The sequence below is a fragment of the Mesorhizobium sp. WSM4846 genome (genome assembly GCF_055811415.1).
The window spans coordinates 1-46,320 of record NZ_JBVVPZ010000052.1; the positions used below are offsets into that span (position 1 = coordinate 1).

The 46,320-nt window shown below is 63.2% G+C and carries 40 protein-coding genes; 20 read left to right on the plus strand and 20 right to left on the minus strand.

Annotated elements, in window-relative coordinates:
• Positions 1-490 precede the first annotated feature (490 nt).
• Positions 491-916: a hypothetical protein gene (locus AC0L15_RS28970; protein WP_287247886.1), complete on the plus strand. Its 426-nt coding sequence runs from the start codon at positions 491-493 to the stop codon at positions 914-916.
• A 35-nt stretch (positions 917-951) separates the two neighbouring features.
• Here AC0L15_RS28970 and AC0L15_RS28975 read toward each other — a convergent pair whose 3' ends face one another.
• Positions 952-1,743: an anti-sigma factor family protein gene (locus tag AC0L15_RS28975; protein WP_287247884.1), complete on the minus strand. Its 792-nt coding sequence runs from the start codon at positions 1,741-1,743 to the stop codon at positions 952-954.
• The gene (locus AC0L15_RS28980; RefSeq protein ID WP_287247882.1) at positions 1,740-2,282 is read right to left on the minus strand and encodes an RNA polymerase sigma factor; all 543 of its coding nucleotides are present in this window, start codon (positions 2,280-2,282) and stop codon (positions 1,740-1,742) included. Before AC0L15_RS28980 ends, AC0L15_RS28975 begins: the two co-directional genes overlap by 4 nt.
• 125 nt (positions 2,283-2,407) lie before the next feature.
• Between AC0L15_RS28980 and AC0L15_RS28985 the strand changes: the two genes are divergently transcribed.
• The gene (locus AC0L15_RS28985; protein ID WP_287247881.1) at positions 2,408-3,847 is read left to right on the plus strand and encodes a S8 family serine peptidase; all 1,440 of its coding nucleotides are present in this window, start codon (positions 2,408-2,410) and stop codon (positions 3,845-3,847) included.
• Between the two features lie 150 nt (positions 3,848-3,997).
• Positions 3,998-5,491 (plus strand): hypothetical protein, encoded by a 1,494-nt coding sequence (locus tag AC0L15_RS28990; protein WP_287247880.1) that lies wholly within the window; start codon positions 3,998-4,000, stop codon positions 5,489-5,491.
• A 24-nt stretch (positions 5,492-5,515) separates the two neighbouring features.
• Here the strand turns inward: AC0L15_RS28990 and AC0L15_RS28995 are convergent, their stop codons facing one another.
• The gene (locus AC0L15_RS28995) at positions 5,516-5,815 is read right to left on the minus strand and encodes a DUF3572 domain-containing protein (protein WP_287247879.1); all 300 of its coding nucleotides are present in this window, start codon (positions 5,813-5,815) and stop codon (positions 5,516-5,518) included.
• A 249-nt stretch (positions 5,816-6,064) separates the two neighbouring features.
• Here AC0L15_RS28995 and AC0L15_RS29000 point away from each other — a divergent pair, with 249 nt between their 5' ends.
• On the plus strand, positions 6,065-6,421 hold the full coding sequence (locus AC0L15_RS29000; RefSeq protein ID WP_287247952.1) for a response regulator: 357 nt from the start codon (positions 6,065-6,067) through the stop codon (positions 6,419-6,421).
• A 33-nt stretch (positions 6,422-6,454) separates the two neighbouring features.
• A complete protein-coding gene (locus AC0L15_RS29005) occupies positions 6,455-7,828 on the plus strand; it encodes a PleD family two-component system response regulator (RefSeq protein WP_287247877.1) in 1,374 nt (457 codons plus the stop codon).
• Between the two features lie 388 nt (positions 7,829-8,216).
• Here the strand turns inward: AC0L15_RS29005 and rpmG are convergent, their stop codons facing one another.
• The 7 genes from rpmG to topA all read right to left on the minus strand — a co-directional run bounded on the left by rpmG (position 8,217) and on the right by topA (position 16,616).
• A complete protein-coding gene (gene rpmG / locus AC0L15_RS29010; protein ID WP_006201775.1) occupies positions 8,217-8,384 on the minus strand; it encodes a 50S ribosomal protein L33 in 168 nt (55 codons plus the stop codon).
• A gap of 243 nt (positions 8,385-8,627) precedes the next feature.
• On the minus strand, positions 8,628-9,083 hold the full coding sequence (locus tag AC0L15_RS29015; protein WP_287247874.1) for a YqfO family protein: 456 nt from the start codon (positions 9,081-9,083) through the stop codon (positions 8,628-8,630).
• A 105-nt stretch (positions 9,084-9,188) separates the two neighbouring features.
• Positions 9,189-10,364, minus strand: a complete 1,176-nt coding sequence (locus tag AC0L15_RS29020) for an MFS transporter (RefSeq protein ID WP_077383957.1) — start codon at positions 10,362-10,364, stop codon at positions 9,189-9,191.
• Between the two features lie 21 nt (positions 10,365-10,385).
• Positions 10,386-11,120 (minus strand): NUDIX hydrolase, encoded by a 735-nt coding sequence (locus AC0L15_RS29025; RefSeq protein WP_287247871.1) that lies wholly within the window; start codon positions 11,118-11,120, stop codon positions 10,386-10,388.
• Positions 11,121-11,193: 73 nt separating this feature from the next.
• Positions 11,194-11,646, minus strand: coding sequence for a DUF983 domain-containing protein (locus tag AC0L15_RS29030; RefSeq protein ID WP_287247870.1), 453 nt, complete (start codon positions 11,644-11,646; stop codon positions 11,194-11,196).
• Complete coding sequence (gene rnr, locus AC0L15_RS29035) at positions 11,646-13,955, minus strand: ribonuclease R (protein ID WP_473497911.1); 2,310 nt, start codon at positions 13,953-13,955, stop codon at positions 11,646-11,648. Before rnr ends, AC0L15_RS29030 begins: the two co-directional genes overlap by 1 nt.
• A 6-nt stretch (positions 13,956-13,961) precedes the next feature.
• Complete coding sequence (topA, locus tag AC0L15_RS29040; RefSeq protein WP_287247868.1) at positions 13,962-16,616, minus strand: type I DNA topoisomerase; 2,655 nt, start codon at positions 16,614-16,616, stop codon at positions 13,962-13,964.
• A 417-nt stretch (positions 16,617-17,033) separates the two neighbouring features.
• Between topA and AC0L15_RS29045 the strand changes: the two genes are divergently transcribed.
• The gene (locus AC0L15_RS29045) at positions 17,034-17,780 is read left to right on the plus strand and encodes a cytochrome c biogenesis CcdA family protein (protein WP_287247867.1); all 747 of its coding nucleotides are present in this window, start codon (positions 17,034-17,036) and stop codon (positions 17,778-17,780) included.
• Positions 17,781-18,013: 233 nt separating this feature from the next.
• Positions 18,014-19,378 (plus strand): bifunctional UDP-N-acetylglucosamine diphosphorylase/glucosamine-1-phosphate N-acetyltransferase GlmU, encoded by a 1,365-nt coding sequence (glmU, locus tag AC0L15_RS29050; protein ID WP_287247866.1) that lies wholly within the window; start codon positions 18,014-18,016, stop codon positions 19,376-19,378.
• Here glmU and AC0L15_RS29055 read toward each other — a convergent pair whose 3' ends face one another.
• Positions 19,379-19,684, minus strand: coding sequence for a hypothetical protein (locus AC0L15_RS29055; RefSeq protein ID WP_287247950.1), 306 nt, complete (start codon positions 19,682-19,684; stop codon positions 19,379-19,381).
• A 298-nt stretch (positions 19,685-19,982) separates the two neighbouring features.
• Here AC0L15_RS29055 and glmS point away from each other — a divergent pair, with 298 nt between their 5' ends.
• Positions 19,983-21,806, plus strand: a complete 1,824-nt coding sequence (glmS, locus tag AC0L15_RS29060) for a glutamine--fructose-6-phosphate transaminase (isomerizing) (RefSeq protein WP_473497913.1) — start codon at positions 19,983-19,985, stop codon at positions 21,804-21,806.
• 79 nt (positions 21,807-21,885) lie between these two features.
• Entirely contained in the window at positions 21,886-22,644 is a 759-nt protein-coding gene (locus AC0L15_RS29065; protein WP_128186074.1) for a DUF502 domain-containing protein, read from the plus strand.
• Here the strand turns inward: AC0L15_RS29065 and recG are convergent.
• The gene (recG, locus tag AC0L15_RS29070) at positions 22,596-24,707 is read right to left on the minus strand and encodes an ATP-dependent DNA helicase RecG (protein WP_287247864.1); all 2,112 of its coding nucleotides are present in this window, start codon (positions 24,705-24,707) and stop codon (positions 22,596-22,598) included. The two genes, AC0L15_RS29065 and recG, sit on opposite strands and share 49 nt — an antisense overlap.
• Positions 24,708-25,017: 310 nt before the next feature.
• On the opposite strand from recG, the gene AC0L15_RS29075 reads away from it, so the two are divergent.
• The 3 genes from AC0L15_RS29075 to AC0L15_RS29085 all read left to right on the plus strand — a co-directional run bounded on the left by AC0L15_RS29075 (position 25,018) and on the right by AC0L15_RS29085 (position 30,496).
• On the plus strand, positions 25,018-25,305 hold the full coding sequence (locus AC0L15_RS29075) for an FAD assembly factor SdhE (RefSeq protein WP_287247863.1): 288 nt from the start codon (positions 25,018-25,020) through the stop codon (positions 25,303-25,305).
• Positions 25,306-25,318: 13 nt separating this feature from the next.
• A complete protein-coding gene (gene mfd, locus AC0L15_RS29080; RefSeq protein WP_473497916.1) occupies positions 25,319-28,816 on the plus strand; it encodes a transcription-repair coupling factor in 3,498 nt (1,165 codons plus the stop codon).
• A gap of 306 nt (positions 28,817-29,122) precedes the next feature.
• Positions 29,123-30,496, plus strand: coding sequence for a class II 3-deoxy-7-phosphoheptulonate synthase (locus AC0L15_RS29085; protein WP_023801100.1), 1,374 nt, complete (start codon positions 29,123-29,125; stop codon positions 30,494-30,496).
• A 100-nt stretch (positions 30,497-30,596) separates the two neighbouring features.
• Here the strand turns inward: AC0L15_RS29085 and AC0L15_RS29090 are convergent, their stop codons facing one another.
• Together AC0L15_RS29090 and AC0L15_RS29095 are read right to left on the minus strand one after the other, a co-directional pair.
• Positions 30,597-30,965 carry a type II toxin-antitoxin system RelE/ParE family toxin gene (locus AC0L15_RS29090; protein WP_287247859.1) on the minus strand — a complete coding sequence of 123 codons (369 nt, stop codon included), beginning with the start codon at positions 30,963-30,965 and terminating at the stop codon, positions 30,597-30,599.
• On the minus strand, positions 30,962-31,228 hold the full coding sequence (locus AC0L15_RS29095) for a type II toxin-antitoxin system ParD family antitoxin (protein ID WP_287247858.1): 267 nt from the start codon (positions 31,226-31,228) through the stop codon (positions 30,962-30,964). The genes AC0L15_RS29090 and AC0L15_RS29095 overlap by 4 nt, the downstream gene beginning before the upstream one ends.
• A 98-nt stretch (positions 31,229-31,326) precedes the next feature.
• Here AC0L15_RS29095 and AC0L15_RS29100 point away from each other — a divergent pair, with 98 nt between their 5' ends.
• A complete protein-coding gene (locus AC0L15_RS29100; RefSeq protein ID WP_287247857.1) occupies positions 31,327-31,563 on the plus strand; it encodes a dihydrofolate reductase family protein in 237 nt (78 codons plus the stop codon).
• Positions 31,564-31,598: 35 nt separating this feature from the next.
• Here AC0L15_RS29100 and AC0L15_RS29105 read toward each other — a convergent pair whose 3' ends face one another.
• Complete coding sequence (locus AC0L15_RS29105; RefSeq protein ID WP_287247856.1) at positions 31,599-32,387, minus strand: RES family NAD+ phosphorylase; 789 nt, start codon at positions 32,385-32,387, stop codon at positions 31,599-31,601.
• A complete protein-coding gene (locus AC0L15_RS29110; protein ID WP_077383976.1) occupies positions 32,347-32,721 on the minus strand; it encodes an MbcA/ParS/Xre antitoxin family protein in 375 nt (124 codons plus the stop codon). Before AC0L15_RS29110 ends, AC0L15_RS29105 begins: the two co-directional genes overlap by 41 nt.
• Before the next feature lie 237 nt (positions 32,722-32,958).
• Between AC0L15_RS29110 and AC0L15_RS29115 the strand changes: the two genes are divergently transcribed.
• The 3 genes from AC0L15_RS29115 (at position 32,959) to AC0L15_RS29125 (ending at position 34,510) form a co-directional block, all read left to right on the plus strand.
• Positions 32,959-33,378, plus strand: a complete 420-nt coding sequence (locus AC0L15_RS29115; RefSeq protein WP_287247854.1) for a GFA family protein — start codon at positions 32,959-32,961, stop codon at positions 33,376-33,378.
• Positions 33,379-33,473: 95 nt separating this feature from the next.
• Positions 33,474-33,833, plus strand: coding sequence for a diacylglycerol kinase (locus tag AC0L15_RS29120; protein WP_287247852.1), 360 nt, complete (start codon positions 33,474-33,476; stop codon positions 33,831-33,833).
• 98 nt (positions 33,834-33,931) lie between these two features.
• Positions 33,932-34,510 carry a hemerythrin domain-containing protein gene (locus AC0L15_RS29125; RefSeq protein ID WP_287247850.1) on the plus strand — a complete coding sequence of 193 codons (579 nt, stop codon included), beginning with the start codon at positions 33,932-33,934 and terminating at the stop codon, positions 34,508-34,510.
• 3 nt (positions 34,511-34,513) lie between these two features.
• Here AC0L15_RS29125 and AC0L15_RS29130 read toward each other — a convergent pair whose 3' ends face one another.
• Both AC0L15_RS29130 and AC0L15_RS29135 read right to left on the minus strand, forming a co-directional pair.
• Positions 34,514-35,101, minus strand: coding sequence for a DedA family protein (locus AC0L15_RS29130; RefSeq protein WP_287247848.1), 588 nt, complete (start codon positions 35,099-35,101; stop codon positions 34,514-34,516).
• Complete coding sequence (locus AC0L15_RS29135; protein WP_287247846.1) at positions 35,098-35,661, minus strand: DUF1003 domain-containing protein; 564 nt, start codon at positions 35,659-35,661, stop codon at positions 35,098-35,100. The genes AC0L15_RS29130 and AC0L15_RS29135 overlap by 4 nt, the downstream gene beginning before the upstream one ends.
• An 89-nt stretch (positions 35,662-35,750) precedes the next feature.
• Here AC0L15_RS29135 and AC0L15_RS29140 point away from each other — a divergent pair, with 89 nt between their 5' ends.
• From AC0L15_RS29140 to gltX, 4 genes are all read left to right on the plus strand, one after another.
• On the plus strand, positions 35,751-36,464 hold the full coding sequence (locus tag AC0L15_RS29140) for a DNA-3-methyladenine glycosylase I (protein ID WP_287247845.1): 714 nt from the start codon (positions 35,751-35,753) through the stop codon (positions 36,462-36,464).
• Positions 36,465-36,640: 176 nt separating this feature from the next.
• Positions 36,641-38,386, plus strand: coding sequence for an NAD+ synthase (locus AC0L15_RS29145; RefSeq protein WP_287247844.1), 1,746 nt, complete (start codon positions 36,641-36,643; stop codon positions 38,384-38,386).
• A 521-nt stretch (positions 38,387-38,907) separates the two neighbouring features.
• Positions 38,908-40,713, plus strand: coding sequence for an ABC transporter ATP-binding protein (locus tag AC0L15_RS29150; protein ID WP_473497920.1), 1,806 nt, complete (start codon positions 38,908-38,910; stop codon positions 40,711-40,713).
• A 298-nt stretch (positions 40,714-41,011) separates the two neighbouring features.
• Positions 41,012-42,385, plus strand: coding sequence for a glutamate--tRNA ligase (gltX, locus tag AC0L15_RS29155; protein WP_287247840.1), 1,374 nt, complete (start codon positions 41,012-41,014; stop codon positions 42,383-42,385).
• Here the strand turns inward: gltX and AC0L15_RS29160 are convergent.
• Positions 42,303-43,634, minus strand: a complete 1,332-nt coding sequence (locus AC0L15_RS29160) for a DUF2865 domain-containing protein (RefSeq protein ID WP_473497922.1) — start codon at positions 43,632-43,634, stop codon at positions 42,303-42,305. The two genes, gltX and AC0L15_RS29160, sit on opposite strands and share 83 nt — an antisense overlap.
• Before the next feature lie 65 nt (positions 43,635-43,699).
• A complete protein-coding gene (locus AC0L15_RS29165; protein ID WP_287247838.1) occupies positions 43,700-46,042 on the minus strand; it encodes an NADP-dependent malic enzyme in 2,343 nt (780 codons plus the stop codon).
• Between the last annotated feature and the right edge of the window lie 278 nt (positions 46,043-46,320).

A 46,320-nucleotide genomic window follows, 5' to 3' on the forward strand; every position in this document is an offset into this window, starting at 1 on the left:
AAGCGAACCGCCACTCAGAATAAAAGCGCTCTGTAGCGATCCTTCGCGCCCCCCTCTGTCCTGCCGGACATCTCCCCCACTTGGGGGGAGACTGGCAGCTTCGCGGACAGCGTCCTTTTTGCAAGGTTTGTGATTGGCGAAATCAGTGATGAAGGCCAATCTCCCTCCTTGTCGGGGAGATGTCCGGCAGGACAGAGGGGGCGCTGTCCCTCGGCGATCAAAGGTTCTGCACCGCAGCAGCGCTCCAAGGTAACGGAATGGATCCCAGGGTCTGCGCCGCGTCGCTTCGCTCCTTGCTGCGCCCTGACGAAGTCGTGGTGGCCTATGCCAATCGCCAGCGAATGCGAACGGGGGCCGGCTGGCCCCCGTTTGTCTTTCGATAGTTTAGAGCGGCGGACACAAGCCGAAGCGCGCCGCTGCTCTATCGTCCGGCCGATGTCAACGCCGCCAGTTGCGCGACCAGCCGCGATCCGAACCGTTCGAGTTCGAGTTGGAGGAACTGTTCGACGATGAGTTCGAATTCGAGTTGCTCGAGGAATTGGAGCTGGAGTTCGAAGACGAGTTCGAATTCGAATTGCTCGACGAATTAGAGCTGGAATTCGACGAACCGTTGGACGACGAATTGGAGCTCGAATTTGAAGAGCTGTTGCCAGCGACGATGAAAGAACCGTCGCTTTGGCTGGACATTGCGGCCGGCGGACGCTCGGTTTCCGGCGCCCCCGCGGGAGACTCCTTCGCCTGCGCCGTGGTGCTTGCGAGAGCTGCCATTCCTGCGACCAGTGTTGACTTGAGCTTCCAGTGTCGTGTCATGGTAGTTACTCCTTGTTTCAGACTGGACCGGCAGTTGCGGTCCGGCGGAGTAACGGGCGATCGCCGGCTTTATTCCATTCAAAGAAAGTTGGACGTCATTTCATAGCAAGCCGGGTCAGAGCAAGCCGGGTCGTCGCAGTTTTACTTCCGGTCCTTCTGACGGATCTCGTCCAGCGCTTTGACTTCCTCCTCGGCTGACATCGGAGCGCCGGCTTCAATCGCCGAAAGATAGGCGTCGAGGGCTTCGGTCGACGAGGCCGGGGCATAGCCTCCGGCGTCGCCGGGCGCGACGACGGCGAAGCTGACGCGCCATTCGTCACCGGAACGGCAGGCGACCGACATCGCCGTGGAGCGGTCCTGCGAGTCGACCTCGAATTCGCGGCACAGATCCTGCTTATCGTTACGGAACGTAGCGATGGCCCGGAACCGGTCGCTGATCCCGGCGAGCTTGATTTCCTTGCCGGACTCGACCGTTTCAAGGGCCTGGGCCAGGCCCGGCCTGATGACGCCGGCAACCCACAAGCCGCCCTGCGTGCGTTCGTTGCTGCCTGCTGCCCAATAGCCGGCGAGCCCGCCGACAATTGCCGCCGCGAGAGAGGCGGCAATTGGCAGCATCCATCGAGACCTCGAAGCAGGCCCTGCCAAGCGCCTGCTGCCGAAGGGCAATATCGATGCCGTCGCCGCTTTCTCGCCGGCACGCCTGGCCTCGATCATCTGCTCGACGGCCGCGACAAGTTTTTCGGGAACCGGCTCGTCGAGCAACTGCTTCAGCGCGGCCTGCGCCTGCGCTCTGGTTTCGATGAACACAGCAATCCTGGCAACCAGACGGTCGTCCGTTTCCATCGCCTGCTCGATCCTGGCGACCATGTCCGGATCAAGCTCACCGTCGGCGAACCGCATCAGGATTTCGTCCGAAAAAGTCTCTTCGGTCATTTTGCAGCCCCTTTTGTGACCGGAGAACGGGTGGGCGCCGAAGATATTCCAGTCGCCTCCGCCAGATTCCTCCTCGCTCGGGCAAGCCTGCTCATCACCGTCCCGATCGGCACGTCAAGGACCTCCGCGGCTTCCTTGTAGGAAAGCTCTTCGACACAGACCAGAAGCAGCACGTCGCGCTGGTCGGCGGCGAGCTCGCCTATGGCTTGCGCCACGCTGTTCAGCGCCAGCCGCGCCTCCATCTCGCGCTCACCGGATACGCCGGCGATGTCATGGCGCTCGTCGATATCGTCCTGCGGGCCGGCGACCTTGCGCTTGCGGATGTCGTCGATCCACAGATTTCGCAGGATCTTGAACATCCACGCGTCGAAGCGCGTCCCTGGCTCGAAACGCTGCTCGTTGGCGAGCGCCCGTTCGCAGGCGCGCTGGACAAGATCGTCCGCGATGTCGCGGGACCGGCACAGCGCAATCGCGAACCGGCGCAGATTTGGCAGAAAAGCGACAAGCTGATCTTGGACGCGGTCGGCTTTTTCCGACATGTTGCTCCAGGTTCTGGAATAAAGCGGCCCCGCGCCCGTTCCTCGCAAGGCTAGCTTATTGCCGGACAGCTCCGCTAGCCTCGCGATGTTGAAAATCGGCGACGGCCGGAAATGTGAGGGAGACCATGCGCGCCACCTCCTGGTTGAGACCAAAAGCCCTGCTGCTTTTCTGGGTCGCCGTCGCATTGCTCGTCGATCCTCAGGCGCCGGGCGGCCAGCTGGCACTCGGCGAGTTCGGACCAAGATCGGCGTTGGCCGATGACGACGGTGGCGGTGACGACGGTGGCGATGACGATGGCGGTGGTGATGACGGCGGTCGGTCCGGCGCTTCGCCCGGTGGGTCGCGAACGACGTCCAGCCGATCGACCGGCCCGAACCTGTTTCGCGCGCTGACGGATCGGTTTCTTCCGCGCCCGCCAAGGCGCAGCGGCAGGCGCGCGCAACGGCCAGCCGCCCCTTTGCCGTCTCGGGTACCGGACCAGATCGTGGCGACCGGGCTGAGTTCGGCTGAGATCGGTCGGCTTCAGGCATCCGGCTTCACCGTACTGGACCGTGCCGACATTCAGCTTCTTGGATCGGAGCTGATTCGGCTGGGTATTCCACCCAACATGCCGCTGGAGGCTGCGCGCGATCTAGTCATCGATGCCGCTCCGCAGTCGACGGCAGATTTCGTGCATTACTACCGGCCCGGGCAGGAAGCTGAATGTGCCGGGCCGCACTGCGCCGCCGCGGGCCTGATCGGCTGGCCGGCCGGTAGCGGACTGCCAGCCGGCTGCGGTAGCAATGTCACGATCGGCCTTATCGACACCGCGATCAATCCTGCGCATGCCGCCTTCTCGAAAGGCCGGGTCGAAGTTCTTCGCCTGTCGGACGACGGCGTTCCCGAGTCCGGCCGCCAGCACGGCACCGCCGTCGCGGCCCTGCTTGTCGGCGGCGCCGACAGCCGTACGCCCGGCCTGCTGCCGCACGCCAGGCTCATCGCGGTCGATGCGTTTCATCGGGGCGATCGCCAGGATGACCGCTCGGACGCCTACGATCTGCTTCGCGCGCTCGATCTTCTTTCGGCGCGCGGCGTGCGGGTGACGAATATGAGCCTGTCGGGTCCTGCGAATGCGCTTCTCGAGCAGGTTGTCCGAAGGCTCTCCGAACGCGGCATGGTGATCGTCGCCGCCGCCGGCAATGGCGGCCCAAAAGCCGGGCCTGCCTATCCGGCGGCGTACGCTGAAGTGATCGCGGTGACGGCGGTCGACCGCATGAAACGCCCCTACAGGCGCGCCGGCCGCGGCGAGCATATCGACCTGGCCGCTCCCGGCGTCCAAGTGTGGACGGCCGCGTCGGTCAGCGGCGCACGGCCGAAGACCGGCACCTCCTTCGCGGCGCCCTTCGTCACAGCAGCCGCTGCCTTGATGAAATCTGCAAACGGCAACGCCACCGCAGCCGACATTCAAGACGCGCTCGGCAAGTCGGCGGAAGATCTCGGCGCGCCGGGCAAGGACGACGTCTTCGGCTGGGGCCTGCTCAATGCCAGCGCCGCTTGCCTCGTCACGTCGAAGAAGGCGACCTGAAGCTTCACTGTCGATGCCGAAGGATAGCGCGGAGGGCGAAGGCTGGTTATAGACCGGCTTCCAGCCCCAACGAGGGGATTGCACCCCGCCGGTTTCCGATTACGGTTGCGGCTGGAGTTTTTACCACAGAAACAGCAACGGAGATTCTGCGTGAATCGTGTTCTGCCGGCCGTCTTTGTCCTCGCGCTCAGCGCGCCCGCCTTCGGCCAGACCGTCGACGGCGAGGGTGCCAAGCAGCTCTCCGAAAATCTGTCCCGCTATTTCGGCAGCAAGGCGATCGACAGCGGCTTCCTGAAGGTTTCGGTGGAAGGCGACGCCTATAAACTCGCCGTCGACTTCAAACCTGTCGTCCACCTGTTGGCGGCGCAGAATTCCTTCAAGTTCGACTTCAGCCCCTACGCATTGCTCGTCAAGCCAGGTAGCAACGGGACATGGAGCGTCTCGGCGGACGTGTCGCAAAGCGGGTCCTTCGAGTTCAAGGGGCCAGATGGCCCGCAGAGCATGGAGTTCTCGATTACAGACGGCAAGTTTTCCGGCGTCTACGATCCCGAACTGGCTGCTTTCACCAGTGCCACACAGTCGATTGCCGGGATGACGATGAATTCCCGGGACGCCGTGCAGCGCGCCAAGGTGAGCACCGGCGCCGGTACGGCCACCATGAACGCAATCAAAGCTGCGAATGGCGGCGTCGATTTCACCGCGACGCAGACGCTCGCCGATTTCGCCGAGACGCTCGACTTTGACGATCCCAAGAGCGGGCTGAAATTCCCGCTCACGATCAAATCGCCAAACCTGTCGGTGAACGCGACCGGCAAAGGCGTGCGGACCAGGCCGCTTCTCGATCTGCTGGCATTTGCCGTCGCCAATGAAGACGAGGCCAGACTGAAGGCCAACCAGGCGCAGCTCAAATCGCTCCTGCTCGCCGCGCTGCCGCTGTGGGAGCGGATCGACGGAACCTACGGGTTCACGGATCTCACTGTCGAAAGCCCGGTCGGGCTTTTCGGGGCGACTGAGCTGGACACAGGCTTCGGGACCGACGGCATCGCCCAGAACGGAGCAATCAACTACTCGATCAGGGCCGCGGGACTGAAGATCCCTGACAATCTCGCGCCCGCCTGGAGCACGGCGCTGCTGCCGACCGATGTCAATCTGAGTTTCGGCGGCGCCAATATCGATCTCGACAGCATGGCGAAGAAGGCGATCGACGCCTTTGATCTGAACAAGAATCCACCGCTGCCGGCCGACTTCGGCGACACCTTGACCGCTGATTTCATGGCCAGGATGCCGAAATTTGTCATCGGCCACAGCACGGTGAAAAACGGCGATATGGAAATCGCGATGGAAGGCGAGATGACCTTCGCCGGCATGAAGCCGGAGGCCAATGTGACCATCGATGTCGCAGGCTATGACAAGATCGTGGAAAGCCTGCAGGCGGCAGCGAAGTCGGAGCCGGAAGCCGCGCAATATGTGCCGGTGGCGCTTGCGATCAAGGGATTCGGCAAGACGCTGCCGGACGGCCGCATCGAATGGGTCGTCAACGGCAAGCCGGACGGTTCGGTCACCGTCAATGGTGTCATGGTGAAACCGGCCGATCCGGTTGCGGATGCTGACGGCGACGACGGCGAAGAAGAAACGACGCCGTAGGCGTTTTCGCGATCCGGTCGTCGCTTATATCGAATGCTCATGATCGTCTTCGCCAAGCGGCAGCGCCCGCAGCGCCCTGCCGACGGAAGCCGGCGGCGTGCCGGTTTCCGCCGCGAACCGCATGAGCGTCGGCTCGTGGGCGAGGATGAACTGCAGCACGCCGGCCAGGAATCCCGGCTCGCCGGCGGCCTGGCGGATCGAATGCGCCTCGATGCCGGTGATCGCCAGGAAGCGGGGCAGAAGTTCCGGATCGGCGGCGACGAAGCCCAATGCCTTCACGGCAATGGTTTCCGCTTCCTCGCGCATTGACCCTGGGTTTGCCATCACTACCTTCTTGTGGGTTGAATGAGTCTGTTTTTGGCAGTAATCGCAAGCGTCGCCTGCGGCAAGCCATCTGTCTCTGCAATGCGGAGTTCGCGGTGAAATCCGAAGCTTTTCCGGCAGCCGGTTTCCGTTTCGTCAATTATCTCGCGGTAGAGTTGAGCAGGGTTTGGTGCGTACCGGCGAGGGCGCATGGCGGCATCCTTCGGGCGGAAGGCAGGCCGGGACGGGAATTTGATGCCTAAGAAGGTCATGATCGTCGAGGACAACGAGCTCAACATGAAGCTCTTTCGCGACCTCATTGAAGCGAGCGGTTACGAGACGGTACGCACGCGCAACGGTCTGGAAGCGCTGGATCTGGCGCGACTGCACAAGCCGGACCTCATTTTGATGGACATCCAGCTGCCCGAGGTGTCGGGGCTGGAAGTGACCAAATGGCTGAAGGAGGACGACGACCTCCATGTCATCCCGGTCATTGCCGTCACCGCATTCGCGATGAAAGGCGATGAGGAGCGTATCCGCCAGGGTGGCTGCGAAGCCTATATTTCCAAGCCGATCTCGGTGCCGCGTTTCATCGAAACCATCAAATCCTATCTGGGCGACGCCTGATGCGCCCTTCCAGCCGAGCCGGAGCTTTATGAGATGACTGCACGGATCCTCGTCGTCGACGACATCCCTGCCAATGTCAGGCTGCTCGAGGTCCGGCTGCTTGCCGAATATTTCGAGGTGCTGACCGCCACCAACGGGCCGGACGCGATCGAGACCTGTGAAAACGGCAAGGTCGATGTCGTATTGCTCGACGTGATGATGCCTGACATGGACGGGTTCGAAGTCTGCCGCCGGCTGAAGAGCGATCCGGCAACGTCGCACATCCCGGTTGTCATGATCACCGCGCTCGACCAGGTTTCGGACCGGGTGCGCGGCCTCGAGGCCGGTGCGGACGATTTTCTGACCAAGCCGGTCAACGATCTGCAATTGATGACCCGCGTCAAAAGCCTGGTCCGGCTGAAGACTTTGACCGATGAGCTGCGCCTGCGCGCCTCGACCACGCGCAATATCGGCATCGAGGAGCTGTTGAGCCGCAACTTCGCGTCCGCGGACACCACGCCGAAGGTTCTGCTGATCGACGAGCGCAAATCCTCCATTGAGCGCGTCCAGAAGATGCTGCGCAGCAGCGCCGACCTCGACATCGCCACCGATCCGCATGCCGGCTTCTTCCAGGCCGCCGAGACGCCCTATGAATGCGTGATGATCTCGACGGGTTTTGCCGATTTCGATCCGCTCAGGCTCTGCTCGCAACTGCGTTCGCTCGATCGTACCCGTTTCGTGCCGATCATCCTTCTGGCGGAGCAGGGTGAGGAGGGACGCATCGTCCGCGGCCTTGAGCTTGGCATCAACGATTATCTGATGCGTCCGATCGACCAGCATGAATTGACCGCGCGGCTGCGCACGCAGGTGCGCCGCAAGCGCTACAACGACCAGTTGCGCGCCAGCGTCACCCAGACCATCGAGATGGCGGTGACCGACCCGCTGACGGGATTGCACAATCGCCGTTACCTCGACAGCCATCTGCAGACATTGTTCGACCGCGCCGTGGCGCGGCGGCGGCCGCTGTCGGTGATGATCACCGATCTCGACCGCTTCAAGGCCGTCAACGACACACATGGCCATGACGGCGGCGACGAGGTGCTGCGCGAATTCGCGCGGCGGCTGCGCAAGAATGTGCGCGGCATCGATCTCGCCTGCCGCTTCGGTGGCGAGGAGTTCGTCGTGGTGATGCCGGACACGGACGGCGCCGTCGCCGAAAAGGTGGCGGAGCGGATTCGCGCCGAAATCGCCCAGATGCCGTTTGCCGTCGGTCAGGACGGCAAGACGATCGAGGTTACCGTCAGCGTCGGCGTGTCGTCGGTGCTGAAGGGTGTCGACTCGGTTGCCGGGCTGATGAAGCGGGCCGACCTCGCGCTCTACGAAGCCAAGAGCGCCGGCCGCAACCGGGTCGTCGCCAAGGCGGCGTAAAAGTCCGATTATTCTGTCAATGTGACAGGGTTAGGAATTTACCTTAACGCAAGCGATTCGCCGGGCTTGGTTAAGAAATTGTTGATTTTCACAAGCTGTTGCGCAAATGTGCAGGCCGATGGCGGGACCGGCGCCAGGCTAGATCGCCGGATCGATCCGAAGAATACCCCATGATTCAGGTCCGCCGCATCTCCTGGGTCCGTGGGGTCGGCCGGCCGGCGCTGGCACATAGTGGCCTCCTCGTACCGCTGCCAGACGCCGGCCGGCCCCCATTCTCAAAATGACATCAAGTCTCTGCGCCAAGCATTGGAAATTCTGGACTTTTCGAGGTTTGAAAACAAAAACGCCGCCCACGGGGCGGCGTTTTTGTCTCAAGCAGGAAAGCAGATTACTTGATCTTGGTTTCCTTGAACTCGACGTGCTTCTTGGCGACCGGATCGTATTTGCGGAACGACAGCTTGTCGGTCTTGGTGCGGCTGTTCTTGCTGGTCACGTAAAAGAAACCGGTGTCGGCGGTCGACAGAAGCTTGATCTTGATGTTTGCGGCTTTGGCCATTGTATCAGTCCATTATGTTCGTGGAGTCTTGGCCGCTGGAGCACGGGAAAACCACCCGGACGCGGGAAACTTGGCGCGACACATAAACAACGCGCCCGGAAAGTCAACCCTGTGAGGCGACCTCTTCCTTCTCCCCTTGGGGGAGAAGGTGGATCGGCGCGCAACGCCGAGACGGAAGAGGGGTGTTGGACAGAGTGCCGCCAGTGCCAAGCTGGAGCACCCGACATTCGGCCGCTTGCGATTCTACGCATCTTCTTTAACTGGGGCGGCCTTGTTCCAGTCTCCCGTGGTGTTCCACCAGCGGTTCGGGTTGGAGCGGTCGTCCAATCCCTTTGAGCGGCTGGCGAGGATCGGCTGGATGCGGATCACCGGCTCCTGATAGCTGTGGACCTGGAAGATCGCCTCGACGATGCGGGCGGCCAACGCCTGGTCGTCGGGCAGCTCGAACGACACTTCCACCGCGCCATGCCGTCGGCGCAATTCGGTCTCGGCGCCGGCAGCAGCACCTTCGAGCGCCCGGTAGCGCTCGATGCCGTGCGCCGACTGGTAGGCATTGCTGTCGTATTTGCCCGTGCTGAGCGGGGCGATCGCGACCACCGCTTCCATGATACGGTCGACATCGCAAGCCGGCGCCTGGAAGGTCACAAGCAGCAGCAATTCCATCCGCAGCGATTTCGTTTCAAACCCGGAGTCGATCATGGCGGCATCCTCAAATTCGTGGCGTGTTGCTGACAATCTACCCAGGTGCTGCTGACACGGTTATGTCAGCAGCCTTGCGCCACCTGAGGCATCGATCGGGTCTTTTTACAGGATTTTTCGGATGAGCCTGGCGCCGACCAGCGCGATATAGAAGGCGAAGAACATGCCGAGCGCCCAGCCGAAACCGGAGGGGCCGAAAAGGTCCATGCCGATGCCGATCGCCTGCGGGCCGAGCACCATGCCGACACCGTAGCAGAGCACGAAGGCAGCGTTGGCCGAGGCCAGGTCGTGGCCGGAAAGCTGCGAGCCGAGATGGGCCAGGCCGATCGTGTACATGGCCGCGACGACGCCGCCCCAGACGAACAGAAGCGCCGCCATCAGATGCCAGTTCTGCGCGAAGTGCGGCATGAAGATGGTGCCGGCAAGCCCGATGGTTGCACAGGCCAGAAGCAGATAGCGGCGGTCGCTGACACGGTCGCTGATCATGCCGAGCGGGATCTGCAACAGCACGTTGCCGAGGCCGATCATGGTGAGCAGCAGGGCGGCATCGGCCTCGGAGTAGCCGATACGGTTGCCATAGACGGGAAACAGCGCAAAGCCACCGGTCTCGACCGCGCCGAACACCAGCACCGCAGCGGTCGCCGTCGGTACCAGCCAGATGTAGCGCAGGAAGTTGCTGGTTTCGCCGTTGGAGACGATCGTCGGGCTCTCGTTGCGGGCCGCCAGGACTGGAATGGCGGCCAGCGTCACCAGCGCCATGATGACGCCGAAGGGCAGGAAGCCGGCGCTGCCGAGTTGGGCGAACAGCCACGGCCCGGCGGCAAAGCCGAGCGACAGCACGGTGGCGTAGATGCCGAGGACGAGACCGCGCCGGTGCGGCGGCGCCGACGTGCTGATCCAGAATTCCGACAGGATGAAAAGCACCGTCAGCGCGATGTGCAGCAGGACGCGCAGCGGAAACCACATCCAGAAGTCCGGTGCGAAATGGAAGCCGACAAAGGCCAGCACTCCGGTGGCGATCATGGCGAGCATCGTCCTGGCGACGCCGAACCGCATCGCCAGCGGGGTGGCGAGCGGTGCGCCGGCGATCGAGGCCAGGCCGGCGACAGCGGTGTTGAAGCCGATCATCGACGCCGAATGGCCACGCGTTTCGAGAATGACGCTGAGCAGCGGCATGCCGAGGCCGATGGCGATGCCGACGACGCTGATCGACGAGATCGCCGCGATCATCGGCAGCCAATGGACGCGTTCTTCGACCTCTTGCTGGGTATCGACTGTCATGGGATGTGAATGCTCTATGCTTTAAAGAATTTCGCGAACGAAGCGATTGCCGACAAGCCGGTAGAATGGCACGGAACCACCGGGTCGCAGCAGCGGATCGTCGACGAGCCGCTTTTCCAGCTCCCCCAGGATGGCCCTGGTGATGTCGGGCACATCAGCTTCTCTGGCCTTGGCGAGCGGCAGCCAGACCAGTTCCTCCAGCTCGTTGGTCGGACCGCCGTCCGGCAGCTCCACCGCAACGTCTTCGCGCCAGGCGCTGAAGAAGCGCGTGTCGAAGCGCCGCACCCGGTTCGGCGGGGTGATGGCGCGCGCGATGAAGCGCAGCGCTTCCAGCGACGGCCTTACGCCGTGCTCGGCAAAACCCTGCCAATCGCGCCTGGTCGTGGCGAAGGCGCCCTTCTGGCCGATCAGCAGGCCGGCTTCTTCATAGGTCTCGCGAATCGCCGACAGGGCGATGGCGCGGGCGCGGGCCGGGCTGGTGCGGCCGACGCCGGCAGTCAGCCTCGCCTGCTCCTCAGGGTGCAGCGCTGTGGCAACGGGAATTCGGCTGTCGGCCGGATCGGTACGGCCACCGGGAAAGACGAATTTCCCCGGCATGAAGGCGTGACGGGCGTGGCGCCTGCCCATCAGCACCAGGAACTCGGCGCCCCTGCGGTCGAGCAGGATCAGCGTCGCGGCGTCGCGCGGGCGTAAAGGCCTGGCGTCGAGCGCGATCGGCTCAACCTTGTCGACTTCCGCCTTGGTCATAACGTCCATGCGCACGACCTAGCGGAATCTTCTTCGATGCGAAAGTGGCGTCCAGCCATGCCGATTTGCGCCAGCCTCGGTTTCAAGCCTCGGGATGCGACTCGATCAGATCTTCTTCCCCGCCGAAGCCGTGCATATAGAACGCCCATTGCAGGCCGATGACGGCGCCCTTGACCGGCTGCAGCAAGACGATCGCCATGAGGATGGTCAGCGGCACCCAGATGGCGATGTGCTGCCATGTGGACAGAGTGGAGGCCGCTTCGACACCCATGAAGGCGCCGAGCACGATGTGGCCGACGATGGCCACCACCAGGTAGGCCGGCAGGTCGTCGGCGCGGTGGTGATGAAGCGCCTCGCCGCAATGAGCGCATGTATCGACGGTCTTGACGAAGGCGCGAAACAGCTTTCCCTCGCCGCAATGTGGGCAACGGCCAAGCGCGCCACGCTTCATCGCCGTCCATAGCGGGCGGGCGATCCGGCCCGAGTGCTGTTGGCCGCCGAAAACCTGTTCGTTCTTTTTCAGATCGCTTGGCATTACCGTCTCCTGCCGCGCGAGCCTGGACGCGATTGCGACGCACGGGCGCGGCCCTTGGCCTTGTGAAACGACCGTTTGGAGCCGGGCAGCGGCTTTGGGTCGGTCAGCATCTCGAAACGCATCGCGCCGGCCATAGGCGCCACCTCGATCAGGCGAACCTCGACGCGGTCGGCAAGCTGATAGCCCTTGCCGGTGCGTTCTCCGAAAAGCGATCGGGCAGTTTCGTCGTATATATAGTAATCGCCGCCCAGACTTGACACCGAAATGAAACCATCTGCGCCATACTGCGGCAATTGGACAAATAGTCCCGATTTGGTGACGCCCGAAATGCGTGCGTCGAAGCGATCGTCGACACGCTCTGCCAGATAGGCGGCGATCAGCCGGTCGACCGTGTCGCGCTCGGCGGCCATGGCGCGGCGCTCGGTGGCTGAGATCAGCGCAGAAACTTCTTCCAGCCGCTCCGCTTCATCCTGCGTCAGTCCGCCTGCACCGAAGACGAGCGCGGCAATCAGCCCGCGATGCACGATCAGGTCGGCATATCTGCGGATCGGCGAGGTGAAGTGCGCATAGCGTTTCAGGTTGAGGCCGAAATGACCTATATTGCTTGGCGAATATTCGGCTTGCATCTGCGTGCGCAGCACCACCTCGTTGACCAGGCCCTCATGGTCGGCGCCGCGGACGCGATCCAGAATACCGTTGAACTGGTTTGGCCGCATCTGCGCGCCGCGCGCCAGCGACAGGCCGAGCGTCTGCAGGAATTCACGCAGCGATTCCTGCTTGGCGAGCGAAGGTGCGTCATGGATGCGGTAGACCAGCGCCTGTCGTTTCGCCTCCAGCGTCTCGGCCGCCGCGACATTGGCCTGGATCATGAATTCTTCGATCAGCTTGTGCGCGTCGAGCCGCTCCGGCACGACGACGCGGTCGACGGTGCCGTCCTCCTTGAGCAGGATTTTCCGCTCCGGCAGTTCGAGTTCGAGCGGCTGGCGCGTCTCACGACCGCGCTTCACCACGGCATAGGCATCCCACAGCGGCTTCATCACCGTGTCGAGGATCGGGCCGGTCTTGTCGTCCGGCGCGCCGTCGATCGCGGCCTGCGCCTGGCGATAGGCGAGTTTTGCCGCCGATTTCATCATGATGCGGTGGAACGAATGCCTGAGCTTGCGGCCATCGGCCGAAAAGGTCATGCGGACCGCCAGCGCCGGGCGGTCCTGGCCTTCGCGCAGCGAACAAAGGTCGTTGGAGATGCGCTCCGGCAGCATCGGCACGACGCGATCCGGGAAATAGACCGAATTGCCGCGCTTCAGCGCCTCGCGGTCGAGCGCGGTGCCATAGCGCACGTAAGCGGCGACATCGGCAATCGCCACGGTAACGACCACGCCGCCGGGGTTCTTCTCGTCCGGATCTGCTGTCGCGAACACGGCGTCGTCATGGTCCTTGGCGTCGGCCGGATCGATGGTGACCAGCGGCAGGTCGCGCCAGTCTTCGCGGCCGGCCAGCGTCGCCGGTTTGACCGCCTCCGCCTCGGCGATGACGTCTGCCGGGAAAATATGCGGAATGTCGTGCGCGTGGATGGCGATCATCGAGACCGCCTTTTCGCTGGTCAGCGAACCCAGCACCGCCAGCACCTTGGCCCTGGGCAGCCCGTAGCGGGAGGCCCGCGCCGGCTCGACCTCGACCAGATCGCCGTTCTTGGCGCCGTTCTGGAATTCCTTGTCGACGACCAGCTCCGGCTGGCGCCTTTCAACAGGCTCGATGCGGAAGGTACCGTCCTGCAGCACGCGAAAAACGCCGAGAACAGCATCGGTGCGCTTCTCGAAGATCTTCATCACCCGCCCGGTATAGGCAGGGCCGGTCGCATCATCGGTTGGAAAGGTCTTGGCCAGCACGCGGTCGCCAATGCCCGGTGTCGGGCCGCCGCCGCCGCCGCGCGACACGCGTATCGCTATGACAGGAGGCTCGCCGTTGCCCACCGCTTCGGTTGGGTGAGCCAAAAGCACGCCGTCGGCATCGCGGCCAAAGATGTCGAGCACGGCGACATGGGCGAGGGAGCCGACGCGGGCGAGCCGCTTGCGCTCCTTGGTCAGCAGGCCTTCATCCTGCAAGTCGCGCAAAACGTCCTTCAGCCAGATACGGTCCTCGCCGCGCAGTGCGAACGCCTTGGCGATGTCGCGTTTGCCTGAGCGATCCGGATTTTCGGCGATATAGCGTAGGATTTCGTCGCGCGACGGCCGGTAATCATCCTTAACCTTGGCCCGGGTGTCGGCGGTGCGCAGATCGCCATGACTTCTTCCGGATACCCTGCGCGCCACGATACACTATCCCTTTTTGTTGGCCACTTTCTTGGCCGCCATTTTTTGGGCCGCCATTTTTTGGGCCGCTGGTTTTTTGGCCGCAGGCTTTTTGGCAGGTGCGGCCGCTTTGCGGAAGGGCTTTCTGCCGCCATTGCCGCCCTTGGCTTCCTTCTCGGCAATCAGCGCCACCGCGTCTTCGATCGTCACCGACTGCGGGTCCTTGCCCTTCGGCAGCGTCGCATTGACCTTGCCGAAATTAACATAAGGCCCGTATTTGCCGTCACGCACGACGATCTTGCCGCCGCCCGCCGGATGCTCGCCAAGTTCCTTCAAGGCGGCGGGCGTGCCGCCATTGCGACCGCCGGGGCCTTTCAACTGCTTCTCGGCGATCACCGACACGGCGCGATTGAGACCGATCGAGAACACGTCCTCGATGTTGTCGAGATTGGCGTAGGTGCCGTCATGCAGCACGAACGGACCGTAGCGCCCCAGCCCGGCCGAGATCATCTTGCCGGATTCCGGATGCTTGCCGACGTCGCGCGGCAGCGACAGCAGGGCGAGGGCTTTTTCGTGGTCGATCGAATCGACGGTCCAGCCCTTGGGCAGGCTGGAGCGCTTGGCTTCCTTGCCGTCGCCGCGCTGGACATAGGGCCCGAAACGACCACTGCGCAGCGTGATTTCCTCCGCCGTGTAGGGGTCCTTGCCCAGCACCTTGGTGCCATCCTCGCCATTGCCGTTTTCGGCATTGGGGTTGGCGGCGTCGCCGAGCTGGCGGGTGAAGGAGCATTCGGGATAGTTCGAGCAGCCTACAAAGGCGCCGAATTTGCCGAGCTTCAGCGACAGGTTGCCGGTCCCGCATTTCGGGCAGATCCGCGGGTTCGAACCGTCTTCTCGCGCCGGAAACACCAGCGGCGCCAGTTCCTCGTTGAGGGCGTCGAGCACGTCGGTGACGCGCAATTCCTTGATGTCGGCGACGGCGCCTGAAAAATCCTTCCAGAAATCGCGCAGCACATCCTTCCAGGCGAGCTTGCCGTCGGAAATCTCGTCGAGTTTTTCCTCGAGCGAGGCGGTGAAGTCATATTCGACATAGCGCTCGAAAAAGCTCTCGAGGAAGGCCGACAACAGTCGGCCCTTGGCCTGCGGCAACAGCTTGCGCTTGTCCATGCTGACGTAGTCGCGGTCCTCCAGCGTCTTCAGGATCGCCGTGTAGGTCGACGGCCGGCCGATGCCGAGCTCTTCCAGCTTCTTGATCAGCGAGGCTTCCGAATAGCGCGGCGGCGGTTCGGTGGTGTGCTGGGTGGCGTTGATGGCCTCGCGCTCGAGCTGTTCGCCGGCACGGATCTCGGGCAGACGGCGGTCTTCCTCGTCTTCCGCATCCTCGTCCTTCTGGTCGGTATAGGCGGCAATGAAGCCATCGAAGCGAACGACCGAACCGACGGCGCGAAGCTCCGCGCTGCGGGCGCCATTGACCGCCCCGATCTCGACCGTGGTGCGCTCGATCTCGGCTGGCTGCATCTGGCTGGCGATGGCGCGTTTCCAGACAATCTCGTAAAGCCGCGCCTGGTCGGCATCGAGATATTGCCTGACCGAAGCCGGCGTGCGCATGAAGTCGGTCGGGCGGATGGCTTCGTGCGCTTCCTGGGCGTTCTTGGCCTTGGTGGTGTAGTTGCGCGGCTTTTCGGGCAGGTATTTTGGGCCGAACTCTTTTGCGATCGCATCGCGCGCGGCTGATATCGCCTCGGGCGCCATCTGCACGCCGTCGGTTCGCATATAGGTGATCAGGCCGGTGGTCTCGCCGCCGATGTCCATGCCTTCATAGAGCCGCTGCGCCACCTGCATGGTGCGGCTTGCCGAAAAACCGAGGCGCGAGGAGGCGGCCTGCTGCAGCGTCGAGGTGGTGAAGGGCGGGCCTGGATTGCGCCTGGTCGGCTTGGCTTCGACCGACAGCGCCTTGAAGGTCGCGCCATCCAGCATCGCCTTGATGTCGTCGGCCTGCGCCTTGTTCGAAATGTCGAGCTTTTGCAGTTTCTTGCGATCGAAGGCAGTCAGCCGCGCCTCGAAATTATCCTTGCGCGGCGTGCCGAGAATGGCGGCGATTTGCCAGTATTCCTCGCGGATGAAGCGCTCGATTTCCAATTCGCGGTCGCAGACGAGGCGCAGTGCCACCGACTGGACGCGGCCGGCGGAGCGGGCGCCGGGCAGCTTGCGCCACAGCACGGGCGACAGCGTGAATCCGACGAGATAGTCGAGCGCGCGGCGGGCGAGATAGGCGTCGACCAGCGGCGCATCGATCTGGCGCGGATTGGCCATCGCTTCCAGCACCGACGATTTGGTGATGGCGTTGAAGACGACGCGGCTGACCGGCTTGTCCTTCAGCGCGCGCTTCTGCTTCAGCACTTCCAGGACATGCCAGGAAATGGCTTCGCCCTCCCGGTCCGGATCGGTGGCGAGGATCAGGCCGTCGGCGTCCTTGACCGCCTTGGCGATGTCGGCAAGACGTTTGCTCGAGGCGGTGTCGACAGCCCAGGACATGGCAAAATCCTCGTCCGGACGCACCGAGCCATCCTTGGCCGGCAGATCGCGGACGTGGCCGAACGAGGCCAGGACCTTGTAGTTCTTTCCGAGGTACTTGTTGATTGTCTTCGCTTTGGCCGGCGATTCGACGACGACGACGTCCATGAGGTCTCATATCAGCTGTGGTGCGGCAGAAGAATTCCGCTGCGCGCGACGAAATCTCGTATAATTGTCGTTCACATGGCCGTGCTTTTGCATCCGGTCAAGGGCAAGCGCCCAAAATGCAGTCCTGCATTGAGGGGCGTGTCATGTGATATCCGCAATCCTGGATAGGGAGAGCGGCTGCCCTGATCGTTGGACAAACCGGCAATGAATCCGGGAGAACGGGACAAATACTTCCGCCGATATAAGAGAAACATCGATCACGCGCCAGCCCTGGTTTGAAGAGACGGCCGGCATGATGCGACGTTGACGGGCGAGACAGGCGTGGCAAGCGGCCGCCTGCGACTTGCCACGCGATGGTGATTGGCGGATCGGCGCGGTCGCCGCTATATGGCAGCGCAAAGCGTCAGGAGTTCGGGAATGGCATTGGACATCGGCTATGTCAGCGCGGTCGGGGCGGGGGCGATCTCGTTCCTGTCGCCTTGCGTGCTGCCGCTGGTGCCGCCCTATCTCTGCTATATGGCCGGCGTGTCCGTCGACGATTTCCGCGGCAATGCCGGCGTCACCGCCAAGGCCGACGCACGCGGCGCGCTGCTCTATGCCTCCGTCGCCTTCGTTCTCGGCTTCTCGACCGTCTTCGTGGCGCTGGGCGCCGGCGCCTCGACCATTGGCGGGCTGCTGCGCGTCTGGCAGGAGCCGCTGGCGATGGCGGCCGGCGTGCTCATCATCCTGATGGGGCTGAATTTTCTCGGCATATTGCGCATCCCGCTGCTGTCGCGTGAGGCGCGCTTCCAGTCGCAGGGCAAGCCGGCCAGTATCGTTGCCGCATACGTCATGGGACTGGCCTTCGCCTTCGGCTGGACACCCTGCATCGGACCGGTGCTGGGGCCGATCCTGACGCTGGCCGGCGGCCGCGAGACGGTGGGCGAGGGCGCGGCTCTGCTTGCCGCCTATTCGCTCGGCCTCGGCATACCGTTCCTGATCGCGGCGCTGTTTTCCGGCGCCTTCATGCGCTTTCTGGCAAAATTCCGCGTCCATCTCGGCCGTGTCGAGAAGGCGATGGGCGCGCTGCTGGTCGTCGCCGGCGTGTTTTTCCTGACCGGCGGCGTGCAGGCCGCGTCCTACTGGCTGCTGGAGAATTTTCCGGTGCTGGGGCAGTTGGGTTGAAATTGGATCAAGTCGTGCGGCTCACAGGTATCGTAACTGGCATTGTCAGCGCGACAATCGCTCAGATCTGCGCTGCCCCTCATCGCCCTGCCGGGCAGCGCCGGCATTGGCTGACAGCAGCACAACCGTCTCACCGGAATTTAACCGCATTGGTGCAGCATGGCGCCAATGTTAGTGAGTTTCCGGGCTTAGACATGCCTTGATTCCCAACCCTTTTGATATGGTCGCATTCCATGAGCCAGAGAACCTGCCTGTCCGTCATCCTCGCCGCCGGCGAAGGCACGCGCATGAAAAGCGCCGTGCCAAAAGTGCTGCACCCGATCGCTGGCCTGCCGATGGTCGCCCATGTCGTCAAGGCTGCGGAAGCCGCAGGCAGCGGCGATCTGGCGCTGGTGATCGGCCATGGCGCGGACGAGATGCGCAAGGCCACGCAAAAATTCGCGCCGAAGGCGGAGACCTTCGTCCAGGACAAGCGGCTCGGCACGGCGCATGCCGCGCTGGCGGCTCGCGATGCGATCTCAAAGGGTTACGACGACATCCTCGTGATGTTCGGCGATACGCCGCTGATCGATCCGGAGGTGCTGACGGCTGCGCGCCTGAAGCTGGCTGATGGCGCTGCTGTCGTTGTGGTCGGCTTCCGCACGTCAAATCCGTCCGGCTATGGCCGGCTGATCGAAAAAGGCGGCAAGCTCATCGCCATCCGCGAGGAAAAGGACTGCACCGACGAGGAGAAGAAAATCACCTTCTGCAATGGCGGTCTGATGGCGGTTGCCGGCAAGCACGCGCTGACGCTGCTCGATCAAGTCGGCAACAACAACGCCAAGGGCGAGTATTACCTCACCAACATCGTCGAGATCGCCGGCGGGCAGGGTTTTGACGTTGTTGCTGCAGAAGCCGGCTTTGAGAATGTGCTCGGCATCAACAACCGTGCCGAACTCGCTGCGGCGGAAGGCATCTGGCAGACGCGCCGGCGGCGCGAAGCCATGCTCTCCGGCGTCACATTGATCGCGCCCGAAACCGTGTTTTTTTCGCACGACACCGAGATCGGCGCCGACACGATCGTCGAGCCCAATGTCTGGTTCGGGCCGGGCGTGACAATCGCCACCGGCGCCAGGATCCATGCCTTCAGCCATATTGAAGGCGCCACGATCGCTTCGAATTGCGATGTTGGTCCGTTTGCGCGGCTGCGGCCGGGTTCCGATCTCAGGCAAAAAGCCAAGGTCGGCAATTTCTGCGAGGTCAAGCAGGCGACGGTCGAGGAGGGCGCCAAGGTCAATCACCTGACCTATATCGGCGATGCCCGCGTCGGCGCCGGCGCCAATATCGGCGCTGGAACCATCACCTGCAATTATGACGGCTACTCGAAGTTCTTCACCGACATCGGCGAGGGCGCCTTCGTCGGCTCGAATTCGTCGCTGGTGGCGCCTGTTGCAATCGGCAAGGGCGGCTACATCGCTTCGGGCAGCGTGATCACCGAAAGCGTGCCCGACGATGCGCTCGCCTTCGGCCGCGCCCGCCAGAGGACGCTGCCCGGCAAGGGCAAGGAATTGCGCGAGCGTTTTGCTGCGGCCGCGGCGGCAAAGAAGGCCGGGGCATGATTATTCTTCGACAGTCGGCTGGTTCGCATCCTTGCCGAAAACAGCGGTCACTTTGATTCCGCCGACAATCGCCCTGTTGAATTCAGGGAGGTCTTCGGCAGGAATCCAGTATTCCCGAAGAGCCTTGCTGCCGGCTCGTTCGATCTGATAGCGGTCGAGAAAATCCTTCAGAACATCAAACCGGGTGACGAATCCCGAGCCGTTGGCTGACACGTTCCAGTCACGCGCGATCTGCACGGCATAGGCTTCGGACAGAACGGGGTAGAAAATGGGTTGCTCGGGAAGGCGCGGCGGGAACGCCCGCATGCCCGACTTCTCGATCAGCTCTTTAGGCCCAACCGGACGCCAAAGCGTCACCGTGTCGATCGTTTGTTCATGACCGCATCATATCTATGATGGATTTCAGGAACCACCGAGACGAGATACGATGCATGCTCGGAGAAACTGAGCGATTGCTGTAACCGGATTGCAGAGCGACTTGTCATGGTGCATCTGTGCAGAACCGTTCCGGCTGATACGGAACAAAACGCAATGTGATTTTCGCGGCAGCCCGGCCAACCCTAAATAGCGCCGGGTTTTCATACCGGAATCGGGGGCAACGTCTATGTGCGGTATCGTCGGAATTGTCAGTCACTCGCCGGTCGCGCCACTGATCGTCGATGCGCTGAAAAGGCTCGAATATCGCGGTTATGATTCGGCCGGCGTCGCCACCGTCGAGCACGGCCAGCTGGCGCGTCGCCGCGCCGAGGGCAAGCTGATCAATCTCGAACGCCGGCTGAAGGACGAACCGCTCGACGGCATGATCGGCATCGGCCATACGCGCTGGGCGACGCATGGCGTGCCCAACGAGACCAATGCGCATCCGCATTTTTCCGACGGCGTCGCCATCGTCCACAACGGCATCATCGAGAATTTCGCCGAATTGCGCGACGAACTGATGCGCGACGGCTACACATTTTCATCGCAGACCGATACCGAGGTTGTCGCACACCTGGTGGGGCGCGAACTGGCTAGGGGCCTGCAGCCGGTCGAGGCCGCGCACCAGGCGCTGAAGCGGCTGGAAGGCGCCTTTGCGCTGGCCATCATGTTCAGGGGAGACGAGGATCTCATCGTTGGCGCGCGCAACGGCCCGCCGCTGGCCGTAGGCCATGGCAATGGCGAGATGTTTTTGGGCTCCGACGCCATCGCGCTTGCCCCCTTCACCAATTCGATCACCTATCTGGAGGATGGCGACTGGGCGGTGGTGCGCCGCAACGACGTCGCCATCTTCGACATGGACGGCAACAAGGTCGACCGCAAGCGCCAGCAGTCGCTCAGCACCAGCTTCATGGTCGATAAGGGCAACCGGCGCCATTTCATGGAGAAGGAAATCCATGAACAGCCCGAGGTGATCTCGCACACGCTGGCGCATTATGTGGATTTCGTTGGCGGCGTCTCGAAGCCGCTCGACTTGCCGTTCGATTTCGCCAAAATCGACCGGCTGGCGATTTCGGCCTGCGGCACTGCCTATCTGGCCGGCCTGATCAGCAAATACTGGTTCGAGCGCTATGCGCGGCTGCCGGTCGACATCGATGTCGCTTCGGAATTCCGTTACCGTGAAATGCCGCTGTCGAAGACAGACGCTGCCTTCTTCATCTCGCAATCGGGCGAGACCGCCGATACGCTGGCCTCGCTGCGCTATTGCCGCAAGGCGGGCATGAAGATCGGCGCAGTCGTCAATGTCCGCGAATCGACGATGGCGCGCGAATCCGACGTTATCCTGCCGACGCTGGCCGGGCCGGAGATTGGTGTCGCCTCGACCAAGGCCTTCACCTGTCAATTGTCGGTGCTGGCCTCGCTTGCCGTGCGGGCCGGCGTGGCGCGCGGAAGGATTTCGCAGGAACAGGAAACGACGCTGGTCCGCCAACTGTCGGAAGCGCCGCGCTATGCCAACCAGGTCCTGAAGCTCGACGGCCAGATCGAAAAGGTCGCGCGCGACCTCTCGCACTACAAGAACGTGCTTTATCTTGGCCGCGATACCAATTTCCCGCTGGCCATGGAAGGCGCGCTGAAGCTCAAGGAAATCTCCTATATCCATGCCGAGGGCTATGCTGCCGGCGAGCTGAAGCACGGGCCGATCGCGCTGATCGACGAGAACATGCCGGTGATCGTCATTGCCCCGCATGACCGCATTTTTGAAAAAACCGTGTCGAACATGCAGGAAGTGGCGGCGCGCGGCGGCAAGATCATCCTGATCACCGACAGCAAGGGTGCCGCGCACGCCACGGTGAAGACGATGGAGACGATCGTGCTGCCGGACGTGCCGGAAATCATCTCGCCGATCATCTACGCGCTGCCGATCCAGATGCTGGCCTATTTCACCGCGGTGTTCATGGGCACCGACGTCGACCAGCCGCGCAACCTGGCGAAATCGGTGACGGTGGAATAGCCGTGGTTTAAAAAATTCGCAGTTCCAAAGCCGGATGCGGTTCATTAATGTCGCGCCGCAACCAGCGCTGCGGTGAACCATGTCCGACGCTTCCAAGACCTCTGGCATGACCCGGCTGCGGAATTACTTCCTGACAGGCTTTGTCGTCTGCGCGCCGCTGGCGATCACCGCCTACATCGCCTGGTCGTTCATCGGTTGGGTCGATTCCTGGGTGAAACCCTATATTCCGGCGCGTTACAACCCCGATAGCTATCTGCCGGCGCCGGTTCCGGGATTCGGGCTGATCGTCGCCTTGATCCTGATCACCCTGATCGGTTTCCTGACCGCCAATATCGTTGGCCGGGCTATCGTCTTGTTCGGCGAGCGGCTGCTCGGCCGCATGCCGCTGGTGCGCGGCATCTATGGGTCGCTGAAGCAGATCTTCGAGACCGTGCTATCGAACAAGGGCGACATGTTCCGCCAGGTCGGGCTGGTCGAATACCCGCGCAAGGGCGTCTGGTCGCTGGTGTTCGTCGCCAGCGAGAAGGAAACCGAGATCAACCAGAAGCTTGACCAGGAGGGTGATCCGCTGATCGCGGTGTTCATGCCGTGCACGCCCAACCCGACCACCGGCTTCCTGATGTACGTGCCGAAATCCGATATCGTGCTGCTCGACATGACGATCGAGGACGGCGCCAAGCTGATCGTTTCGGCCGGGCTAGTGGCGCCGGCGGTCAAGACGAAAATGGTAACGTTGAACGGCAAGCCGATCGGCGGCCAGATCGGCAATCCGCCTGTGGATGCCGAGCCTCAGCCGGCGCGCAAAAGCCGCACAGCCTCGTCGCGGCCGAACAAATAAAGCAGCATGCGAAGGGCGGCGCCGCGTTCGGATTGCAGTTCCGGATCGCGCGACAGGATCAGCCGCGCGTCGTCGCGAGCCGCTTCGAGCAGGTCGGCATGCGCCTCGATGCGCGCCACCTGGAAGCCAGGTGTGCCGGACTGGCGGGTGCCGAGCAACTCGCCTTCGCCACGCAGCTTCAGATCCTCCTCGGCGATGCGAAAGCCGTCCTCGGTCTCGCGCATCACTGACAGCCGGCGCGTTGCCGTCTCGCCGAGCGGGTCCTTGTAGAGCAGCACGCAGGACGACGGTTTTTCGCCGCGCCCGACCCGGCCGCGCAACTGGTGCAGCTGGGCGAGGCCGAAGCGCTCGGCATGCTCGATGACCATGATCGTCGCATCCGGCACATCGACGCCGACCTCGATGACCGTGGTGGCGATCAGGATGCGTGTCTCGCCGGCCTTGAAGGCGCGCATCGCCTCGTCTTTTTCGACGCCCTTCATGCGCCCGTGCACCAGGCCGATCCGGCCGCCGAACAGGGGCTTCAAGGAGGCAAAACGGTCCTCCGCCGACATCAGCTTGATCTCTTCGGATTCCTCGACCAGCGGACAGATCCAATAGATCTTCTGGCCGTCGGCGACGGCGTCGCGCATGCGGCCGACCAGTTCGTCGAGCCGCTCGAGCGGCAGGGTGATGGTGCGGATCGGCTGGCGGCCGGCCGGCTTTTCCGTCAGCTTCGACACATCCATGTCGCCGAAGGCGGTCAGCACCAGCGTGCGCGGGATCGGCGTCGCCGTCATCACCAGCATGTCGGGCGCGTCGCCCTTCGCGGTGATGGCCAGCCGCTGGTGGACGCCAAACCGGTGCTGTTCGTCGATGACGGCGAGGACCAGGTCGTGGAACGTCACCGTTTGCTGGAACAGCGCATGGGTGCCGACGACGATGTCGATCTCGCCATTGGCCAGACCGGCCAGCGTCTCCGTGCGCTCGCGGCCCTTTTCGCGCCCGGTGAGGATGGCGATGCACAGGCCGGCTTGTTCCGCCAACGGCGCAATCGTCGCAAGATGCTGGCGCGCCAGGATTTCGGTCGGCGCCATCAATGCCGCCTGGCCGCCGGCCTCGACAGCGCGCGCCATGGCGAGCAGCGCGACAACCGTCTTGCCTGAGCCGACATCACCCTGCAGCAGGCGCAGCATGCGTTCGGGGTCACCGAGATCGGCATTGATTTCGGCAAGCGCCATTTCCTGCGAATTGGTCAGCGAATAGGGAAGGGCGGCGCGCAGCTTTTCGACGAAGCGGCCGTCGCCGACCAGCGGCCGGCCGGACAGGCGGCGGACTTTTGCGCGCACCAGTGCCAGCGACACCTGGCCTGCCAGAAACTCGTCATAGGCGAGACGCCGCCAGGCCGCGCCGTCGACGGACACGTCGATCGGGTCGGCGGGATTGTGGATGCGGGCGAGCGCGTCGCCGAAGGCGGGAAAGCTGCGACGGCGCAGAAACTCATCCTCCTGCCATTCCGGCAGCAGCGGCAAGCGAGCGAGCGCCTGGCCGATTGCCCGGCGCAGCACTTTTCCCGAGAGCCCGGCGGTGAGCGGATAGACCGGCTCGACCAGCGGCAGGTTTTCCGCTTCGCTGGCCAGCGCGATGTGGTCGGGATGAACCATGGTCGGGCGGCCGTTGAACCATTCCATGCGGCCGGAGACAACGACATGCTCGCCCTCGGGCATTGCTTTTTCGAGATAGGCGGCGTGCGCATGGAAGAAGGTCAGCGCGATCTCGCCGGTGTCGTCATGGGCGTAAACCCGGTACGGCACCGATCTGTTGCCGCGCGGCGGCGGCTGGTGGCGATCGATGCGCACTTCCAGGGTGACGATCGCGCCTTCAGCCGAACCGGCGATGCCCGGCCGGTTGCGGCGGTCGATCACCGAATGCGGCAGCACGAACAGAAGATCACCGGCACGTGCGGGGCGGCGGTCGCCGAGATCGGCCGGCACGATTTTCTCGATCAGTGCGCCGACCTTCGACCCGACGCCGGCAAGCGAGGTGATCGGGACAAACAGCGGATCGAGGAGGGAAGGTCTCATGGGTGAGAGACCACGCGATGTCGGCGCTCACCCCCCTCTGGCCTGCCGGCCATCTCCCCCTCAAGGTGGGAGATCGGCAGCTTTGGCCTCATCGCCCATCCTGCAGCGGTGGAGATTGGCGAAATCAGTCGCGACGGCAAATCTCCCCCCTTGAGGGGGAGATGTCCGGCAGGACCGAGGGGGGTCTTAGCGCCGACGGTGTCAGGAGTGTATGTCACACCGGGATGTTAGACACCCACCGGACCGTTGCAAGGCTGACACCGCGCTCTATCCACGCTATAGGCGCCGCTTCAGGGAAGGATGCTGGACAATGACCGGAACGAGACGATCAAGCGAGGGGCTCGACGCCCGCCGCCGCAAGCTTCTGTTTCGATCCTGGCATCGCGGCATGCGCGAAATGGACCTTATTCTCGGCAGTTTCGCCGACGCCGAGATCGGCGCCTTGACCGGCGACGAACTCGACCAATATGAGAGGCTCCTCGAAATTGCCGACACCGAATTCCTGCCCATGATCACCGGCGAGCGGCCGATTCCGGCTGACATCGACTGTGCCGTCCTGCAAAAAATCCTGGCGTCGCGCCAGGCGATGACATTCTGAAACACGTGATTCCATGAGCCTGATCCCCACCATCGGCCTGCCGAAAGGCCGCGCCGGCCAGTTCATCGTCGATGGCGTCGCCGACGGTTACGAAGCCTTCGCGCTGGTGCAGGCCGCGCACGAGATCGCGCCTGACAAGCCGGTGCTGTTCGTGGCACGCGACGGCCAGCGCCTGCCTTCGATCGTCGAGGCGCTTTCCTTCGCCGCGCCTGGCCTGCCGGTGCTCGAACTGCCGGCCTGGGATTGTCTGCCCTATGACCGCGTTTCGCCCGGCTCGGATGCAGCCGCGCGGCGGCTGGACGCACTTACCGCGATGATCGCGTTGGCAAAAAACCCGCACCGCGCCGTCATCCTGACCACCGCCAACGCGCTGCTGCAGCGCATTCCGCCGGCAAGCCTTGTCGAGGCGCAGACATTTCACGCCAAACCCGGCAACCAGATCGACATGAACGCACTGGCGTCGCGGCTGGAGATATCAGGCTTCGAGCGGGTGCCGACCGTGCGCGGCGTCGGCGAGTTCGCCGTGCGCGGCGGCATTCTGGACCTGTTGGCGCCGGGCTGGACGGAAGCGCTCAGGCTCGATTTCTTCGGCGATACGCTGGAATCGATCCGCGTCTTCGACGCCGCCACGCAGCGCACCACCGGCCAGCGCAAGTCGATGGCGCTGCAGGCGATGAGCGAAGTGGCGCTGACGCCGGAGACCATCAGCCGCTTCCGCCGCTCCTACATCGACGCTTTTGGCGCGCCCTCGCGTGACGATGGGCTCTATGCGGCGGTCAGCGAGGGACGGCGTTTTGCCGGCATGGAGCACTGGCTGCCGTTCTTCTACGAGCGGCTGGAGACGGTGTTCGACTATCTGCCGGACACGCCTGTCGTGTTCGATCATCTGGCGCATGAGGCGCTGGCGGAGCGCCATGCGCTGATCCTCGACCATTACGAGGCGCGCAGGAAGCAGGCCGACGGCGCGCTGAAGGACGCCGTCCCCTACAAGCCGGTGCCGCCCGACCTGCTTTATCTGTCGCCGGAAAACCTCATCGCCTCGCTTGGCCCGCGCGAGGCGATCGACTTCACGCCGTTCGACGCGCCCGACGCCGGCGCCAGGAAAATCTTCCATGCCGGGTCGCGGCATGGCCGCAGCTTCGTCGAGGAACGCGCCGACCCCAACGTCAACGTCTTCGACGTCGTCGTAAAACACATCGCCGACGAGCGCGCCGCCCGCCGCCGCGTCGTCGTCGCCGGCTGGACCGAAGGTTCGCTCGACCGGCTCGGCCAGATCCTGGCCGAGCATCATCTCGGCAACCTCGAGCCGGTGGCTACGCTGGCCGAGGCGGAAAAGCTCGAACCGGGGCAGGCGGGACTTGCCGTGCTGCCGCTCGAATCCGGCTTCGAGACCGAGAAACTGGTCGTCGTCGCCGAGCAGGACATTCTGGGCGACCGGCTCATCCGTCGCTCGAAGCGCAAGAAGCGCCCTTCCGATTTCATCGCCGAGGCCGCGGCTTTGTCCTCCGGCGACATCGTCGTCCATAGCGACCACGGTATTGGCCGCTTCATCGGGCTGCGCACCATCGAGGCGGTCGGCGCACCGCATGATTGCCTCGAAATCCATTATGCCGGCGACGACCGGCTGTTCCTGCCGGTGGAGAACATCGAGCTTTTGTCGCGCTATGGCTCGGATTCGACTGAGGCGACATTGGACAAGCTTGGCGGCGGCGCCTGGCAGTCCAGAAAAGCGCGGCTGAAGAAACGCCTGCTCGACATGGCCGGACAGTTGATCCGCATCGCCGCCGAGCGGCAGATGCGCGCTGCCCCTTCGCTGGTGCCCGCCGACGGTCTCTATGACGAATTCGCCGCGCGGTTTCCCTATGAGGAGACCGACGACCAGCAGACGGCGATCGATTCGGTCATGGGCGACCTGGGCGCCGGAAAGCCGATGGACCGGCTGATCTGCGGCGATGTCGGCTTCGGCAAGACGGAGGTCGCCCTTCGCGCCGCCTTCATTGCGGCGATGGAAGGCTTTCAGGTCGCGGTGGTGGTGCCGACGACGCTGCTGTCGCGCCAGCATTTCAAGACCTTTTTGCAGCGCTTCTCCGGCCTGCCGATCCGCGTCGCCCAGGCCTCGCGGCTGGTCGGCGCCAAGGAACTGGCAGAGGCCAAGAAAGGCATCGCCGACGGCACCGTCGACATCGTCATCGGCACTCACGCGCTGCTCGGCTCGTCGATCTCGTTCAAGAATCTCGGCCTGTTGATCATCGACGAGGAACAGCATTTTGGCGTCAAGCACAAGGAACGGCTGAAGGACCTGAAGAGCGACGTGCATGTGCTGACGCTGTCGGCGACGCCGATCCCGCGCACGCTGCAACTGGCATTGACCGGGGTGCGTGAGCTGTCGCTGATCGCCACGCCGCCGGTCGACCGCCTGGCGGTGCGCACCTTCATCTCGCCCTTCGACCCGCTGGTCATCCGCGAGACCCTGCTCCGGGAACGCTACCGCGGCGGTCATTCCTTCTATGTCGTGCCGCGCATCAGCGATCTGGCGGAAATCCATGATTTCCTTCGTGAATCCGTGCCCGAGCTAAAGGTGGCTGTCGCTCACGGCCAGATGCCGCCCGGCGAGCTCGACGACATCATGAACGCCTTCTACGACGGCCAGTACGATGTGCTGTTGTCGACCACCATCGTCGAATCCGGCCTCGATATCCCGACCGCCAACACGCTGATCGTGCATCGCGCCGACATGTTCGGCCTGTCGCAGCTTTACCAGCTGCGCGGCCGCGTCGGCCGCTCGAAGGTGCGCGCCTATGCGCTGTTCACGCTGCCGGCCAACCGCAAGCTGACCGATACCGCCGAGCGCCGGCTGAAGGTGCTGCAGTCGCTCGACACGCTCGGCGCCGGTTTCCAGCTCGCCAGCCACGATCTCGACATCCGAGGTGCCGGCAATCTTCTCGGCGAAGAGCAGTCCGGCCACATCAAGGAGGTCGGCTTCGAGCTCTACCAGCAGATGCTGGAAGAGGCCGTCGCCGAGGTCAAGGATTCCGGCGAGGTGCAGGATGGCGGCTGGTCGCCGCAGATTGCCGTCGGCACGGCGGTGATGATCCCCGAAAGCTATGTTCCGGACCTGCAGCTGCGGCTGGCGCTCTACCGCCGCCTCGGCGATCTCGAAAACACCGAGGAGATCGACGCTTTCGGCGCCGAGCTGATCGACCGCTTCGGACCTTTGCCGGAGGAAGTGAAGCATCTCTTGAAGATCGTCTTCATCAAGGCGCTGTGCCGCAAGGCCAATGTCGAAAAGCTCGATGCCGGACCAAAGGGCGTCGTCATCCATTTCCGCAAGCGCGAGTTCTCCAACCCCGTCGGGCTGGTCACCTTCATCGGCGAGCAGGGTTCGCTGGCCAAGATCCGGCCGGACCACAGCGTCGTTTTCGTCCGCGACTGGCCGACACCTGAAAAGCGGCTGGCCGGTTCAGCGGTCGTCATGACGCAGCTGGCAAGGCTGGTGGAGAATGCGGCTTAGCGCGGCTCAGCCGGCTCCCCCTTCTCCCCTTGTGGGAGAAGGTGGCCGCGAAGCGGTCGGATGAGGGGTGTTCCAGCTTGGCAAAACCGTGCTCCGGCCAACACCCCTCAACCGTCTTGGCGCTGCGCGCCAATCCACCTTCTCCCACAAGGGGAGAAGGAAAGACAGGCGGCGAGCTTGCGCCATTCGCCACCACCGAAATTCCGGTCTAGAATAGGAAATCGGCTTCGTGTATGGAGCCGCGATCCCGTATTGGGGCGAAATGGCGGGCTATAACACCCGCTCGAAGGAATTTTGGGTGCAACGATGACGAAATGGTCGCCGAATTCGTGGAGAGCAAAGCCGATCCAGCAGGTTCCTGCCTATCCGGATCTTGCCGCGCTGAAGAACACGGAAGCCCAGCTCGCCACCTTTCCACCGCTGGTTTTTGCAGGTGAGGCACGCAAGCTGAAGAAGCAGCTTGCGACCGTTGCTGCCGGTGACGCATTCCTTCTGCAGGGCGGTGATTGCGCCGAGAGTTTCGCCGAGCATGGCGCGGACAACATCCGCGACTTCTTCCGCGTCTTCCTGCAGATGTCCGTGGTGCTGACCTTCGCCGGCGCGCAGCCGGTGGTGAAGGTCGGCCGTGTTGCCGGCCAGTTCGCCAAGCCGCGCTCGTCCGACAACGAGACCAAGGGCGGCGTGACGCTGCCCAGCTATCGCGGCGACATCATCAACGGCATCGAATTCGACGCCAAGTCGCGTATTCCCGATCCCGCACGCCAGGAGATGGCCTACCGCCAGTCGGCGGCGACGCTCAACCTGTTGCGCGCGTTTGCGCAGGGCGGCTACGCCAGCCTGGAGAACGTGCATCAATGGATGCTGGGCTTCGTGTCCGACAGCCCGCAGGGCGAGAAATACGAGTCGCTCGCCAACCGCATCACCGAGACGATGGACTTCATGAAGGCTGTCGGCATCACCTCGGAGACCAATTACGCGCTGCGCGAGACCGACTTCTACACCAGCCACGAGGCGCTGCTGCTCGGCTACGAGGAGGCGCTGACCCGCGTCGATTCGACCTCCGGCGACTGGTATGCAACCTCCGGCCACATGATCTGGATCGGCGATCGCACCCGCCAGCCCGACCATGCCCATGTCGAATACTGCCGTGGCATCAAGAACCCGCTGGGCCTGAAATGCGGCCCGTCGCTGACGCCGGACGGCTTGCTGCAGCTCATCGACCTGCTCAATCCGGAAAACGAGCCCGGCCGGCTGACGCTGATCGCGCGCTTCGGCTCCGACAAGGTCGCCGAGCATCTGCCGAAGCTGGTCCGCGCGGTGCAGAAGGAAGGCCGCAGCGTGGTGTGGTCGTCGGACCCGATGCATGGCAACACCATCGAGGCCGCCGGCTACAAGACGCGGCCGTTCGACCGCATCCTGAAGGAAGTGCAGAGCTTCTTCGAGGTGCATCGCGCCGAAGGGACGCATCCGGGCGGCATCCACATCGAGATGACCGGCAAGAACGTCACCGAATGCACCGGTGGCGCCCGCGCCATCACCGCCGAGGAATTGCAGGACCGCTATCACACCCATTGCGACCCGCGCCTAAACGCCGACCAGGCGATTGAGCTGGCGTTCCTGGTCTCGGACCTGCTCAAGAAGAGCCACCCGGTTCAGCACAAGCAGGCCGTCAACGGCTGATTTCAGTCCGCCATCGATCAAGTAGCGCCGGAGACATCCCCAGCCCCTGAGGAACCCGGACCACTGGACGGCCCATCACCGTCGGATATCTCCAGGCTATCTACCTTGGCCTTGCCATGTTCTTGAGTGCTCGGGTCACTCTATGCCGTGGTTCCATGCGTTCGTGGAGCACTCGAACAACGATGACGCCGGTCGTATCGTCCGAAAGGCGACCCTTCATGTAGTAGAGGCAATGCGCAGCACCTCCGCGCCTTCTCGCAGCGATCTCCAGGTGCAGCAGTCGAACACCCGCGGCGAGTTCTGCGCGTTCGATGGAACCTGGTCGATCCGGATTTTCCGAGATCAGCTTGATACCAAGTTCGATGATGCGGGCATAGGCCCGGACTTGCCGCGGGCCGAACGTCTGCATCGTATTTCGCAAGATGTCCCTGATATCGCGTTCGGCGGGTTCGGTAAGCTCGTATCTCATTTCCTGGGCGATTCGAGCATCACCTCATCGAGAATGTCACTGACGCTTTTCTTCGAGAAGCGTCCTGCGTTGGCGGCTTCCACCCCTATACTGATTTCGCGCCGAAGGATGGCGAGTTTCTCCGCCTGCTGGGCCTTTTCGTGTCGCAGCAAGCGCAGCGCTTCCCTGACGACTTCACTCGAGGAGCCGTATCCGCCTTGGGAGACTTCCTGCTCCACGAATTCGACCATATCGCTTGGAAGGCTTACGTTCATCGTTGCCATGTCGCTTCCTCGGCCTCTTGGCTTCGCCTGGATAAATGAGTTTTTGGCAATGTTTGTCAATGGCAAGAACTCTGAATTGGCGACGACGGGTCGGGAACTTGGCAAAATCCGTCAACTCGGAAGCGGATGGCCAGATCACGGTTGCCGGCGCCGATCTTGCCGCGCATTTCGCACGCTCTGGTTGCATCGACGAGTACCGGCTCTACATCCACCCGGTCGTGCTTGGCGGCGGCAAGCCGTATTTCCAGTCCGGCCTGTCGCTGACCTTGAAGCCGCTTGGTAAGGCAAGCCTTACCCAGGGCGTGACACTGCTGCGCTACGCACCCGCCGGTTGAATAGTGGGCCGCCGTCGTTTTTAGCCAGGATCCAGTCAGCGCCCGCGCTCCCAGCGCAGTCCGTTGAGCCGGGGATCGGCGGCAAACGCCGTCCTGGAAAACTCGATCCTCTTTTGCGGGAACTCGCAGATCGCCTGCACGCCGAAGGCGCCCAGCCTGATGCGCCAGGTATGCGGTTCCAGCGGTTTCGGCTTGGCAAAGCCGCTGCATGCCAGCAGCGCCACATTGGCGCCTTTCGGGTCGCGCACGGAGCGATAGCGGATCGCCTCCAGCCCGGCTTCGCGCGCGACATCGGCAGTATTTTGGCAGGCGGCGTAGTCGGTCGGGTGCGTCCACGCCGCCGCGTCGCGGTCGAGCGGCGGCCGCGTCAGGTCGATCACCTTTGTGCTGCGTATCGCGGCGGCGAAGGCGGTGTATTCGGCGGCGTCGCGCGGCCACGGCGTGGCCGGCGATTCGGCGAAGAACAGCAGGCGGTAAAAAGCCATTTCGGAAACTGCGGTCATCATGGTTTCCGCCGCGTAGTAGACGCCCTTGGTCCTGCCGGCGCGGCGGAAGCGCGAACCGTGCGGGTAGATCGAGCCGTAGCGGAAAGGCGTTGCCAGGAGATAATGCAGATGCCGGCATTCCAAGGGGATTTGCGGCTTGGTTTCCTCGATGAGGTCTTCGAGGACGGCCTGCTCGTCGAGCGTGTCAACGACTTTCAATGTCGAGACGCGGTGCTGCGCCTCGACCATGCGCCAATATTTGCCATCGAGCCCATACTTGCCACCTCGTTTGGCGGCTTCAGACGAGAGCGCGTCGGGAGTCCAGATAGGCGATGACATCGACAAGTCCTGATATCGTCACGATTTTTTCGAGCGGCGTGCCATCGAAGGCCGTGTTGGCGTTCTTCAGCCACGCCCGGGCGACAGTCTCGTCGCCGCCGACAATGGCGTCGAGCGAGCGGAACAGGCGGACGAACAGCACGGCAAGCTCGAACGGCTTGGTTCCACGCTCCAGCAGGAATTCCTGCCTGCGCATGCGCGAAACCGTGGCTTCCGAAACCCCGATGATGGAGGCCAGCATCCTGGCGGTAATGTCCAGCAGGTCGGCGGCGCGCAGCGTGGCCTTGGTCAGGACTGCATTTTCGGCCGTATTGGCGGCGAGATCGGGTTGCATTGTCGGCGGCCTTTCCTTTCTGGTGAAAATATAGCGCACAAAAATTCATATGGAAAGATATTGGCTTTAACTATTTGGCGGGCCGTCGAGAGGCTGTTGGCGCGGCCTGCCGCTTTGTCCAAACCGTGCTGTGCGGAACACGCCCGTCGAATGTCGCATTCGCTTGAGCACGGCCGCTGCAAAACTGGAATCCTGGCAAGGGACGCCAAGGATCACGGCTGCGTCGGGAGGCCCGAGATGGACAACACTCATAGCGGCTCATGCCTGTGTGGGGCGGTGCGGTTCAAGACGCGAGGGGCCTTGCGCGGCGTCATCTACTGCCACTGCTCGCAGTGCCGGAAACAGAGCGGGCATTTCTACGCTGCAACCAATGTTGCCAACGCAGACATCACAATAGTGGGCGCGGAAAGCATCACCTGGTACGAAGCATCTTCGTTTGCCAGGCGCGGTTTCTGCAAGACATGCGGCTCGTTGCTGTTCTGGAAGCCGCAGGACGATGAATATGTCTCGGTTTTGGCCGGACTGTTCGACAAGCCCACCGGACTTCAGGGCGAATGCCACATCTTCGTCGGCGACAAGGGCGACTACTACACGATCGACGATGGGCTGCCGCAGTTCGAAAAGTCGACGCCGTCGATCAAGGTCGCTGATGAGTGACAAGCTCGCCGGCAAATGATTTTTGCAGCGATCGCCTTATTCCCTTGATCCGGCCATTGCGCTATCCCCCTGCCGGTGGTTCGGAAAGGTTTGGCATGCAGCGGCTGATCGATGCTTTCTACAATTCAGTGCGGGCATTTCGCAAATTGGCTTCCAGCGAAAAAGCCTTCCAGCAGGAGCTGATGCTGCTCGTGCTGGCGCTGCCGCTCGGCTGGGTTGTTTCGGTGTCGTGGCGCGGCTATGCGCTGCTGATCGGCGCGGTGCTGCTGCTGATCATGGTCGAAGTGCTGAACACCGGCATCGAGGCCGCATGCGATGCGTTCAGCCGGGAGTTCAACGTCGATATCCAACTCGCCAAGGACTGCGGTTCGCTGGCGGTGCTGATTTCGGTGGTGATCGTTGCCGGCGTCTGGGGCATCGCCATCATCGAGCGAATCCTGGGGCTACCGATCTAGCCATCAAATCCCTACATGCCGGTCACCACAACCTGATCCCATGATCTGTTCCGAAAACCGGTATCCACTTTCCGGGATAATGGTCTGAGGAGACCGACATGACCGCTGATTCACTGCTGCTCGAACGCGCGGGGCTGCCGGACGATTTGCGCTGGCTGGCTGAAAAATATCCGCGCGAGGTCTGGCAGGGCCACGCCAATATCCATGGCATCGCCACTATGTGGCTGCAGCGGCACGACATGTTCCGCGAGCTCGGCGGCATGCTGGCCAACGGCATTGGCGACTATCGCGAGGGCAGGCTGACGGCGCCGGAGTTCGCGGGCTGGTTCGCGCCGCGCCTCAACCATTTTCTCGGGCATCTCGATGGCCACCATAATGTCGAGGATATCCATTACTTTCCGGTCTTCGCCAAGGCCGAGACCCGGCTGAAGCGCGGCTTCGAGATTCTCGATGCCGATCATCATACGATCCATGAAGGGCTGGAGCGCAATGCCGAGGCCGCAAACGCTTTCATCCGCACGCTAAGGGAGAGCGAGGACAAGCAGCGCTTTGCCGCCGATGCCTATGCCGACGAGAACAGCCGGCTGATCGCCATGCTGACCCGGCATCTTGCCGACGAGGAAGACCTGATCATCCCGCTGATCCTCGATCGTGGCCGGGCGCTCGGCATCGACTGATCCTCACTTCTCCTTGCTGCGCTCCTTCTTGGCAATGGTGTGAGCGACGAACCAGGCAAGGACGGCCACGCCCAGGCCAATCGCTAGGGCGATCAGCAATCGCTCGTGACGGACCAAGGCCTGGCCGACGATGCGCTCCGCGCCCAGCCCGAACGCATAGCCGATGGTGGTGAACAATCCGGCCCAGACCATCGATGAAATGGCGTTGAGAATGACAAAGCGCGTCACGGCAATGCCGGACAGTCCGGCCGCGATACCGCCGACAAGGCGCAGGCCGTAAATGAAACGGTTCGTCAGCACGAAAATGTCGGGATGGGTGGAGACAAGACGATAGGCGTGGCTGAAACCCGGCCGGCCCTTCAGTTTGACCACGAACGGATGGTCGGCGAAGCTTCGTCCGAGGATGAAGAAAAAGCTGTCGCCGGCAAAAGCGCCGACGGCGGCCGCCAGAAACGCCTGCCACAGGACGAAAACGTGCTGATGCGCGAAAAACCCGCCGAGGAGGGCGGCACTTTCGCCCTCGGCGACACAGCCCATGAAGACGGCAATCAGCCCGTATTGCTCGATGAGATTATGGATGGCATCCGTCATGAGCGCGTCCGCTGCTTCGACAGGATCTCGTCGATCCGCTTCACCTGTTCGGCCAGCTGCGCAATCTCGTCGCGCATGCCAACGATCTGGCTGTGGCGCAGTTCGTCCAGCTTCTCATGCAGCGCCATGATCTCGATCTCGGCCTTGAGATTGACCTCGTAGTCGTGGGCGGCGTCGATGCGGTCGCGCTCGGCCTGGCGGTTCTGCGCCATCATGATCACCGGCGCCTGCAGTGCAGCGACCATCGACAGGATAAGGTTGAGGAAGATGAAGGGATAGGGATCGAAGGCGTCGCGCGACAGAAGCCAGGCATTGCCTGACGTCCACAGGATCAGGAAGGCGATGAAGGCCAGGATGAAGGACCACGAACCGCCGATCCGGGCGATGGTGTCGGCGAGGCGGTCGCCAAACGTCTGGTGAAAAGCGACGGCCTTGTTGGTGTCCTTCGCGATCGTGGTGCGTTCGAGCGTGCTTTGCAGCACCTGGCTCTCGACCTGGCTTAGGCCATCCGGCCTTCGCCTCAGCCAGCGGTTTGCCAGATCTTCGATCGTCTTGTTCATTGTCGCCTCCGTCGTCAGCGTCCGCATAGACCTAGAGGCTGCCGGTTCGCGCGGGAAGTGGTAGATTGACGCGACAGGGTGAGGAAACAATGATGGATTTTCAGAAAATCCGCGCCCGCGCGGCCAAACGCAAGGGCGGGGAAGCGGTGCTGGCATCGCTGCTGGGGCCGATGCCCGACAATGCCGCGGTGGCTGACATTAGCGATGACCGCATCCTGTCGACGATGGCCGAGCGTGTTTTTGCCGCCGGTTTCGTCTGGCGCGTCATCGAGCAGAAATGGCCGGGTTTCGAACAAGCGTTTCTCGGCTTCGAGCCGAAGCGGCTGTTGTTCCAGCCTGACGATTTCTGGCACGAGCTGACAGCCGACGAGCGCATCGTGCGCAATCCGCAGAAGATCAAGGCGGTTCGCGACAACGCGGCTTTCGTTGAGCGTGTCTCGAAGGAGCACGGCGGCTTTGGCAGGTTCCTCGCCGACTGGCCAGAAGACGACCAGGTTGGACTGATGGCCTATCTCGGCAAGCATGGCAGCCGGCTCGGCGGCAATACCGGCCAGTATTTTTTGAGGTGGCTGGAGTGGGACGCCTTCATCATCTCAGGCGACATGGCGGCCGCACTGCGCGGCGCCGGCCTGGACATCGCCGAACACCCGACATCGAAGCGCGATCTCGACAAGATCCAGAACCAGATCAATGCCTGGGCGGCGGATACCGGGCTACCGCGCCGGCATATTTCGCGCATCCTGGCGATGTCGATCGGCGAAAACCACTCGCCGCAGGCTCTGCGCGAATTTATGGGCGAATAAGACGCGATCGGAATCGGCGGTCCGATCGGTCTGACACGAATGACCTATGTCATTCGGTCGATCCGACACGATTGACATTCGTCGATGGTCGACACGAATGACCTGTGTCATTCGTTCTGGGGTGGTCCAAGCAAACGCCATTGCCCGGCGAATTCTGTCGCGCTAAGTCAGCAGGCATGACCGACAAGACCGCTTCCGACATATTGCGCATCGCCGTCGCCCAGCTCAATCCGACGGTTGGCGACGTCGCCGGCAATCTCGCCAAGGCGCGCGAGGCGAGGGCGGATGCCGCTCGCCAGGGCGCCGACATCGTGCTGTTCACCGAGCTTTTCCTTGCTGGGTATCCGCCCGAAGACCTGGTGCTGAAACCGGCGTTCCTGAAGGCCTGCGAGCGGGCGGCGCAGGATTTCGCTCGCGATACTGCCGATGGCGGGCCTGGCTTCATTATTGGCACCCCGCTGAAGCGCAAGAGCGGCACGCACAATTCGATCATCTTTGCCGATGGCGGCAAGATCCTTGCCGAGCGCTACAAGCTCGATCTGCCGAACTACGGCGAATTCGACGAGAAGCGCGTCTTCCAGGCCGGCCCAGAAATCCAGGGGCCGGTCAATTTCCGCGGCGTGCGCCTGGGAATTCCGATCTGCGAAGACATCTGGGGCGATGTCGGCGTCTGCGAGACGCTGGCCGAAAGCGGCGCGGAAATCCTGCTGGTGCCGAACGGCTCGCCCTATTATCGCGGCAAGGTCGATGTCCGCCACCAAATTGTCATCCGCCAGGTCATCGAATGCGGATTGCCGATCATCTACGCCAACCAGCTTGGCGGCCAGGACGAGCTGATCTTCGACGGCGCGTCGTTTGCCATAGGTTCTGACAAGACGCTGGCCTTCCAGATGAGCCAGTTCGAGGAAACGGTCAACGTCACCACCTGGAAGCGCAACCGCGCCGCCGCAGGCGCGCAAAATAGAAATAACGCCGCGGCAGGCGCGCAACTTGGAAATGGTCCTGATGGCTGGGTCTGCTCCGAAGGACCGATGTCAAAAATCCCGGAAAAGGAGGAGGCCGATTACCGCGCCTGCATGCTGGGCCTGCGCGACTACGTCAACAAGAACGGTTTCAGGAATGTCGTGCTCGGTCTTTCCGGCGGCATCGATTCGGCGATCTGCGCAGCACTTGCCGTCGATGCGCTCGGCGAGGAGCGGCTGCGCGCCGTGATGATGCCCTACCGCTACACCTCGAAGGACTCGCTCAAAGACGCCGAGGATTGCGCCCGTGCGCTCGGCTGCCGCTATGACATCGTGCCGATCTTCGAGCCGGTCGAGGGATTCCTGCATACGCTGACACAGCTTTTCGAGGGCACCAAGGAAGGCATCACCGAGGAAAACCTGCAGAGCCGCGCGCGCGGCACCATTTTGATGGCGATCTCCAACAAGTTCGGCTCGATGGTGGTCACCACCGGCAACAAGAGCGAGATGTCGGTCGGCTACGCCACGCTCTACGGCGACATGAATGGCGGCTTCAACCCGATAAAAGACCTCTACAAGATGCAGGTCTATGCGCTGGCGCGCTGGCGCAATACGCATGTGCCGCCGGGTGCGCTGGGCCCATCTGGCGAGGTGATCCCGAACAACATCATCGACAAGGCGCCGTCGGCGGAACTGCGCGAGAACCAGACGGATCAGGATTCGCTGCCGCCCTATCCGGTGCTGGACGACATATTGGAGTGTCTGGTCGAGAACGAGATGGGTGTCGACGAGATCGTCGCCCGCGGCCACGACCGGGCAACGGTGACGCGCATCGAGCACCTGCTCTACATCGCCGAATACAAGCGCCGGCAGGCAGCGCCGGGCGTGAAGATCACCAAAAAGAATTTCGGCCGCGACCGCCGTTATCCCATCACCAACCGGTTCAGGGACGGCGGATAGATCGCCGTTTTTTGCTGCTATGAAAATGGCTGCCGCGAGGAAGTGCACAACCCGCGATTGTTGCAAAATCGCCTCACCAGTTGGACCAGATGCACTTTTGGCCTTCCATTGACTTGGCGCGGCGTTGACGCGACTCTATAAACGCCTTTCCGCGATCCCTACGCATCGGCCTGAAAATCGGAATCGATTTTCGGAAAGCACGATGCGCCGATTCAAATGTTAGAGCGTACTTTGTGCGTCCGAATGGACGCACGTCGCTCTAATGGGAGGACCGAATGCCAGGATTTGACATCGTTATGCGAGGCCGCGAAGCCTAGGTCTCAGAGGGCGCGCCGGAAGGTTTTTCAGCTTCACGGCCAGGCAATCTGACAGCAGGCATTCGTCGATGCCGGTCGCCGCCCGTATTCGGGCGAGCCGCCAATATGCCGAACCTTCCGCATTCCTGGGCACTAATTCGCCCAACGCGGTTTTCTCAGGTTCGACCTTACCGGGACCGGGCTCGTTTGCGCCCGAATGACATCATGGCTCGTTTTCAGATCGATTTGCGCGCCGGCGCCTTTCGCAGCGTCCTTGGCTTCACGCTCAGTCATTGGCGGCGCCAGCCGTGGCGGCTTTCGCTCATCATGGGCACATTCCTGCTGTCGACCTTGGCCGACGTGCTGACGCCGCTCTATTCCGGCCGGCTGGTCGACGCCGTCGCCAGCAGTGCTGCGGCCGACGACGTCGCCTGGAATGCGGCGATGGCGGCCTTTTCGATGCTGGTGGCGCTGGCGCTCACCGGTGTCGTGCTGCGCAACCTCGCCTTCATGGCCATCGTCGAACTGACCCTGAAGATGATGGCGGATATCGCCGCCGACGCCTTCCACCGCGTCCAGCGCTTCTCCACCGACTGGCACGCCAACAGCTTCGCCGGATCGACCGTGCGCAAGATAACCCGCGGCATGTGGGCGCTCGACCTGCTCAACGACACGATCCTGATCGCGCTGCTGCCGTCGGTCGTCATGCTCGTCGGTTCGACGCTGCTGCTCGGCTGGTTCTGGCCGCTGATGGGTGCTGTCGTCGCCGCAGGTTCGGTGCTGTTCATCGCGGTGACGGCGCTGCTGTCGCTTGGCTATGTCGCGCCTGCCGCAAGGCTTGCCAATGCATGGGACACGCGCCTGGGCGGCTCGCTGGCCGATGCGGTGAGCTGCAACGCCGTGGTCAAGGGTTTTGGCGCCGAGGAACGCGAGGAAACGCGCCTTGCCAAAGTCGTTGCCAGATGGCGCGCCCGCACGCGCCGCACCTGGGTGCGCGGCACCGTCAACGGCACCACGCAAGGATCGATGCTGCTGCTTCTGCGAACAGCGGTGGTAGGTTTCTCCCTGCTTTTGTGGTCGTGGGGGCAGGCGAGCGCCGGCGACGTCACCTTCGTGCTGACCTCGTTCTTTGTGCTGCAAGGCTATCTGCGCGATATCGGCACGCACATCCGCAATTTGCAGCGCTCGATCAACGACATGGAGGAACTGGTCGACTTCCAGTCCGAGCCGCTCGGCATCGAGGATGTGCCCGGCGCCAGGCCGATCCGCATCACCGACGGCCGCATCAGCTTCGACAACGTCACCTTCCATTACGGCAGCCACCGACTGCCGCTGTACCGCGACTTCTCGGTGGACATCGCGCCGGGGGAACGCGTCGGGCTGGTCGGCCATTCGGGCTCGGGCAAGACGACCTTCGTCAAGCTGATCCAGCGGCTTTACGACGTGAACGCGGGAACGATCCTGATCGACGGCCAGGACATTTCCGGGGTGGCGCAGGCATCACTGCGCGGGCAGATCGCCATCGTCCAGCAGGAGCCGATCCTGTTCCACCGGTCGCTGGCCGAAAACATCGCCTACGCCCGGCCGAGCGCGACGCAGGCCGAGATCGAGCATGCGGCACGGCTGGCAAGCGCGCACGACTTCATCGTCGATCTGCCGAAAAGCTATGGCACGCTGGTCGGCGAGCGCGGCGTGAAATTGTCGGGCGGCGAACGCCAGCGGGTGGCGATCGCGCGGGCTTTCCTCGCCGATGCGCGGATCCTCATTCTGGACGAGGCGACGTCGAGCCTCGATTCGGAATCGGAGGTGCTGATCCAGCAGGCGATGGAGCGGTTGATGGTCGGCCGCACGACGCTGGTCATCGCGCACCGGCTTTCGACGGTGCGAGCGCTGGACAGGCTTCTGGTGTTCGATCGCGGCCGCATCGTCGAGGAGGGCTCACATGGTCAGCTGATCCGGCTGCAAGGCGGCATCTACCGCCGGCTGTTCGAGCGCCAGGCGCTCGAATTGACCAAGGGGCTGGCGATCTGACGACTTGCAGCGCCGCGCGCGTCCAACAACTTTGAATCTGCGCATCGTGCTTTCCGCACATCGGTTCCGATTTTCGGGCCGATGCGTTAGAGCGACGTGCGTCCACTTGGACGCACAAAGTACGCTCTAACAACTTGAATCTGCGTATCGTGCTTTCCGAAAATCGGTTCCGATTTTCGGGCCGATGCGCTAAACGCGCGCGCTGCCGCCTTTTCATCGCCTTCGTCATGTCTTATGTCTGCGGCCAAGCGCGGGGGCGTGTCTTGTCAACAGCAAAACCATCCGGTACGCCCCATTCATGACAGTTACCGTCCGTTTCGCCCCATCACCCACCGGCCGCATTCATATCGGCAATGCGCGCACTGCGCTGTTCAACTGGCTGTTCGCCATGAACAACAAGGGCCGCTTCATCCAGCGCTTCGACGACACCGACGTCGCGCGCTCGACGCAGGAATTCTCCGACGCCATCCTCTACGACCTGCATTGGCTTGGCATCTTTCCGGACGCCACGGAATACCAGTCACGGCGCTTCGAGTTCTACGATGCGGCGGTGGAGAAATTGAAGGCGGCGCGCCTTCTCTATGCTTGCTACGAAACACCGGAAGAGCTCGATCTCAGGCGAAAGGTGCGCCGCACGCGCGGCCTGCCGCCGGTCTACGGTCGCGAGGCGCTGACGCTGACGGCTGAGCAGGTCGCCGAATACCAGGCCGATGGCCGCCGGCCGCATTGGCGCTTTCTCCTGCCCAATTTCACCAGCGATCCGCTGCAGCCGGAGCGCACCGAAATCCACTGGAACGATCTGGTGCGGGGCGAGGAAACCGTCGACCTAGCCTCGCTTTCCGACCCGGTTCTCATGCGCGAGGACGGCACCTATCTCTATACTCTGCCTTCGGTGGTCGACGACATCGAGATGGGGATCAGCCATGTCATCCGCGGCGACGACCACGTCACCAATACCGGCGTGCAGTTGGCCTTGTTCCAGGCGCTGGGTGCCGAGCCGCCGGTGTTCGGCCACCACAATCTGTTGACCACCGCATCGGGCGAGGGCCTGTCGAAGCGGAGCGGCGGGCTGTCCATCGAAAGCCTGCGCGAGACCGGCATCGAGCCGATGGCCGTCGCCTCGCTGGCGGTGCTCGTCGGCACCTCGGAAAACGTCGTCGCGGTGCAGACGATGGCTGAGCTTGCCGAGCGCTTCGATCCGGCGGCGACATCGAAATCCCCGGCCAAATTCGATCCGCACGAGCTCTTCGTGCTCAATCGCACGCTGCTGCACCATATGCCGTTTTCCGAGGCGCGCGACCGGCTGATCGTGCTCGGCATTTCCGGCGAACAGGCGGAGCCCTTCTGGCTGGCGGTGCGCGGCAATCTCGACAGGCTGGCCGATGCAGCAATCTGGTGGCGCACACTTCGCGACGGCCCGCAGGAGCAGCCGGACTTTTCCGACCCCGACCGCGAGTTCCTTCGCCAGGCGTTCGACCTTTTGCCGGAAGACCCCTGGAATGGGTCGGTGTGGAAGGAGTGGACCGGCAGGATCAGGGAAGCAACCGGCCGCAAGGGCAAAGCGCTGTTCACGCCGCTCAGGCTGGCGCTTACGGGCCAGCCTTCGGGGCCGGAGCTTGCAGATCTGTTGCCGCTGCTGGGCCGGGAAGGAACGTTGGCCCGACGACCCTGACCTTGCGCTGTTCCGGTGGCGGCAAGGTCGTCGGCGAGGGTTTTGCGGCGGGGCGCTCGATGGCTTCGCGATCGAGCCGGCCTTCGCCATTGGCCAAACTCTCGGGGTCGGCGGGGGCAGCCTGTTCCGGGCCTGGCGGGTTGCCGGCAATGATCTCGAAATTTCGCGCGGCGTTGCAGCCGCAGGCCGGCGGACGCGCGGGTTGCTTGTAGAGATAGGCGGTCGGCAGCTCGCTGTAGGGCCTGCCGGTTACCGAAGACGTCATGCCGCCCGAGTCGTCGCCGAAGCCGCGCGCATAAAACACCTGCATCTCGGTGCCGGGGCAACTCGAATCGCAGTTCTTCTGGTCGCGCTCGAAATCGCCCAGCGAGGCGGCGTTCGACATCGGGAAGAAATAGCCGTCGCAGGTGCGCACGCACATGGTGCGGAATTCGCCGTGCGGCTGGCCCATGTCGTCGGCGAGCATGGTGCGGATGTCGCGCGGACCCACAGCTTGATCGGGCTCTTCAGGCCGGTCGGGCGCGCCGGGTTCAATTGCGTCGCTGCCCAAAAGCTGGTCGAGCAAGTTTTTCTCGCCGGTTCCACGGCTGACGTCGCGGCCCGTTGCCGGCTTTGGCAGCGCCGCATCGTCGCGGCAGCCATTGGCGTCGAGCGAAGCCAATATGCGTGCGCGATTGCGGCGCGAGCCGCCGCCGGCGAGTTCAGCGCGCTTGGCCTGCAAGCTGTCGAGATTGGCTGCCATGCGATCGATGGTGGCGTCGAGTGTGGCGCATGCGTTGGCGTTGCGGCGCGACAGCGAAAAGCCGCAGCCGGCGCGGCTGGATTGGCTGACGGCCTTTGAAATCTGCTGGCGCTGCCGCACGATTGCAGCATCGTATTTCCTCAGCAGGGCCGGCTTGGTGCCGCCACCGCGCGAAGCGGCCGCGAGATCGGCTTCCAGCTGCCGGCAAACACCGGATGCGGCCTGCGGCTGGATGACGGCAAAGCCTGACAATGCCAGGGCACCGAGCAGTGCTGCGGCGCGCGTCAGCTTTAGCGGTTTCTCGCCCCGGTCGTTGGCGCTGCCCCTCACCTGCCTGCCGGCATCCTCTCCCCGTATAGGGACGGGGAGAGCGGCGCTCTTGTCACCGGTTTCGCCAATCACCGGCGTCGCAGGCAGGGGGCCGAGTCTGCGGCCAGGGCGATGAGGGGCGGCGCCGCCTTTGACAGTTGATGCGGCGGCATGCGTCAGCTTCCACCTCGCGCCCATCCGGAACTCCGCTTGCCTCGTCGGTTGCGAAGGTTACCGCGTCTGCGGTTAACTGTTCATTTAGCTTACCGCGAAAGGCCGGTTTCGCCCAGACTTACGACCGCCTGCGCCTTGTGGGCCGCTTCGACCACCGCGAGCGCCGTCATGTTGACGACGCCGCGTGACGTCACCGACGGCGTCAATATATGCGCCGGCCTGTCGGTGCCGAGCAGGATCGGCCCGACATGCAGTGCGTCCATCATCGCGCGTAGCGCGGTGAGCGTGATGTTCGCCGAATCGAGATTGGGGAAGACCAGCAGATTGGCTTCGCCCTTCAGCCGCGAATGCGGATAGACCCGCTGGCGCAGCGGCTCCGACAGAGCCGAGTCGGCATGCATCTCGCCGTCGCATTGCAGGTCCGGCGCGATGCGCGCCAGGATCGCCGCTGCCTGCCGCATCTTGAGCGCGCTTGGCGAGTCGCGTGAGCCGAAATCCGAATGCGACAGCAGGGCGGCCTTGGGCTCGATGCCGAAGCGCTGGATTTCCTCGGCCGCCAGCACCGTCATCTCGGCGATCTCCTCGGCGGTCGGATCGACGGTGACATGGGTGTCGGTGAGGAAAATGATGCCGCGCTGCGAGATCAGCATGGAAAGCGTCGACAGGTCGTGATCCTTGATGCCGGCGCGCGGGCCGATGATCAGGGTGACATTGCGCAAATGCCGCTCGAAACGTCCTTCCAGGCCGCAGACCATGGCGTCGGCGTCGCCCCGCTTGAGGGCAAGTGCGGCGATCACCGTGTTGTCGGTGCGCACCATCGTGCGCGCGGCCTCCGTCGTGACGCCACGCCGGCCGGCGAGCTCGATCAAAAGGTCGACATAGTGGCGATAACGCGGATCGTCCTCGGGATTGATCAGGCCGAAATCGACGCCCGGCTTGATGCGCAGCCCGTAGCGTTTCAGCCTGACTTCGATGACATGCGGGCGGCCGATCAGGATCGGCTCGGCGATGCCTTCCTCCAGCACCACCTGGGCGGCGCGCAGCACGCGCTCGTCCTCGCCGTCGGCATAGATGACGCGCTTGGCGCTCGACGTCTTGGCCATCGTGAACACCGGCTTCATGACCAGGCCGGAGCGGAAGACGAAGCGGTTGAGCGTGTCGATATAGGCGGCAAAGTCGGTGATCGGCCGTGTCGCGACGCCGGTGTCGCAGGCGGCCTTGGCCACCGCCGGCGCGATGCGCAGGATCAGCCTGGGGTCGAACGGCGAGGGGATCAGGAAATCGGGCCCGAAGATCGGCGTTTCGCCGGAATAGGCGCGGGCGGCGACGTCAGACGGTTCCTCGCGGGCTAGGGCTGCGATCGCCCGCACCGCAGCCATCTTCATCTCTTCGTTGATGGCGCTGGCGCCGCAGTCCAGGGCACCACGGAAAATGTAAGGAAAACAGAGTACGTTGTTGACCTGGTTGGGAAAATCGGAACGGCCGGTGCAGATCATCGCGTCGGGTCGCGCCGCCCGTGCCGCTTCCGGCATGATCTCGGGGTTGGGGTTGGCCAAGGCCAGGATCAGCGGTTTTGGCGCCATGTGCTGGAGCAGTTCCGGTTTCAGCACGCCGGCGGCCGAAAGACCCAGGAACACGTCGGCGCCGGGCAGCACATCGGCCAGCGTGCGCGCCTCGGTGTCCTTCACATAGGGGTCCTTCCAGCGGTCCATCTCGTCGACGCGGCCCTTGTAGGCGACGCCGAAACGATCGGTGACCCAGATGTTTTCGATGCGCGCGCCCAGCAAAACCAGCAAGTTGAGGCAGGCGAGGGCCGCTGCCCCGGCGCCGGAGGTGACGATCTTGATGTCGGAGATCGTCTTGCCGGCAAATTCCAGCCCGTTGAGCACGGCGGCGGCGACGATGATCGCGGTGCCGTGCTGGTCGTCGTGGAAGACCGGTATGGCCATGCGCGCCTTCAGCCGTTCCTCGACCTCAAAACATTCGGGCGCCTTGATGTCCTCGAGGTTGATGCCGCCGAAGGTCGGCTCCAGCGCCGAGATCGTCTCGACCATCCGCTCGATGTCAGGCGCGTCGATCTCGATGTCGAAGACGTCGATGCCGGCGAATTTCTTGAACAGCACCGCCTTGCCTTCCATCACCGGCTTGGAGGCCAGCGGGCCGATATTGCCGAGGCCGAGCACCGCCGTACCATTGGAGACGACGCCAACCAGATTGGCCCGCGCCGTGTAGTCGGCGGCGGCCGCCGGATTGTCGCGGATTTCCAGACAGGGCGCCGCCACGCCCGGCGAATAGGCAAGCGCCAGGTCGCGCTGGTTGCCGAGCGGTTTTGTTGCCTGGATTTCAAGCTTTCCAGGGCGTGGGTGCTTGTGGAAATAGAGGGCGGCTTCGTCGAGGTCCGACCGGGCTGCTTTTTTGTTTTCGCCTTCCATGCCGGCCGCTCCTCAGTTCAGTCCATTTGCTGTTTTGAGTCTCTTAGCATGCAGCCGTGGCTTTTCGAGAGGTGATATGTCGCAAAGTGCGGCCTTTGGCTTCGCATCGCGGTCCGGCCTGTGTGTCTGCCATTGAAATGTTGGGATGACGGGCGGGGTGCTGTGACGAGCTACGCCGACATCCCAGTTTGAATGTCTGCAACGGGTGGATAGTGTTGAAGAAGTCGGCGATGAAGCCGTGGATCCACTCGCACCGAAGCGTCTTGATTAAGGTCGAC

Bases quoted from the DNA above. Each gene is read 5' to 3' on its own strand.
- mfd (WP_473497916.1), top strand. From the start codon at position 25,319: ATGAGCCTGATCCCCACCATCGGCCTGCCGAAAGGCCGCGCCGGCCAG.
- AC0L15_RS29135 (WP_287247846.1), bottom strand. From the start codon at position 35,661: ATGAACAAGACGATCGAAGATCTGGCAAACCGCTGGCTGAGGCGAAGG.
- AC0L15_RS29075 (WP_287247863.1), top strand. From the start codon at position 25,018: ATGACCGGAACGAGACGATCAAGCGAGGGGCTCGACGCCCGCCGCCGC.
- AC0L15_RS29145 (WP_287247844.1), top strand. From the start codon at position 36,641: ATGACCGACAAGACCGCTTCCGACATATTGCGCATCGCCGTCGCCCAG.
- AC0L15_RS28985 (WP_287247881.1), top strand. From the start codon at position 2,408: ATGCGCGCCACCTCCTGGTTGAGACCAAAAGCCCTGCTGCTTTTCTGG.
- AC0L15_RS29065 (WP_128186074.1), top strand. From the start codon at position 21,886: ATGTCCGACGCTTCCAAGACCTCTGGCATGACCCGGCTGCGGAATTAC.
- AC0L15_RS29165 (WP_287247838.1), bottom strand. From the start codon at position 46,042: ATGGAAGGCGAAAACAAAAAAGCAGCCCGGTCGGACCTCGACGAAGCC.
- AC0L15_RS29120 (WP_287247852.1), top strand. From the start codon at position 33,474: ATGCAGCGGCTGATCGATGCTTTCTACAATTCAGTGCGGGCATTTCGC.
- AC0L15_RS29015 (WP_287247874.1), bottom strand. From the start codon at position 9,083: ATGATCGACTCCGGGTTTGAAACGAAATCGCTGCGGATGGAATTGCTG.
- glmU (WP_287247866.1), top strand. From the start codon at position 18,014: ATGAGCCAGAGAACCTGCCTGTCCGTCATCCTCGCCGCCGGCGAAGGC.
- AC0L15_RS29000 (WP_287247952.1), top strand. From the start codon at position 6,065: ATGATCGTCGAGGACAACGAGCTCAACATGAAGCTCTTTCGCGACCTC.
- AC0L15_RS28995 (WP_287247879.1), bottom strand. From the start codon at position 5,815: ATGGCAAACCCAGGGTCAATGCGCGAGGAAGCGGAAACCATTGCCGTG.
- AC0L15_RS28980 (WP_287247882.1), bottom strand. From the start codon at position 2,282: ATGTCGGAAAAAGCCGACCGCGTCCAAGATCAGCTTGTCGCTTTTCTG.
- AC0L15_RS29105 (WP_287247856.1), bottom strand. From the start codon at position 32,387: ATGTCATCGCCTATCTGGACTCCCGACGCGCTCTCGTCTGAAGCCGCC.
- gltX (WP_287247840.1), top strand. From the start codon at position 41,012: ATGACAGTTACCGTCCGTTTCGCCCCATCACCCACCGGCCGCATTCAT.
- recG (WP_287247864.1), bottom strand. From the start codon at position 24,707: ATGAGACCTTCCCTCCTCGATCCGCTGTTTGTCCCGATCACCTCGCTT.
- topA (WP_287247868.1), bottom strand. From the start codon at position 16,616: ATGGACGTCGTCGTCGTCGAATCGCCGGCCAAAGCGAAGACAATCAAC.
- AC0L15_RS29045 (WP_287247867.1), top strand. From the start codon at position 17,034: ATGGCATTGGACATCGGCTATGTCAGCGCGGTCGGGGCGGGGGCGATC.
- AC0L15_RS29030 (WP_287247870.1), bottom strand. From the start codon at position 11,646: ATGCCAAGCGATCTGAAAAAGAACGAACAGGTTTTCGGCGGCCAACAG.
- AC0L15_RS29085 (WP_023801100.1), top strand. From the start codon at position 29,123: ATGACGAAATGGTCGCCGAATTCGTGGAGAGCAAAGCCGATCCAGCAG.
- AC0L15_RS29055 (WP_287247950.1), bottom strand. From the start codon at position 19,684: ATGCGGGCGTTCCCGCCGCGCCTTCCCGAGCAACCCATTTTCTACCCC.
- AC0L15_RS29020 (WP_077383957.1), bottom strand. From the start codon at position 10,364: ATGACAGTCGATACCCAGCAAGAGGTCGAAGAACGCGTCCATTGGCTG.
- AC0L15_RS29140 (WP_287247845.1), top strand. From the start codon at position 35,751: ATGATGGATTTTCAGAAAATCCGCGCCCGCGCGGCCAAACGCAAGGGC.
- AC0L15_RS29090 (WP_287247859.1), bottom strand. From the start codon at position 30,965: ATGAGATACGAGCTTACCGAACCCGCCGAACGCGATATCAGGGACATC.
- AC0L15_RS29115 (WP_287247854.1), top strand. From the start codon at position 32,959: ATGGACAACACTCATAGCGGCTCATGCCTGTGTGGGGCGGTGCGGTTC.
- AC0L15_RS29160 (WP_473497922.1), bottom strand. From the start codon at position 43,634: ATGGGCGCGAGGTGGAAGCTGACGCATGCCGCCGCATCAACTGTCAAA.
- AC0L15_RS28975 (WP_287247884.1), bottom strand. From the start codon at position 1,743: ATGACCGAAGAGACTTTTTCGGACGAAATCCTGATGCGGTTCGCCGAC.
- AC0L15_RS29130 (WP_287247848.1), bottom strand. From the start codon at position 35,101: ATGACGGATGCCATCCATAATCTCATCGAGCAATACGGGCTGATTGCC.
- glmS (WP_473497913.1), top strand. From the start codon at position 19,983: ATGTGCGGTATCGTCGGAATTGTCAGTCACTCGCCGGTCGCGCCACTG.
- AC0L15_RS29005 (WP_287247877.1), top strand. From the start codon at position 6,455: ATGACTGCACGGATCCTCGTCGTCGACGACATCCCTGCCAATGTCAGG.
- AC0L15_RS29025 (WP_287247871.1), bottom strand. From the start codon at position 11,120: ATGGACGTTATGACCAAGGCGGAAGTCGACAAGGTTGAGCCGATCGCG.
- AC0L15_RS29150 (WP_473497920.1), top strand. From the start codon at position 38,908: ATGGCTCGTTTTCAGATCGATTTGCGCGCCGGCGCCTTTCGCAGCGTC.
- rpmG (WP_006201775.1), bottom strand. From the start codon at position 8,384: ATGGCCAAAGCCGCAAACATCAAGATCAAGCTTCTGTCGACCGCCGAC.
- AC0L15_RS29125 (WP_287247850.1), top strand. From the start codon at position 33,932: ATGACCGCTGATTCACTGCTGCTCGAACGCGCGGGGCTGCCGGACGAT.
- AC0L15_RS29095 (WP_287247858.1), bottom strand. From the start codon at position 31,228: ATGGCAACGATGAACGTAAGCCTTCCAAGCGATATGGTCGAATTCGTG.
- AC0L15_RS29110 (WP_077383976.1), bottom strand. From the start codon at position 32,721: ATGCAACCCGATCTCGCCGCCAATACGGCCGAAAATGCAGTCCTGACC.